Source organism: Pseudomonas sp. FYR_7 (assembly GCF_043106155.1).
Lineage (GTDB): Bacteria > Pseudomonadota > Gammaproteobacteria > Pseudomonadales > Pseudomonadaceae > Aquipseudomonas > Aquipseudomonas parafulva_B.
Genome location: NZ_JBICMI010000081.1, coordinates 1 through 55,705, shown reverse-complemented (window position 1 = coordinate 55,705; position 55,705 = coordinate 1). Strand labels below are relative to the sequence as shown.

The 55,705-nt window shown below is 62.1% G+C and carries 54 protein-coding genes and 1 pseudogene (1 of these 55 cut by a window edge); 29 read left to right on the top strand and 26 right to left on the bottom strand.

Annotated elements, in window-relative coordinates:
* Nucleotides 1-89, bottom strand: partial view of a LysR family transcriptional regulator gene (locus ACF8R3_RS21435; RefSeq protein ID WP_058605121.1) — the start only. Its footprint begins 826 nt before the window's first position; the window shows 89 of its 915 coding nt (coding positions 1-89); its start codon is at nt 87-89; its stop codon lies beyond the left edge, outside the window.
* A 204-nt stretch (nt 90-293) separates the two neighbouring features.
* On the opposite strand from ACF8R3_RS21435, the gene ACF8R3_RS21430 reads away from it, so the two are divergent.
* The 14 genes from ACF8R3_RS21430 (at nt 294) to ureG (ending at nt 15,669) form a co-directional block, all read left to right on the top strand.
* Nucleotides 294-1,316, top strand: a complete 1,023-nt coding sequence (locus ACF8R3_RS21430) for a zinc-dependent alcohol dehydrogenase family protein (protein ID WP_058605122.1) — start codon at nt 294-296, stop codon at nt 1,314-1,316.
* A gap of 615 nt (nt 1,317-1,931) precedes the next feature.
* Nucleotides 1,932-3,311 (top strand): hypothetical protein, encoded by a 1,380-nt coding sequence (locus tag ACF8R3_RS21425; RefSeq protein ID WP_392516111.1) that lies wholly within the window; start codon nt 1,932-1,934, stop codon nt 3,309-3,311.
* Nucleotides 3,311-4,639, top strand: a complete 1,329-nt coding sequence (locus ACF8R3_RS21420; RefSeq protein WP_392516110.1) for a GntR family transcriptional regulator — start codon at nt 3,311-3,313, stop codon at nt 4,637-4,639. Before ACF8R3_RS21425 ends, ACF8R3_RS21420 begins: the two co-directional genes overlap by 1 nt.
* 131 nt (nt 4,640-4,770) lie before the next feature.
* Nucleotides 4,771-6,420, top strand: coding sequence for a VRR-NUC domain-containing protein (locus ACF8R3_RS21415; protein WP_392516109.1), 1,650 nt, complete (start codon nt 4,771-4,773; stop codon nt 6,418-6,420).
* Nucleotides 6,417-8,678, top strand: a complete 2,262-nt coding sequence (locus ACF8R3_RS21410) for an ATP-dependent DNA helicase (protein WP_196121874.1) — start codon at nt 6,417-6,419, stop codon at nt 8,676-8,678. Before ACF8R3_RS21415 ends, ACF8R3_RS21410 begins: the two co-directional genes overlap by 4 nt.
* A gap of 243 nt (nt 8,679-8,921) precedes the next feature.
* Nucleotides 8,922-9,836 (top strand): tyrosine recombinase XerC, encoded by a 915-nt coding sequence (xerC, locus tag ACF8R3_RS21405; protein WP_145254575.1) that lies wholly within the window; start codon nt 8,922-8,924, stop codon nt 9,834-9,836.
* A gap of 280 nt (nt 9,837-10,116) precedes the next feature.
* Nucleotides 10,117-10,950, top strand: a complete 834-nt coding sequence (locus ACF8R3_RS21400; RefSeq protein WP_100851361.1) for an urease accessory protein UreD — start codon at nt 10,117-10,119, stop codon at nt 10,948-10,950.
* 11 nt (nt 10,951-10,961) lie between these two features.
* Nucleotides 10,962-11,264 carry an urease subunit gamma gene (locus ACF8R3_RS21395; protein ID WP_003253929.1) on the top strand — a complete coding sequence of 101 codons (303 nt, stop codon included), beginning with the start codon at nt 10,962-10,964 and terminating at the stop codon, nt 11,262-11,264.
* Between the two features lie 19 nt (nt 11,265-11,283).
* Nucleotides 11,284-11,601, top strand: a complete 318-nt coding sequence (locus ACF8R3_RS21390; RefSeq protein WP_028687722.1) for an urease subunit beta — start codon at nt 11,284-11,286, stop codon at nt 11,599-11,601.
* Nucleotides 11,598-13,301, top strand: a complete 1,704-nt coding sequence (gene ureC, locus ACF8R3_RS21385) for an urease subunit alpha (protein ID WP_058639350.1) — start codon at nt 11,598-11,600, stop codon at nt 13,299-13,301. Before ACF8R3_RS21390 ends, ureC begins: the two co-directional genes overlap by 4 nt.
* A gap of 10 nt (nt 13,302-13,311) precedes the next feature.
* Nucleotides 13,312-13,797, top strand: a complete 486-nt coding sequence (gene ureE, locus ACF8R3_RS21380; protein WP_145254571.1) for an urease accessory protein UreE — start codon at nt 13,312-13,314, stop codon at nt 13,795-13,797.
* Nucleotides 13,798-13,814: 17 nt separating this feature from the next.
* A complete protein-coding gene (locus tag ACF8R3_RS21375; RefSeq protein WP_058639348.1) occupies nt 13,815-14,360 on the top strand; it encodes a HupE/UreJ family protein in 546 nt (181 codons plus the stop codon).
* A complete protein-coding gene (locus ACF8R3_RS21370) occupies nt 14,360-15,034 on the top strand; it encodes an urease accessory protein UreF (protein WP_392516108.1) in 675 nt (224 codons plus the stop codon). The genes ACF8R3_RS21375 and ACF8R3_RS21370 overlap by 1 nt, the downstream gene beginning before the upstream one ends.
* Nucleotides 15,035-15,045: 11 nt before the next feature.
* Nucleotides 15,046-15,669: an urease accessory protein UreG gene (gene ureG, locus ACF8R3_RS21365; protein WP_027915537.1), complete on the top strand. Its 624-nt coding sequence runs from the start codon at nt 15,046-15,048 to the stop codon at nt 15,667-15,669.
* A 69-nt stretch (nt 15,670-15,738) separates the two neighbouring features.
* Here the strand turns inward: ureG and ACF8R3_RS21360 are convergent, their stop codons facing one another.
* From ACF8R3_RS21360 to ACF8R3_RS21310, 11 genes and pseudogenes are all read right to left on the bottom strand, one after another.
* A complete protein-coding gene (locus ACF8R3_RS21360) occupies nt 15,739-17,940 on the bottom strand; it encodes an LTA synthase family protein (protein WP_058639347.1) in 2,202 nt (733 codons plus the stop codon).
* A 134-nt stretch (nt 17,941-18,074) separates the two neighbouring features.
* A complete protein-coding gene (locus ACF8R3_RS21355) occupies nt 18,075-19,355 on the bottom strand; it encodes a hypothetical protein (RefSeq protein ID WP_196186432.1) in 1,281 nt (426 codons plus the stop codon).
* A 45-nt stretch (nt 19,356-19,400) separates the two neighbouring features.
* Nucleotides 19,401-20,159 (bottom strand): hypothetical protein, encoded by a 759-nt coding sequence (locus ACF8R3_RS21350; protein WP_392516107.1) that lies wholly within the window; start codon nt 20,157-20,159, stop codon nt 19,401-19,403.
* Nucleotides 20,160-20,204: 45 nt separating this feature from the next.
* Nucleotides 20,205-20,885, bottom strand: coding sequence for a C39 family peptidase (locus tag ACF8R3_RS21345; protein ID WP_023533487.1), 681 nt, complete (start codon nt 20,883-20,885; stop codon nt 20,205-20,207).
* A 60-nt stretch (nt 20,886-20,945) separates the two neighbouring features.
* The gene (locus tag ACF8R3_RS21340; RefSeq protein WP_392516106.1) at nt 20,946-22,364 is read right to left on the bottom strand and encodes a heme utilization protein; all 1,419 of its coding nucleotides are present in this window, start codon (nt 22,362-22,364) and stop codon (nt 20,946-20,948) included.
* A 49-nt stretch (nt 22,365-22,413) separates the two neighbouring features.
* Nucleotides 22,414-22,992 carry an adhesin gene (locus ACF8R3_RS21335; protein ID WP_145254562.1) on the bottom strand — a complete coding sequence of 193 codons (579 nt, stop codon included), beginning with the start codon at nt 22,990-22,992 and terminating at the stop codon, nt 22,414-22,416.
* Between the two features lies 1 nt (nt 22,993).
* Nucleotides 22,994-23,428 carry a hypothetical protein gene (locus tag ACF8R3_RS21330; protein ID WP_058639343.1) on the bottom strand — a complete coding sequence of 145 codons (435 nt, stop codon included), beginning with the start codon at nt 23,426-23,428 and terminating at the stop codon, nt 22,994-22,996.
* A gap of 290 nt (nt 23,429-23,718) precedes the next feature.
* Nucleotides 23,719-24,282, bottom strand: a complete 564-nt coding sequence (locus tag ACF8R3_RS21325; RefSeq protein WP_392516105.1) for an AAA family ATPase — start codon at nt 24,280-24,282, stop codon at nt 23,719-23,721.
* A complete protein-coding gene (pnuC, locus tag ACF8R3_RS21320) occupies nt 24,279-24,845 on the bottom strand; it encodes a nicotinamide riboside transporter PnuC (RefSeq protein WP_058605142.1) in 567 nt (188 codons plus the stop codon). Before pnuC ends, ACF8R3_RS21325 begins: the two co-directional genes overlap by 4 nt.
* Before the next feature lie 112 nt (nt 24,846-24,957).
* Nucleotides 24,958-25,692: a methyl-accepting chemotaxis protein gene (locus ACF8R3_RS21315; RefSeq protein ID WP_372239212.1), complete on the bottom strand. Its 735-nt coding sequence runs from the start codon at nt 25,690-25,692 to the stop codon at nt 24,958-24,960.
* A gap of 138 nt (nt 25,693-25,830) precedes the next feature.
* Nucleotides 25,831-26,502, bottom strand: a pseudogene (locus ACF8R3_RS21310) (cache domain-containing protein); the annotation flags it as partial.
* Between the two features lie 387 nt (nt 26,503-26,889).
* Between ACF8R3_RS21310 and ACF8R3_RS21305 the strand changes: the two are divergent.
* Together ACF8R3_RS21305 and ACF8R3_RS21300 are read left to right on the top strand one after the other, a co-directional pair.
* Nucleotides 26,890-27,720: an undecaprenyl-diphosphate phosphatase gene (locus ACF8R3_RS21305; protein ID WP_058639374.1), complete on the top strand. Its 831-nt coding sequence runs from the start codon at nt 26,890-26,892 to the stop codon at nt 27,718-27,720.
* Complete coding sequence (locus ACF8R3_RS21300) at nt 27,713-28,126, top strand: DUF1294 domain-containing protein (RefSeq protein WP_058639340.1); 414 nt, start codon at nt 27,713-27,715, stop codon at nt 28,124-28,126. Before ACF8R3_RS21305 ends, ACF8R3_RS21300 begins: the two co-directional genes overlap by 8 nt.
* A gap of 74 nt (nt 28,127-28,200) precedes the next feature.
* Here ACF8R3_RS21300 and ACF8R3_RS21295 read toward each other — a convergent pair whose 3' ends face one another.
* A complete protein-coding gene (locus tag ACF8R3_RS21295; RefSeq protein WP_392516104.1) occupies nt 28,201-29,103 on the bottom strand; it encodes a LysR substrate-binding domain-containing protein in 903 nt (300 codons plus the stop codon).
* Between the two features lie 129 nt (nt 29,104-29,232).
* Here ACF8R3_RS21295 and ACF8R3_RS21290 point away from each other — a divergent pair, with 129 nt between their 5' ends.
* From ACF8R3_RS21290 to ACF8R3_RS21280, 3 genes are all read left to right on the top strand, one after another.
* Nucleotides 29,233-29,844, top strand: a complete 612-nt coding sequence (locus tag ACF8R3_RS21290) for an FMN-dependent NADH-azoreductase (RefSeq protein WP_058639338.1) — start codon at nt 29,233-29,235, stop codon at nt 29,842-29,844.
* Between the two features lie 192 nt (nt 29,845-30,036).
* Nucleotides 30,037-30,921: an EamA family transporter gene (locus ACF8R3_RS21285; protein WP_058605147.1), complete on the top strand. Its 885-nt coding sequence runs from the start codon at nt 30,037-30,039 to the stop codon at nt 30,919-30,921.
* A gap of 131 nt (nt 30,922-31,052) precedes the next feature.
* Nucleotides 31,053-31,352, top strand: a complete 300-nt coding sequence (locus ACF8R3_RS21280; protein WP_392516103.1) for a hypothetical protein — start codon at nt 31,053-31,055, stop codon at nt 31,350-31,352.
* A gap of 41 nt (nt 31,353-31,393) precedes the next feature.
* On the opposite strand, the gene ACF8R3_RS21275 is transcribed toward ACF8R3_RS21280, so the two are convergent.
* Nucleotides 31,394-31,726 carry a hypothetical protein gene (locus tag ACF8R3_RS21275; RefSeq protein ID WP_058605149.1) on the bottom strand — a complete coding sequence of 111 codons (333 nt, stop codon included), beginning with the start codon at nt 31,724-31,726 and terminating at the stop codon, nt 31,394-31,396.
* A gap of 297 nt (nt 31,727-32,023) precedes the next feature.
* Entirely contained in the window at nt 32,024-33,166 is a 1,143-nt protein-coding gene (gene ampC / locus ACF8R3_RS21270) for a class C beta-lactamase (RefSeq protein WP_392516102.1), read from the bottom strand.
* 114 nt (nt 33,167-33,280) lie between these two features.
* On the opposite strand from ampC, the gene ACF8R3_RS21265 reads away from it, so the two are divergent.
* Complete coding sequence (locus ACF8R3_RS21265; protein WP_392516101.1) at nt 33,281-34,273, top strand: bile acid:sodium symporter family protein; 993 nt, start codon at nt 33,281-33,283, stop codon at nt 34,271-34,273.
* A gap of 50 nt (nt 34,274-34,323) precedes the next feature.
* Here ACF8R3_RS21265 and ACF8R3_RS21260 read toward each other — a convergent pair whose 3' ends face one another.
* From ACF8R3_RS21260 to ACF8R3_RS21250, 3 genes are all read right to left on the bottom strand, one after another.
* A complete protein-coding gene (locus tag ACF8R3_RS21260; RefSeq protein WP_027915556.1) occupies nt 34,324-34,869 on the bottom strand; it encodes a cupin domain-containing protein in 546 nt (181 codons plus the stop codon).
* 139 nt (nt 34,870-35,008) lie between these two features.
* Entirely contained in the window at nt 35,009-35,536 is a 528-nt protein-coding gene (locus ACF8R3_RS21255) for a cytochrome b (protein ID WP_392516100.1), read from the bottom strand.
* Nucleotides 35,533-36,585: a catalase family peroxidase gene (locus ACF8R3_RS21250; RefSeq protein WP_078479428.1), complete on the bottom strand. Its 1,053-nt coding sequence runs from the start codon at nt 36,583-36,585 to the stop codon at nt 35,533-35,535. The genes ACF8R3_RS21255 and ACF8R3_RS21250 overlap by 4 nt, the downstream gene beginning before the upstream one ends.
* A gap of 126 nt (nt 36,586-36,711) precedes the next feature.
* On the opposite strand from ACF8R3_RS21250, the gene ACF8R3_RS21245 reads away from it, so the two are divergent.
* Both ACF8R3_RS21245 and ACF8R3_RS21240 read left to right on the top strand, forming a co-directional pair.
* Nucleotides 36,712-37,233 (top strand): sigma-70 family RNA polymerase sigma factor, encoded by a 522-nt coding sequence (locus tag ACF8R3_RS21245; protein ID WP_392516099.1) that lies wholly within the window; start codon nt 36,712-36,714, stop codon nt 37,231-37,233.
* Nucleotides 37,230-37,979 carry an anti-sigma factor gene (locus ACF8R3_RS21240; RefSeq protein WP_058639333.1) on the top strand — a complete coding sequence of 250 codons (750 nt, stop codon included), beginning with the start codon at nt 37,230-37,232 and terminating at the stop codon, nt 37,977-37,979. The genes ACF8R3_RS21245 and ACF8R3_RS21240 overlap by 4 nt, the downstream gene beginning before the upstream one ends.
* A gap of 32 nt (nt 37,980-38,011) precedes the next feature.
* On the opposite strand, the gene xthA is transcribed toward ACF8R3_RS21240, so the two are convergent.
* On the bottom strand, nt 38,012-38,824 hold the full coding sequence (gene xthA, locus ACF8R3_RS21235) for an exodeoxyribonuclease III (RefSeq protein WP_058605155.1): 813 nt from the start codon (nt 38,822-38,824) through the stop codon (nt 38,012-38,014).
* 156 nt (nt 38,825-38,980) lie between these two features.
* Between xthA and ACF8R3_RS21230 the strand changes: the two genes are divergently transcribed.
* Genes ACF8R3_RS21230 through ACF8R3_RS21220 form a run of 3 tightly spaced genes read left to right on the top strand, consistent with a single transcriptional unit; the run spans nt 38,981 to nt 45,094 of the window.
* A complete protein-coding gene (locus ACF8R3_RS21230; RefSeq protein WP_392516098.1) occupies nt 38,981-39,628 on the top strand; it encodes a GNAT family N-acetyltransferase in 648 nt (215 codons plus the stop codon).
* A gap of 52 nt (nt 39,629-39,680) precedes the next feature.
* Nucleotides 39,681-41,423 (top strand): autotransporter assembly complex family protein, encoded by a 1,743-nt coding sequence (locus tag ACF8R3_RS21225; protein ID WP_392516097.1) that lies wholly within the window; start codon nt 39,681-39,683, stop codon nt 41,421-41,423.
* On the top strand, nt 41,420-45,094 hold the full coding sequence (locus tag ACF8R3_RS21220; protein ID WP_392516096.1) for a translocation/assembly module TamB domain-containing protein: 3,675 nt from the start codon (nt 41,420-41,422) through the stop codon (nt 45,092-45,094). Before ACF8R3_RS21225 ends, ACF8R3_RS21220 begins: the two co-directional genes overlap by 4 nt.
* A gap of 62 nt (nt 45,095-45,156) precedes the next feature.
* Here ACF8R3_RS21220 and ACF8R3_RS21215 read toward each other — a convergent pair whose 3' ends face one another.
* From ACF8R3_RS21215 to ACF8R3_RS21200, 4 genes are all read right to left on the bottom strand, one after another.
* The gene (locus ACF8R3_RS21215; protein WP_196125486.1) at nt 45,157-45,738 is read right to left on the bottom strand and encodes a DUF2589 domain-containing protein; all 582 of its coding nucleotides are present in this window, start codon (nt 45,736-45,738) and stop codon (nt 45,157-45,159) included.
* Nucleotides 45,739-45,823: 85 nt separating this feature from the next.
* Nucleotides 45,824-46,459 (bottom strand): DUF2589 domain-containing protein, encoded by a 636-nt coding sequence (locus ACF8R3_RS21210; protein WP_197844853.1) that lies wholly within the window; start codon nt 46,457-46,459, stop codon nt 45,824-45,826.
* Nucleotides 46,460-46,516: 57 nt separating this feature from the next.
* Nucleotides 46,517-46,897: a Mor transcription activator family protein gene (locus ACF8R3_RS21205; RefSeq protein WP_078478675.1), complete on the bottom strand. Its 381-nt coding sequence runs from the start codon at nt 46,895-46,897 to the stop codon at nt 46,517-46,519.
* A 239-nt stretch (nt 46,898-47,136) separates the two neighbouring features.
* Nucleotides 47,137-47,595 (bottom strand): hypothetical protein, encoded by a 459-nt coding sequence (locus ACF8R3_RS21200; RefSeq protein WP_058639325.1) that lies wholly within the window; start codon nt 47,593-47,595, stop codon nt 47,137-47,139.
* A gap of 149 nt (nt 47,596-47,744) precedes the next feature.
* Between ACF8R3_RS21200 and ACF8R3_RS21195 the strand changes: the two genes are divergently transcribed.
* Entirely contained in the window at nt 47,745-47,933 is a 189-nt protein-coding gene (locus ACF8R3_RS21195) for a hypothetical protein (protein ID WP_023533551.1), read from the top strand.
* 31 nt (nt 47,934-47,964) lie between these two features.
* Here ACF8R3_RS21195 and ACF8R3_RS21190 read toward each other — a convergent pair whose 3' ends face one another.
* A complete protein-coding gene (locus tag ACF8R3_RS21190; RefSeq protein ID WP_058639324.1) occupies nt 47,965-48,339 on the bottom strand; it encodes a hypothetical protein in 375 nt (124 codons plus the stop codon).
* A gap of 222 nt (nt 48,340-48,561) precedes the next feature.
* Between ACF8R3_RS21190 and ACF8R3_RS21185 the strand changes: the two genes are divergently transcribed.
* Nucleotides 48,562-50,889: an acylase gene (locus ACF8R3_RS21185; protein WP_197844852.1), complete on the top strand. Its 2,328-nt coding sequence runs from the start codon at nt 48,562-48,564 to the stop codon at nt 50,887-50,889.
* A gap of 111 nt (nt 50,890-51,000) precedes the next feature.
* On the opposite strand, the gene ACF8R3_RS21180 is transcribed toward ACF8R3_RS21185, so the two are convergent.
* Both ACF8R3_RS21180 and ACF8R3_RS21175 read right to left on the bottom strand, forming a co-directional pair.
* Entirely contained in the window at nt 51,001-51,723 is a 723-nt protein-coding gene (locus ACF8R3_RS21180) for a UDP-2,3-diacylglucosamine diphosphatase (RefSeq protein ID WP_392516095.1), read from the bottom strand.
* Nucleotides 51,720-52,220, bottom strand: a complete 501-nt coding sequence (locus tag ACF8R3_RS21175) for a peptidylprolyl isomerase (RefSeq protein WP_058639321.1) — start codon at nt 52,218-52,220, stop codon at nt 51,720-51,722. The genes ACF8R3_RS21180 and ACF8R3_RS21175 overlap by 4 nt, the downstream gene beginning before the upstream one ends.
* A gap of 248 nt (nt 52,221-52,468) precedes the next feature.
* On the opposite strand from ACF8R3_RS21175, the gene ACF8R3_RS21170 reads away from it, so the two are divergent.
* Together ACF8R3_RS21170 and cysS are read left to right on the top strand one after the other, a co-directional pair.
* Nucleotides 52,469-54,172 carry a glutamine--tRNA ligase/YqeY domain fusion protein gene (locus tag ACF8R3_RS21170; protein WP_196186446.1) on the top strand — a complete coding sequence of 568 codons (1,704 nt, stop codon included), beginning with the start codon at nt 52,469-52,471 and terminating at the stop codon, nt 54,170-54,172.
* A gap of 9 nt (nt 54,173-54,181) precedes the next feature.
* Nucleotides 54,182-55,564, top strand: a complete 1,383-nt coding sequence (gene cysS, locus ACF8R3_RS21165; protein WP_196186447.1) for a cysteine--tRNA ligase — start codon at nt 54,182-54,184, stop codon at nt 55,562-55,564.
* Nucleotides 55,565-55,705 lie beyond the last annotated feature (141 nt).

Genomic DNA, 55,705 nt, shown 5'->3' with positions numbered 1-55,705 from the left:
GCTGCACGGGTCACGCTTCGCTCGTGCATGAGCGTTTCGAACACGATCAGCAGGTTGAGGTCTACGCGACGCAAGTCGTTTCGATTCATCGGGGCGCTTCGCCAGAAAAGGAGCAGGGGTGAATATTAAGGCCAAAGGCTGGTAACCTGCACCCATCCAGGGGGCCAATTGCAGGGAAAATGCAGGGCCCAATCGATGACAGGCATGTCGACTATTAATGACCGCGGCTGGTCTGATGGGTAAAGCCCGGATAGAGTCAGTGGTAATTGATGTTTCACGAGGCGAGGTAGGCGATGTCCCGCATGATTCGGTTCCACAAGTTCGGCGCTGCGGATGTGCTCCGTTGCGAGGAGCAGGCTGAGCCGATGCCCGCCGCCGGTGAGGTGCAAATCCGCGTCGAGGCGATCGGTGTCAGCTGGTACGACGTGCTCTGGCGCCAGAACCTGGCGTCCTCCCGTGCACGGCTGCCAGCCGGTATAGGTCATGAAATGGCCGGCGTGGTGACGGCGGTGGGCGAGGCGGTCGACGACATCGTGGTCGGTGACAGGGTCGCGAGCTTCCCCGCCACCAGTGCCAACGATCACCCGGTGTACGGTGACGTCATCGTCTTGCCCCGTTCAGCCATCACCCGCTATCCCGAGGTGCTGACACCGATCGAAGCGAGCGTGCACTACACGCCGCTGCTGATCGCCTATTTTGCGTACGTCGATCTGGCCCGTGCAAAAAGTGGGCAGACGGCACTGGTCACCGATGCCAGTCATTGCGCGGGCCCGGCGTTCGTGCAGCTGGGCAAGGCGCTTGGGCTGACGGTGTTTGCCGCGACCAAGGATGGCGAGCAGCGTGACTATCTGCTCGGCCTGGGCGCTGACAAAGTGATCGTCACCGAGGAGCAGGACCTGGTGATGCAGGTAGGCAAGTACACCGAAGGTCGCGGTGTAGACATGGTGCTCGATGGCCTGGGTGGGCCACAGATGTCGTTGCTCGGTGATGTCTTGGCCCCGCGTGGCAGCCTGGTGCTGTATGGCCTGCAAGGCGGCAACCAGACCCCATTCCCGGCCTGTGCTGCATTCCAGAAGAACATTCAGTTCTACGTGCACTGTATTGGCAATTTTACAGGCAAGCCTGAATTGGGCATCAGCCAGGACCAGGTGGCCTTGCACAGGGCATTGCGCGACATCAACCAGTTCACGGCCGATAAGCTGCTCACGCCGCAGATCATCAAGGTGTATCCGTTCGAGCAAGTGGTCGACGCCCATCGGTACATGGACCAGTGCCCTTGCGGCGGGCGCGTGGTTCTGGACCTCACGCCAGCCTGACAAGCCACTTGCTGATAGCTCGCTTCACTGGGTGGGCATCTACAGGTCGCTGCCGGCCGCATCTGGCTTTACCCGCACATACTCCTCCCAACAGTCAGCCGTCGCCGGCGTGATCCCCGGCGACGGCTGACTGTTCCTGGTTGTTTACTCGCTTCGACCCGTGGCCGGGGGCCTGTGCATGAATTTATAAAAGGATAGGTCCTACAATGGACGAAGACTGATACTACATAAAGTTTCAGTGTTCTCGAGTTGCAGAAATATTTCGCCTCTTATCTTTGATTGAAGTCTTTAAGTTTCAACGTCAAGCTGTCGTTTCATCACTGCTGACTACTTTTTTTCCCCTGATCTGTATCTTTAATTCTTCTGTTGCATATCGATAATGGCGCAATGACAGTTTACGCAAGGAGCGTGATATGAGCAGGGCTGAGCTGGCTGGGCAATGGCGTGAAGGTCCGGTGTGCCATGGGCATGCGGTGAGGGTTTCCGATGTGTGTCGACAGTGAAGGTGAACTTCGTTGTGCGTGAACTGTAACGACCTTTCGGAGTACCCCCGGGCCGGTGGATGCCAAGTGCTTTGTGCATCGACTGACCGCATGAACTGGACGAGGTAATATCGTGACGGCTATTCACGATCAGGCTATGCATCATATCTATCGGCAAGTGCTGGAGCGCTTGTTGAATCATATGTCCCAATCACAACGTGCGTCCTTGCAGTTGTTGATTCAGCGATTGCTAATAGCTGCCGGAGGTGCTGAATATATCGGGACATTCCGTGTATTGGTCCTGCATGGCAACGACCGCCGTAGTGCAAGGTTACTGGCCATGCTTCGGGCTGCGCAATTGAGCATCGCCGCACGCGGGCCGGTCACCTTCCAGTTGCGCGTGTTGGTGATCAGTCAACCCGCTCCCAGTTTCAACACCCTGATAGCTCACGAGCGTGCGTTCAATGCCTTGTTCCTGCAGGATGATCCACGCGTTGAGTTGCTTATGGTCCAGGGCCGGGCAGTCAGGCCCTTTTCGCGAGACTGGGTGCCCAGCAGAGACGACGCCCCTCCGGCCAGCACTGCCATGCTGCTGTTGGGGCATCTGGCAGGGGCTAGGCCCGAGGGGTTGCTAGGCGCTTGGCTTTATCTGGACCTGGCAACCACCTTCAGTGAGGCCGTGCAGTCTCAAACACCTGTCGACGTGATGATCACGGCAATACCGGCGCGAGAGCGGCATCGTTTTCTGGCCTGGTTCCGGCGCATCCTGCACCTTGCAGGCGAAAATGGCTTGCCCGAGGCGCAGCATTGCCTGGCTGCGTTAGCCGATGGGCTCAGTCAACTGTCACGGCGGCTGGAGGGTGTTGGTGGCCAGGAAACCATGCCGGCAGGCCGGGAGGTGCAGGCACGTACACCACTGCGAGTCATGGCGATCGATGAGCTTCTGGCAGACTTGCTTGAAGGGCAAAAACTCGAATCGATGCTCGGCAATGCGTGTGCAGTGCCAGAGGATGCCTATCCATTGGGGGCGTTCGTGGAGCCTGAAACGTTGGCGCAGGTGCGCCAATTGCAGAGCCGCGCTCAGCAAACCCTGGGGTGCAGGCCTGCATTGTCGCTCAAAAATCAGGTAGACAAACCGGGCCGGGGCCGCGCCGCGCAGGCGGGCGGCGTGCTGGGTTTGAGTCACGATCAGTTGATTTGCCTGCTGTTTGCACCTTTCGCTCGCAGGGGTGAGCATTTGGAGCGCTACCTCAAGTGCCGGCATACCGACATGCTGGTGGCATTGCCCTATTTGCACTACGCCTTACGCGGCGAGCCTTGTCCACAGGCCGTGAAGGCTTGGCTCGTCAATGTCAGTGGCTTGCCTGTTGCACAGCTGCGGGCCGTGTATGAAACCAGCTTGCCTGCCTCGGCCATTCGCGTGTTCAGGCACCTGGCCAGGCGTGACATCAACCTGCGTCTGCTGTGTCAGGCGCCATTGCCGGCGCAGGGCAGTGACGTGGAGTGGTCGTGATGCCGCAGGCCCCGCATCGCGAGTTTGCCTACCGCAAGGTCTACCGGTACATTGAAGCACTCATTGATCAATCGCCGCCCGGCCAACGACAGCGTTTGCCCTCGCTGCGTGGCCTGGCTTCGAGGCTGCGGGTGTCGTTGGGCACTGTTCAGCACGCCTATAACCTGCTGGAGGAAGCCGGTCGTGTTCAGCGCCTGCCCAGATCGGGCTACTTCGTGCACGGTGCGTCAAGCAGCGAGCTGGCCATCGTGCCCCGGCAGCTGCCGGTATTCGAGCCATCGCTGTTCGAGCTGAACTTGCACAACCATGAACGCCGGCTGGCGCGTCAGCGGCTGCGAGCCGTGGGCAGGGGGCAGGATCCGGGGAGCGTGAGATTGCGTCAGGCGCTTGCAGAGCGCTACACCCATTCCAGCAGCCGTTACTGGTGCGCCAAGGATGTGCACGTGGCGCCGGACCTCACTGCGTTGCTCGATACGGTGTGGGCAGCGCTCGAACTTCGGCATGCGACAGTACTGGTTCATTCACCGTGCTGCTGGCAGCTACTGCAGGCGCTCGCCCGGACCGGGGTGCCCGTGCTGGAGGTGCCAGTGGATACTCGGGGTGATCTGAATCTGTATGCGCTGACCTGTCTGTTGGAAAGCGAGCCAGTGGGGCTTGTGGTGTTGCCCTCATGTCTGAGCACGCCACAAGGGCGGTTAGTGTCCTCGGCGGGCCAGCAGCAGTTGGGCCATCTGCTTTCACGCTATCGGGTATGGGTGCTGGAAAGCGACCTGGACAGCGAGCTCTGTCACGCAGGCCCGCCTCTCATACGCCAGCGAGACTGGGTGGATGTCAGGCAACTGTTGGTGGTGGGTGGGTTCGAGGCAGTGCTTGGGCCCGAGGCCCCGTATGCCTACGTACTCGGACCAACCGGTGCACTGACCAGAGGCTTTGGCGAACGGGCTTTCCGCTTGCCACCCTTACGCATGCAAGCGCTGGCCTGCATGTTGGACAAAGGGGAGGTGGACGCACAATGGGCCTGGCTTCGCCAGGCGCTGCAACGCCGTACCCGAACATTGGCACGCGTGCTCGCGTTACGCTTCGGGCCACAGCTGCAACTGCGTTTGCCCGACGGCGGCGGCTTGATCTGGGCAAGGTTGCGCCAGCCTGTGCATTGGGAGTCCATCAGCAAGGCGCTGGCAGGCACGTCGCTGCATGCCATGCCTGGCAAGCACTTCAGCTTGCAAAGCCGCTTTCAGCACCACCTGGCCCTGGGCTGGACCGGCGATGACCCGGTAGAGCTACAGATTGCCGTCGATCGACTGGCTCGGATCGCCGGGCATCCCTGATGACCTTACCAGCCGGCATCGGCCGTGCTGCCACGGTGCGAAGGTGCACGGCCCGACCCGCGGCACTTGTCACATGGGCCAATCTGTATGTATAACCAGTACCCCGTAAAGCTGCCGTCCGACCGATTTCCGTGATTGCCCATTCTGTCGAAGATCCCCTGTATTACCTGCATAACTTCCGCCAGGTCCTGTGCTGGGTGGGGCAGCGCTATGCAGACCTGCTCGATCTGAGCGAGAAGGCGTTCATCGCTGCGTTCGCCGAGTTGGACCCGCCTGCGCAAGCGATCATGGTGCGCATGGTCATGCGCAAGGGTGAGCTGTTTCGCGATGATCGCCTGCAGTATGCCGAAATCGGTGATATCGGGCAGGCCCTGGCACCTCTGATCGGGCTCGGCTGGGTGTGCGAGCCCGAGCACTTGACCCTCGAGCAGTTGTTCACGCTCTTGCGCAAGGATGAACTGGCGCAGTGCTTTGCAGCGCAGCTCAGCCGGCCGCGTGCGGTCAAGCATGAGCTGCTGGCCGAGTTGCAAGCATTGGAACTGGCTCCGCGGTCGCTGCGCCAATGGTTCGCCGACAGTGAGCTGCGTATCGTGCAGTGGTGTCGACAGCCGGTCTGTGACCGAATTCGGCTGCTGTTTTTCGGCAATCTCTATCAAGACTGGTCGGACTTCGTGCTCGCCGACCTGGGGGTGCTGCGCTTCGAGCAAGTAGCGTTCAGCGCTGACTCGCGGGCCTTGCACCAGCGCTCGGAGGTTGATCTGGCCCTGGCGCTGCACCAGTGCGCCGAGCATCTTGAGGAGGGCGCCGATACCGCTTCGATCCTGGCGACACTGCAAGGTTTGCACAGTGGCAATGCATGGCTGGCCAGGCGCCGGGCGCGGTTGCTGTTCGCGCTGGGCCAGCAGTGCGAACGCAGGGGCGAGTGGGATCAGGCTATGGCGGTGTACGCCCAGTGCGCCCATCCCCAGGCGCGCATTCGTCAAGTACGCGTACTGGAGCGCACACAGTCCTGGGAGCAGGCCCATGCCCTGGCTCTGCAACTGGCAGCAGCGCCGGCCAATGCGCTTGAGGTACAGGCGCTGGAGCGCATGTTGCCGCGCCTGGCGCGCAAGCTCGGCGGGCCACCTCAGCGTCGCCAGCGCCTCAAGCCCGTCGAGGTGATGGAGCTGGAACTGCCCAGAGCCCACGCCGAGCTTGGCGTCGAGGAAGCGGTGCGACAGCATCTGGCTACGGCGGGTGGGGAGGTTCACTATGTGGAAAACACTCTGTTCAACAGCTTGTTCGGCCTGCTGTGCTGGGAGGCCGTGTTCGCCCCGGTCCCAGGAGCCTTCTTCAACCCGTTCCAGTCGGCGCCACAAGACCTGCACGACAGCGACTTCCAGCATCGGCGCAGCCAAGTGTTCGAGCGTTGCCTGAGCCGGCTGGACGACGGGACACATCGGCAGGCCATTCTGGACTGCTATGCCACCAAGCGCGGCCTGCAATCGCCTTTCGTATTCTGGGGCATGCTCAGTGAAACCCTGCTTGACCAAGCCTTGGGCTGCTTGCCGGGCGCCCATCTGAAGCAGTGCTTTTTGAGGCTGCTGCAGGACATTCGCAACAACCGCACCGGTATGCCGGACCTGATCCAGTTCTGGCCGGAGCAAGGCCGCTACCGCATGGTGGAGGTCAAGGGGCCAGGTGATCGCCTGCAGGACAACCAGCTGCGGTGGCTGGAATTCTGCCGCCTGCATGGCCTGCCGGTCGCGGTGTGTCATGTGCGCTGGAGCGAGGCGGCGTGAGCTACAGCGTAGCCGTACGGGCGTTGTGTGAGTTCAGCGCCAAGGTGGGTGACCTGGACCTGCGCTTCACGCCGTCGCCCACAGCCCAGGAAGGCATTGAAGGCCATCGGCGCGTGGTCGCCCGCCGGGGGGCGGGCTATGAGTCGGAAATCGCCCTTGAAGGGCAGTTTGAAACCCTGCGTGTTCGCGGACGCGCCGACGGCTATGACCCGGCCTGCAACCGCCTCGAAGAAATCAAGACCCACCGCGGTGACCTGGCCCGCCAGCCTGACAATCATCGCCAATTGCATTGGGCTCAGGCCAAGGTCTATGGCTGGCTGCTGTGTCAGGCGCGTGGCCTGTCAGCCCTTGATGTGGCCCTGGTGTATCTGGACGTCGACAGTGACGGGCAGACGCTGATCACCCAGCACTGCACGGCGACTGATCTGCAGGCCTTCTTCGACGACCAGTGCCAACGGTTTCTGGCCTGGGCTCACCGTCAGCAACGACGCCTTGCGCAGCGCGACCAAGGGCTACTGGCGCTGCGCTTTCCCTATCCGCAGTTTCGGCAAGGGCAGCGGCAGCTGTCTGAGACCCTGTACAAGGCCGTGAGCACTGGCCGCTGCCTGATGGCCCAGGCCAGTACCGGCATCGGCAAGACGCTTGGCACGCTGTTTCCCTTGCTCAAGGCCATGGTGCCGCAGCAGTTGGACAAGCTGTTCTTCCTGACAGCCAAGACACCGGGGCGCGCGCTGGCCCTGGATGCCCTTCGCCAACTGACCGATACCCAGGCCCAGCCCGGCTTGCGCACGCTGGAGCTGATCGCCCGCGACAAGGCCTGCGAACACCCGGACAAGGCCTGCCACGGAGAGTCATGTCCGTTGGCGGCGGGCTTCTACGACAGGCTGCCTGCCGCACGCGAAGCCGCCGCTGCCCAGCCCATGCTCGACCGCAGCAGCCTGCGCGCAGTGGCGTTGGCCCATCAGGTATGCCCTTATTACCTGGGGCAGGAAATGGCGCGCTGGGTCGATGTACTGATTGCCGACTACAACTACTACTTCGATGCCCACGCCTTGCTCTTCGGCCTGGCCCAGGCCAACCAATGGCGTACTGCCGTTTTGGTGGATGAAGCCCACAACCTGGTCGAGCGCGGCCGCAGCATGTACAGCGCCAGCCTCGATCAGGGCCAGTTGCAGGCATTGCGTCAACGTAAGCCGGCCGGGCTGACCACGGCGCTGGACCGTTTAAACCGGCAGTGGAATGCGCTGCACAAGGAACAGCGCGCGCCGTACCAGGCCAGTGACGCGTTGCCCCAAGCGCTGCTACGCGCGCTCCAGCAGTGCACCAGCCTGATTCAGGAGCAGATGAACCAATCCCCGGCGCATACCGATCCGCACCTGCTGCAGTTTTTCTTCAACGCGTTGCAGTTCAACCGGGTGGCAGAACTGTTCGACGAGCATTTTCTTTTCGACATCAGCGTGCGCAACGGCCCACGCAATAAGCGCTATTCCACCCTGTGCCTGCGTAACGTCAACCCAGCGCGGCTGCTCGCGCCCCGTATGCTGGCGGCCCGCAGCGTGACCTTGTTTTCAGCCACCCTGAGCCCCCGGCGCTTCTACCACGACCTGCTGGGCATGCCGGCGGACACCGCCTGGCTCGAGGTAGCCGCGCCGTTTCGCGCCGAGCAGCTGGAAGTGCGCATTGCAAGTCAGGTTTCCACGCGTTATCAGCAGCGCAGCGCCTCGTTGGCGCCGATCGTCGAGCTGATTGCGCAGCAATACCAGCGCCTTCCGGGTAACTACCTTGCCTTCTTCAGCAGCTTCGAATATCTGCAGCAGGTGGCCGAGCTGCTGGCGCGCCAGCACGGGCAAATCCCCCTCTGGTCGCAAGCCCCAGGGATGGACGAGGGCGAGCGTCAGGCGTTTCTCGACCGTTTCGTCGAGGGCGGCCGCGGCGTAGGGTTTGCGGTGTTGGGCGGGGCCTTCGGTGAAGGGGTCGATCTGCCGGGGACGCGCTTGATCGGCGCGTTCGTGGCCACTTTGGGCCTACCCCAGGTCAACCCGATCAACGAGCAGTTCAAGCAGCGGCTTGGTCGCCAGTTCGGCGCTGGGTTCGACTATGCCTACCTGTATCCAGGTGTGCGCAAAGTCATCCAGGCAGCAGGGAGGGTCATCCGGGGCGACCAGGACCGCGGGGTACTGGTACTTATCGACGAGCGCTTTGCCGAACCCCGTGTTCAGCAGATGTTTCCAGGCTGGTGGCCGCCAGCGATTGCTTGACACTGCAGCGCGGGCCCTTTGCCGCTACTGATGAAAAGGCAGCTTTAAGGCCCTGCGTTCGTTCTGGTGGGCCCTTTGCGGTAAGATCAGCGGCCACACCGTTCCACAATCCGTTGTATTTGAGGGCGGTTGAGCGTGTCAGGTTCGCAGTGGCTTGGCCCGTGCGCTGTCTCCGAGGCCTGAGAATGGGTAGCTTGCACTCATCGTCCGCCTGCGCTGCAACACGGCTACAGGATTTATGTTTTGTCCGAACTTTCGAAAAACCCGCTCTTGCAGTACATGGACCGGCTGGCGCCCTCCAGCCAGCAGACCATGCGCTATATCCTCCAGGACGCTGCCGACCGGCTAGGGTTCGTGGACTGCAACCTGGTCGATGTGCCGTGGCATCAGCTCGAGCCTGGTCATGTGATAGGGCTGGTCGCCGCGCTGCGCAGCGATGGTTTTGCGCCCAATAGCTCGTCGCTGTACGTCAACGCCATCCGCGGCGTGATGAACGAGGCCTGGCGACAGGGCCTGATCGACCACGAGCACCTGCTGCGCATGCGCGAGGTCAAACCTGCCACTGGCTCGCGACTACCGCCTGGTCGCAACCTGCGGCGCAGCCTGATTCGGGAACTGATGGACGTCTGCGCCGCTGACCCGCGCCCGCAGGGCGTTCGTGATGCGGCCATCATCGCCCTGTTGTACGGCACCGGCATGCGCAAGTCGGAATCGGTGGACATCGACCTGAATCAAGTGGATTTCGAGGCGCGCAGTTTGCAGGTGGTGGGTAAGGGCAATCACCAGCTGATCAAGTACGCACCGCCCTGGGCCTTCGAAAAACTGCAGGCCTGGCTTGACCTGCGGCGCGCTGGCTTGCCTGCCGGCGCAGAGGACGATCCGTTCCTGTTCAACCGAATTCGGCGGGGCAACCACATCACCCGGGCTCGCATCACCAAGCATGCGATCTACTACATTGCCCGCCAACGCGGTGCGCAGGTCGGTGTGAAGATCATGCCGCACGATTTTCGTCGCGCCTTCATCACGCGGGTCATCGAAGAGCATGACCTGTCCATCGCTCAGAAGCTGGCGCACCACGCCAACATCCAGACCACGGCCATCTATGACCGGCGCGATGACAACGAACGTCGGCGTGCCGTGGACCGTTTCGACTACTGAACACGCCTGTCCCTTGTCGCAAGATAGCCCACCCCATGCCTAGGCCCACGAGCACCTCAATGGCGCTCGTGCATGCCCTTGGCCAGTGCGCCCACCAACCAGCTGCCCAATGCGGGCGCAGCGCTCTGATTCAAGCATCTACCGCTGAGCTGCCGAATTGGCCCATTCCCTGCTGTGTCCACCTCGAGAATTTGATCGAGTGGTCAGGCAGGAACGCGTAGTCGTCCCCGCCCGGTCCCCTCGCAACGGCCATGAGGCCACGCACTACAAGGGCTGCAGGATGATGCTCGCAGAGCCGCTTAAAGCATTGGACGACCCGACCGGGTGGAGCGCTTGTCTGCAACTGCGTTTTGTCGTACGCGAGGATGTGACCCGCCTTGGTGCGCGCCGGCATTTCGGACCTCTTTTGGTGCAGCGGCCATTCTATCCGGAAGGCGCGCCATGCCACGTCTATGTCCTGCACCCGCCAGGCGGCATCGTCGCCGGTGACCGGCTAGAGTTGGACATCAGCCTGGAGCCCGGTAGTCACGCGCTGCTTACCATGCCGGGGGCGAGCAAGTTCTACCGCAGCGTGGGCCCTACGGCGCGCCTGACCCAGCGCTTTCACCTGGCAGCGGGCAGCACACTGGAGTGGCTGCCTCAGGACAGCATCTTTTTCAATGGTGCCAAGGCAACGCTCGAGAGCCGCTTCACCCTCGAAGCCGGCGCTCGACTACTGGCCTGGGAAACCTTGTGCCTGGGTAGGCCGGTCATGCAAGAGCGCTTCGAGCAAGGCGCGCTCGACAGCCTGCTGAGCATCGAGCTTGCAGGCCAAATCGGCCTGCACGAACGCTTGCGGGTGCGCGGTGGACGTCTGGAGAAGCTCGGTGGTCATCCGTTGCTGGCAACGTTCTGCGCTGCGCCCGCCAATCAAGACACGCTTGAGGCCATACGCCCGCATCTGGACGCGCTGGGTATCCCGGCAGGCGCGACGCTGCTCGGCTCGCTGCTGGTGATCCGCCTGCTCGATCACGACAACCAACACCTGCAACACACCCTGCAACGCCTTTGGCAGGTGCTGCGTCCGGCCATCCTGGGGTTGTCCGCCTGCCCGCCACGAATCTGGGCCACCTGAAGAGAGTACCGATGGAGCTGACCCCTAGAGAGAAAGACAAATTGTTGCTGTTCACCGCCGCATTGCTGGCCGAACGGCGCCTGGCCCGTGGCCTTAAGCTCAACTACCCCGAGGCGGTGGCGCTGATCAGCGCGGCGGTGCTCGAAGGGGCACGTGACGGGCGTACGGTCGCCGAGCTGATGAGCCTTGGCCGTGAAGTACTGACCCGCGAGCAGGTTATGCCCGGCATCGCCGAGATGCTGCACGACGTGCAGGTAGAAGCAACGTTTCCCGATGGCACCAAGCTTGTGACGGTGCATGACCCCATTGTCTGAAACCCCACCGGAGCCCCTGATGATTCCAGGTGAAATCCAGGTCGCCCTTGGCGACATCGAGCTCAACAGCGGCCGTGCCACCGTCAGCGTGAGCGTTGCCAACCACGGCGACCGACCCGTGCAGGTCGGGTCGCATTACCATTTCTACGAGGTCAACGCGGCCCTGGTCTTCGAGCGTGGCCCCACCCGCGGGTTTCGCCTGGACATCCCGGCAGGTACCGCCGTGCGTTTCGAACCAGGCCAGGCCCGTACCGTGCAGTTGGTCGCCTATGCCGGCAAGCGCGAGGTGTATGGGTTTCAGGGCAAGGTCATGGGGCCTTTGGAGCGTGAAGCATGAGCCGACTGTCTCGCCAGGCCTATGCCGACATGTTCGGGCCCACGGTAGGGGACCGGGTACGCCTGGCCGACACCGAGCTGTGGGTGGCCGTCGAAAAGGATTACACCCTGTACGGTGAAGAGGTGAAGTTTGGCGGCGGCAAGGTCATCCGTGACGGCATGGGCCAAGGGCAGATGCTGGCCGCCGAGGCCATGGACCTGGTCTTTACCAATGCGCTGATCATCGACCACTGGGGCATCGTCAAAGCTGACATTGGCATCAAGCATGGCCGCATCGCCGGCATTGGCAAGGCCGGCAACCCTGACGTCCAGCCAGGCGTCACCTTGCCGATCGGCCCTGGTACCGAGGTGATTGCGGCCGAAGGCAAGATCGTCACGGCTGGCGGCATCGATTCGCACATCCATTTCATCTGCCCCCAGCAGGTGGATGAAGCCCTCAATAGCGGCGTGACGACCTTCATTGGCGGTGGTACCGGGCCCGCCACCGGCACCAATGCCACCACCTGCACCCCAGGCCCCTGGTACTTGGCGCGCATGCTCCAGGCAGCCGACAGCTTGCCCATCAACATAGGGCTGCTGGGCAAAGGCAATGCATCGCGTCCCGAGGCACTGCGCGAGCAGATCGCCGCCGGCGCCGTGGGGCTGAAGCTGCACGAGGATTGGGGCTCGACCCCAGCGGCCATCGACTGTTGCCTGGGGGTGGCCGAGGAGATGGACATCCAGGTGGCCATCCATACCGACACCCTCAATGAGTCCGGCTGCATCGAAGACACCCTGGCCGCCATTGGCGAGCGCACCATCCATACCTTTCACACCGAAGGGGCTGGCGGGGGCCATGCGCCGGACATCATTCGGGCAGCGGGGCAGGCCAATGTACTGCCGTCCTCGACCAACCCCACGTTGCCTTACACGGTCAATACCGTGGATGAGCACCTGGACATGCTGATGGTCTGCCACCACCTGGACCCGAGCATTGCCGAAGACGTCGCCTTCGCCGAGTCGCGTATCCGGCGCGAGACCATTGCGGCCGAGGATATCCTGCACGACATGGGCGCCTTCGCCATGACATCTTCCGATTCCCAGGCCATGGGCCGGGTCGGAGAAGTCGTGCTGCGCACCTGGCAGGTGGCGCACCAGATGAAAAAGCGGCGCGGGCCCCTGGCGCCCGACACCGCGTACAGCGACAACTTCCGGGTCAAGCGGTACATCGCCAAATACACCATCAACCCTGCAGTCACCCACGGCATCGCCCATGAGGTCGGCTCGGTCGAGCCGGGCAAACTGGCAGACCTGGTGTTGTGGTCTCCGGCGTTTTTCGCGGTCAAGCCGGCGTTGGTGATCAAGGGCGGAATGATCGTCACTGCGCCCATGGGCGACGTCAACGGCTCGATTCCAACGCCGCAACCGGTGCACTACCGACCGATGTTCGGCGCCCTGGGCGCGGCCCGCCATGCCACCCGCATGACCTTCCTGCCACAAGCCGCAATCGACGATGGCCTGCATCAGGCGTTGAACCTGCGCAGCCTGATCGGGGTGGCCCACGGCTGCCGACGGGTGCGCAAGGCCGACATGATCCACAACACCCTGCAACCGGTGATCGAAGTCGATGCCCAGACCTATCAGGTCAGGGCCGACGGTGAACTGCTGGTGTGCGAACCGGCCACCGAGCTGCCGTTGGCGCAGCGCTATTTCCTGTTCTGAAGGAGCCCCGATGTTAGTTCTGTCTCGTCGTATCACCGACCCCGGCACCCATGCCGTAACCGGCACTGTCACCCTGGATGTGGACAGCCGCATCAAGAGCCGTTTGCGGGTAACCCTTGACGATGGCCGCGAAGCGGGCCTGATGCTCGAACGGGGGCACTTGCTGCGCGGCGGAGAACTGCTGACGGATGCTACCGGCAGCCAGTTGATCCGGGTGCAGGCCGCGGCCGAAGCAGTCTCGACCGTGCGGTGTGCAGACCCGCACCTGCTGGCACGCGCCGCCTACCACCTGGGGAATCGACACGTACCTCTGCAGATCGAGCCTGGCCTGCTGCGCTTTCAGCATGACCATGTGCTCGATGACATGCTGCGCGGCCTGGGCCTGACCGTGGAGGCCGAACAAGCGCCTTTCGAGCCTGAGGCCGGTGCCTACCAGAGCACACCCCATACCCATGGCCATGGTCACCCCTTCGTGCGCCTGCCTGCTCATTCCTGACCCTACTGGAGCTACCTATGAAAAAGACGTTCGCGCTGTTGTTACTGATGCTGGCGTTGCCCGCTTTCGCCCACCCTGGTCACGATACCCACCCGCTACAGGACGGGCTGTTGCACCCGTTGACCGGGCTGGATCACCTGTTGATGCTGCTGGGCACTGGCGTGTTGGCGGCGCTCACTGGCCGCACGTTGCTGCTGCCCTTGGCGACATTGGCGGCGATGTTCGCCGGTGCTGTAGGGGGACACTTGTTCGGCAATGTACTGGGCATGGAAACCCTGATTGCAGGCTCGCTGGTGGTGGCCGGTGCGGCCATGCTGCTGCCAGCACGGCAACTGCTGCTGGCGCTGGCCATGCCGGTGTTTGCGCTGTTCCATGGCTGGGCGCATGGGGTAGAGGCGACGCCCAGCGCGTTCTGGCAATTCAGCGCAGGCTTCGTTGCAGTGAGCGGGCTGTTACTGGCCTGTGGCTACGCAGCAGGCTTGCTGCTGCGCCGCCATGCACGGCTGCAGAAAGCGTTCGGCGGTGGGCTGCTGGCCGGCGCAGCACTGGTGCTGGCCGGTTGATGAGCACCGATCTGGCGTTGCTGCGGTTGCTGCAGCTGGCAAGCCCCGGCTTGCCGGTCGGGGGCTTCACCTATTCGCAAGGCCTGGAATGGGCAGTCGAGGCAGGGTGGGTCAAGGACACAGATGGTTTTGCCGCCTGGCAGCGCGAACAGATCCAGGACACCTTGGCGTACCTGGACTGGCCCGTGCTTGTCCGCCTGTACAACGCCTGCCTGGCCAGCGATGCCGAGGCCTACGCCCATTGGTGCCAGTTCTTGCTGGCCAATCGCGAAACGGCAGAGCTGCGCCTGGAAGAGCAACAGCGTGGGGCCGCCCTGGCGCGACTGCTCGACGGTTGGCAGCTGGCCCAGGTTCCGGCTTGGCGTGAGAGCCTGGGGCTCACCCAGCTGGGTGGCATGGCCTGGCTGGCCGTGCATTGGGCGATCCCCTTGCGGCAACTGGCCATGGGCTACGGTTTCGCCTGGCTTGAAGGGGCGGTAATGGCCGGTGTCAAGCTGGTGCCGTTCGGCCAACAGGCTGCCCAGACCCTGCTGCATGCGCTGAGCAATGACTTGCCCGAGGCATTCGACCACGCCCTGACCCTTGGCGACGACCAGCTTGGCGGCGGCTTGCCACTGCTGGCCATCGCTTCATCGCGCCATGAAACCCAATACACCCGTTTGTTCCGTTCTTGAGGACTGCCTGAATGCAAAGCTATCAACAACCCCTGCGTGTCGGTGTGGGTGGCCCCGTGGGCTCCGGCAAGACCGCATTGCTCGAAGCGCTGTGCAAGGCCATGCGCGACCATTACCAGATCGCGGTGGTGACCAATGACATCTATACCAAGGAAGACCAGCGCATCCTGACCGAAGCCGGTGCACTTGAGCCTGAGCGCATCGTGGGCGTCGAAACCGGCGGCTGCCCGCACACGGCCATCCGTGAAGATGCGTCGATGAACCTCGCAGCCGTCGAGGAGCTGGCACGCAAGTTTGGCAACCTTGAAGTCATCTTTGTCGAAAGTGGCGGCGATAACCTGAGTGCGACGTTCAGCCCCGAGCTGGCCGACCTCACTATCTACGTAATCGACGTAGCCGAAGGCGAGAAGATTCCGCGCAAGGGTGGACCCGGCATCACCAAGTCCGATTTCCTGGTCATCAACAAGACCGACCTGGCACCGTACGTTGGGGCTTCACTCGAAGTAATGGAGCGTGACACCCAACGGATGCGGCCCGAGCGGCCCTGGACGTTCAGCAATCTGAAAAAGGGGGAGGGGTTGCAGGCGGTGATCGACTTCATCATCGAGCGGGGCATGCTGGGCGTGCGAACCTGACCCCCGCTTGATGGGCAATACCCAGCCAGGCGGGCATGCCAGGCTGGGTAGACGCGACCCGGCAGCGCATCAGCCTGAGTGCGCGACGTGCTCCGGCGTCAGCTCATCCTGGAAATCCTCCTCGCCAGGCAATGCGGTGATCACGCTGAAGTCACTCACCTCGACCTGCCCACCGCCATAGCCCAGCAGGTGGAAGGAGAAGGCCTTGCGCTCCACCGGGTTGTCGAAACCGAACTCCATCTCCAGCGGCTCGTCAGCGGTGACCCTGACTTCCTCGGGCAAGCCTAGCGGCACATCCTGCTCCAGTTGCTTGGCCTTGAGCTGGATATACGCGGCGTGCCTGGCGTCCAGCGCACGCACCTTGACCCTGACCCGCGTGCGCGAGCCCTCGGGCATTTCCAGGTACTGCGCGCCGATCAGGTTATCGGCCCAATCGTCATGGATGCGCTTGCGCAACTGGATGGGTGAAGGCCCGCCAAATTGATAGCGCAGGTTGAGGGGGCTTTGCATCAGCGACTGGTCCAGTACGCCGGCCAATGCCCCCATCTGCTGGCCCAGTGCGCTGTCGCCCTGGTCCAGGTAGCGGGCCTGATCGGCAATGAAACCTTCGCTGGCGTAACGGCGACAGCGCTGCTGGAAATCGCACTCGGTAAACACGCCCTTGCCGTTGTGGTAGCGGAGCATGCCATTGGTGAACGAGATCATTTCACGACCGGTGTCGTAGTCTCGGTACATCGACCGCCCGCCAAGGGCCAGCGGGATGGGCAGCGCGAAATAGTCCAGCAGCGAAGTGGCCAGGTCGACATGCCCGTAGGTGCCGCCCTTGAGGTGAGGTAACTGGGCCTGATCGGGTGCGAGGGTCAGGTTGAAGCCCCAGGAAGAGGCCAGACGCACCCCATCGATGCCGTGGGATTCATCCGAGGTGATTACCACCAAGGTGTCCTTGAGCACGCCCCGGCGCTCCAGGTTATCCAGGAAGGCCCCCAGGGCATCGTCCAGATAGGCCACGGCGGCCTGCTTGGGCGTGTCGAAGCGCGCCAGGTAATCGGCAGGGGCGGAGTAGGGCTGGTGGGTGCCGACGGTGAGCAGGGTGAGCATCCACGGTTTGTCTTGCTTGCGCAGTTGCCCGACGTAATTCAGTGCGCCCTCGAAAAAGGCTCGGTCATCCTTGCCCCACGGGAAGTCCAGGTAATTGCGGTTGGCGAACCACTCCACGCCATGTACCGAATCAAAACCTATGTGGGGCATGATGCGGTCCTTGGCCATGAAACGCAGCCCAGCGCCCTGCAGGTAATGGGTGGTAAAACCAGCCTGGCGCAACTGTGCCGGCAGGCAGGCCTGGTTGCGCTCGGCCTGGGTCAGCAACTCCACGCCCTTGGGCGTACCGTTGGCCAGCTTGTCGTAGTCGCCACAGAGCATTGCATACAAGCCGCGTATGGTCTGATGGCTGTGCAGGACATAGTCCGGGGTGTTCATGCCCCGCGCTGCCCATTGGCTCAGACGCGGCATCAGGTCTTCGTCGAAGCGGCTGTGCAGCGCCTCGCGATTGGGGCGCAGGTAGGCACCCGGTATGCCCTCGAGCGTGATGACCAGCAGGTTGCGTGCGCTGCCCGGGCCATTGAGCAGGCGTTGGCCGTTGAGGTCCGACTGGGTGAGGCCGGCGCTCGGCAGGGGGGTGAACGGCGTCGCCTGGCCGCTCCAGCGTTGCACCTGGCGCTGCACATCGCCCACCGCCGCAGAGACGAGCTGATGGCCCAGGTTGTATTGGCGCCACTGCTCGGCATCGGAGGGTGCCAGGTGTTGGCTGGCCCAATGCACGCCGAACAACGCCAGGACCGCCATCCATGCCTTGCGTGGCAGCGATCGGCCAGGCTGTGTACGCGTCTTCCACGCCCAGGCCAGCCAGGCCAGCAGCCCGGCACCCAAGGACCAAGGCAGCCAGGCGTGGGCCAGACCGCCCCCGGTAGAGTTCTCCATGAACTGCGGGTCGACCAGATAGGCGAGGTCTGCGCTGGTGGGCAACCGTCCCACCGCGCTGACCAATTCGGCCGAGGCGACCCAGAGGAGGGCCCACGCCAACAGCACCGGCAGCGCCAGCCACCAAGGCCGGCGGTGCAAAAGCAGCACCAGTGCGCCGCCCAAGGCCAGGTCGGAGAGATAGCCAAGCGGGTTGGACCAGCCCAACACGGCACGTGCGCCCAGAGGTAGCACCAGCACCAACACGGCCAAGGCGGCGAGCCGCTGGTGTGAGGGGTCTGAAAGGCTCTTCACAAAAATCTTTCCTTTGCCATTAAATCGTCATCAAACTGTGGCTGATGATAACAGGCCGAGGCCGGGCAAGGCGGGCGTGCAAAGCGCGGGCACACAAAAGGAGGCCCGCGTAAGCGGGCCCGGTGCGTCGTTCATCAGAAGTAGTAAGGGAATTTGAGGCTGAACGAGAAATCGGGCGCATCATCTGTCAGCCCAATGGACAGGTTGGGCACGATCGTGAGGTTGTTGGTCGCCGCAAACGTCATGCCGACGTTGAAGTTGGCCGCGTTGTAGTCGCTGTTGGAGACCGATTGCCAGTCACCACCGTCGGGCTTGATCTTGCTCTTGCGTCCGAACTGGTCGGAGACCGAGAACGACATGCTCATCTTCTCGTTCAGCGCGAAGGCAATACCCGCACCGATCTGCCACGAGTCGCCCAGCTTCACGTCACCTGGGACCTTGCTGTTGACCTGCGGGCTGATGTCGCTGAAGGAGTCTTGCAGGTTGTATGTGTAGGACAAGCTGCCGAACAGCACGGCCGGATCGAACGTCTTGACCAGCGAGATACCCGGCGTGATGGACCAGACCCCATTGCCGGTCGGCAGGCTCTCGGGCACGGAAAGATTGTCGTTGCCCGCCACTTCGCGCAGCTTGATCCCATAGGGGTCCTTGCCGGTCGGCGCCTTGACCCGCAGGGTGGCCACGGCGTCTGGCCAGGTCTCGGATTCGTCCAGGAACTTGTAGGCGACACCTACGTTGATATCGCCGATTTCCGGGTCCCGCGTGACCGTGGCATCCGAGGTGCTCGGCCCGGCACCGCCGGCGCCGCCAGACGAATAGGTGGACTCGCGGTAGATGACCGGGACGTTGATGTCGAACTGCCAGCGCTGGTCCAGGTTATAACGTGCCGTCAGGTCCAAGGTCCAGTTGTCAGCCTTGATCCGGTCCAGGTTGATATTGCCCAGGAAGATCGAATCCAGCGCCAGGAAGCCGTTGAGGGTCAGGGCGCGGGTGTCGTAGTGGGTGTAGGTCAAGCCGGTTTCGAGGCTGAACTTGCCACCCCCGAAGAACCCGCTGGCCTCGTCGTACAGGTTGGAGACGCTTTGCGCAGGCTCGGAGTCTGCGGCCAGCGCCTGTCCATACGAACTGCCGGTGGTCCCAGGCGCCCCGGCAGCGACGGTCTGGGCCCCCTTGACCCGTTCGCTGGGCGATCGCACCAGGCGTTTTGGCGGGGGCGCGACCGGGGTTTCTTCGACCTGGCGAACCCGCTGCTCCAGCACCATCAGCGCCTGCTGCTGGGCTTCATAACGGCGCTTGAGTTCGGTCAGTTCCTGCTTGAGTGCTTCTACTTGCGGATCTACAGCGGCGTACAGCGATGTGGCGGGTGCCAAGGTTGTCAAACACACAACCGCTTTGAGTGCTAACGATCGTTGCATGAAGATGCCGTCCCTTCCGACTGCTGTGATGAGACTGAGCGTAGATCAGTATCCGACAGAGCGAAGCCCTTTGAGCTGGTCCAGGCTGCCATTTAGCGAAGCGGCAGTCGGCAGGTTCTGGCGCATGACCACGTTCAGGGAGGTGACGTTGTTCACCAGGTTGCCATTGCCAAGCACGGTGGTGTTCTGCATCAACCCGCCCTGGGCCAGGCGCTGTACGCTGCTGCCCTGGTTGGCGTTGGCGTCTATGTTCATTTGTACGCCCACGCCTGTGGACGATACGCTCAGCGCGCCGGCACCGTTCTCGGCCATCAGCGTCTGCCCAGCGGCCAAGACCTGGCCATGGGGCTGCACGGCGGGGGCCTGATCGGCCTTGGTCACGTTGACGTTTACAGTGTTGTACGCACTGTTGTCGTCGCGGGCCGCGCGGACCACCTGGGTCACCCCCTGGGTGGTGCCGAGCCCGGCACCGCCGCTCACCGTGCCGCTGCCTTGGGCGACCGGCTGGGCGCCTCCCTGGGCCGTCGGCGCGCCGTGCTCATCGATCAGCGAGACATAGAACTGCGGCTTGATCGTGGCCTCTTGCACCTGCAAGGTGCTGCTGGCGCCTATCACTTCACCGCGCGCGTTCTGCCAGGTGCTGCTCATGACGATGCCAAAACTCACGATTCGGCCCGGCATCACGTAGCGCCCACGCAAGCTCGCCAGCTCCTGGTCCTTGAGCTCGATGGGGTGCAGCACTTCGGCGTGGACAGGCAGGCTGGCCGTCATGCAGGCCAGCACCAACCAGGTAGGGGTCTTCATGCAATGCTCCCCGGCGCATCATGCACCTTGTTCTTGGAAGAGGCGTTAGAAGAAATCGCTTCGAATGAAGCCGTAGTCCAGCAGATCGGCATCCTTGACGGGCGTGAAGCCGTCCAGGCGGCCTTTGGCCGTCAGCGGCAACGGAGGGTCGAGCAGGGCGTTGTGCTTGTCGTAGCCCTGGCCGATCACCGCGAAGATGATGCCGTTCCAGCCCTTGAGGAAGTCCTCGGTTCTGTAGCGCTTGTGCCCCAACACCGGATCGCCGATGTAGACCCAGCCGCGGTCGACCTTCTGCATGACCACAAAATGCTTGTAGCCGCGGATGTCCATCAGCACCACCACCGGGATTCGTACGCTGTTCAGGGTCTCGGGCGCCACCCGGTATCCCCGGGCGCGCATGCCCAGGCTTTCCACGTAGCGCTTCATGTCGAGCATCGAGAACCCCTGGGTGCGGACCAGGTTCTGGTCGGCATGGGTCAGCATGCCTTCGATGATCTGGTGTTCGTCCACGTCCAGCCAGTAGGCCTGACGCAGGATGGTTGCCAGCGCGGCAGCGCCGCAGCTGAAGTCGGTCTTCTGTTGCACCAAGTCGGCGAACTTGCGTTCGCGCATGCTCTGGATGGGCTTGAACACCACCGCACCGCCGGGCAGGACGGACAGGGGCATCTGGGCTGCTTGACCCATGCTGGCCAGGCACAGCAGGAACGCCAGGGCGAATACGCGCATGATCGACGCCTTTGGATGCGTTGAAGATAGGCCCCCTGAAAGGGGGCCTTGGGTCTGGCATCAGAACGAGGTATTGGAGATAGCCAGCGAGTTGCTCTGCTGGTTGCCGACACCGGCCGCCACGTTCACGCCCAGGTTGCCGCTGCCGCCATTGACCGAACCGCTAAGGGTTGCAGTGTTGGTCACAGGGTTGGCCCAGCCGGTCGGGGTCAGCACTTGGAAGGACACGGTATTGCTCAAGTCGTAAGCGCTGCTTTCGCTGTAGCTCTTGGCAACGTCGTTGTAGGACTGACTGGAGGTTTCGCCAGACTTTTCAAACGCCGAAGCCGAAGCGTTCTCGTAGGACGAGTCATGGGACTTGGTGTACGACGAGTCCCGCGAATGGTTATAGGCCGACTCGCTCGACTTGTCGTAGTTGGAGTCGAAGGCTTTCTCGAACGAAGAGTCGTAGGCACTTTGCTGCGAGGTGTTCACCGAGGCATCCAGGGATGCATTGAGCGAACCGTCGACGCTGCTGGTGCGGGTGCGCTCGCGATCACCGTTGGTCAGGGTCAGGGTACGCGTGGCATCGGCAGCCGCTGCCAGGCTGGCACTGAGGCTGGCGCTGTTCGAAGCGCTGGCGCTGCCGCTGGCCGAACCGTTCATGCCCCAGCTGTTGGAGCCACTGGCACTGGCACTGTTGGAGCCGCTGGCGTTATTGGCACTCGAACCACTCGCATTCCAGCCGCTGGAGCCGCTGGAGCTGGCACTTTGCGAGCCCGCCAGGTTGAAGCTGGACGAGGCACTGCGGTCATCGGTCGAGTTCAGCGTACCTTCACGCGAGCTGGAACCGGTGGCCGAGGTGGTGAAGGTCAGGGTATCGACACGGTAAGTGCGGTCGGCCCCATTGTTGACCACAAGCCCAGGACCGTTCTGGTCGGCCTTGGCCGTAGCCGTGGCGTTGCCGATACCGGCATTGGTATTGGCGATGGCCATGCTGTTTTTCTGCTGGTTCAGGTCGCCGCCGGCAATGTTGATGCCTACGTTGCCCGAGCTGCCTTCGCCAGAGCCGCTCATCACCGCCGAAGACTGGGTCGACCAGTTGTCGACACGGTTGTTGTTGCTGTACTGGCTGACGTCAGCATTGGCTTGCGCGGTGCCGAAGACGAAACTGTTGTCCAGGGTAGAGTCGGCAGCGGCGTTGGCGATGGCCGACGCGTTGCCCTGCTGGTTACCGTTACCAGACGCCACGTTGACACCCACGTTGCCACTGGCGCCAGTTGCCGAGCTGCTCATTTCAGCTTCGTTCACGGTGCCCTGGTTGGTGATGGTGTTGCCGGTGCTACGCTGGGTGTCCAGCGCATCGGCCTTGGCCGAGATAGGCAGCCAGGTGGTGCTGTTGCCGTTGTAGCTGCGACGGTTCTGATCGGCTTGTACAGCAACGGCCATGACCGCAGCAATTGCGAAAACCAGAGGCTTGAGTGCCATCGAAGGTTTCATGGTGATTCTCCGTACTCTAAAGGTTAAGTGTCGTTCATGACTCAAACGGTCAGTCGGCGACTCGTATGCTCAAGGTGTTGGCCATGCGGTTTCCCACCCCGGCACTCTGATTCAGCTGAACCACGCCACGGCCACCGGTGAACGCCTGGTCACTGGTGGTGACCTGGCGATGACCTGTCGGGGTAGCAGCTGAGTCAAAGGTGTTGAGCAGCGTCACGTTCTGTTGCAGGAGGACGCTGTCGTCGATGCTTTGCGGTTGTGTTCCGACGCTGATGCGCAGGGCGTTGGCCTGCTGGGTGCCGGCACCGGCGCTCTGGTTGACGCCAAGCGCGCCATTACCGTGGCTGAACGAGGCGCCGCCAATGCGGGCTTGGGTATCCATGGGAGCGTGCGCAGGCGTATTGAGCCGTTGCCGGATCTGGGTCGTGGCACTGGCGCCGTGGCCAAGGGCGAAGGCCCGGGCATTGGCCTGCTGCTGCATGTCCCCGGCGGCCTGGTTGACCGTCATGTTGCCCTGATAGGCACGGCCGGCGTCGTCGATGGTGGCGCTGTTGCTGATGGCAGTCGGTGGCTGGGCCATGGCAGAGGCGCTGCACAGCAGGGTGATGACGAGCAGGGCAGGCTTCATGTCATTTGCCCCCCGTCAGGATCTGCAGGGGCGCGAGGCCTTTCTGCACGCTCGAATTGACCATGTTGGAGATCCCGTTGCCCGACCCTGCTCCACGCCCGCCAGAGAGGTTGGGCAACTGGCTCTGGTGGCCAAGGTTGCTGCCCAGGTGATCGGTGTGTTGGGTGATCAGGGCGTTGATGCCTGAGCCGCTGCTGATGCTGGCGAAGTCGCCATCGCTCAACTCGTTGGTCTGGCGCAGCACATGATTGACCGGGTTGGCATTGACGGTGGTGGGTGTGGGGTCCGGACGCAGTGGGGGAATCACGGCATTGCGTGTCTGCACGTCGCGGGTAATGACGATGGTGCCATTGTCGGCTTGGGCGGTCGCGCTGAGCGAGCTGATCGCGCACCCCAGCAGCAACAGGTAACCCAGGCGTTTGTCGATGTTCCTCACGACGGCAATTCCTTCTTCAGCCGCTGGCCTTGTTCAGCGTTGCGCTAGCAAGAGCAGAAGCCGTGCCGCTTTTGAGAAGTCGTTGTATTTCAGGGGGTTAGCGCGATGAAAGCTGTCGTGTAGGGCTGCGTTGTGTCAGTGCTGATACAACGACTATTGACTGATGACCAAGCGGTCACCTCTAGGGCTGGGTTTGATTGGAATGACAGGCAGTGTATCGGTGGCGTGACACTTATCGGAGCTCACGGCGTAAGCCGCATGCTTGCGGGGTTGGCAACAGCCGGGGTGTGTCAGAGGCTTAACACCGGCTCAGAGCCCCGCAGCGTCGAGGCGACCAGTTCCAGCGCCAGGGCCTGACGTGTCGCCCAGTCACCTTCGATGATGTGATAAGGCTGATCGTGGTCTTGCAGCCAGTGCAGGCTTGCCTCGAAAAACTGCTGGCGCTCTCGCACATCTGGTTGGGTGCGCTGGCCATCGGCAACCCAGGGTACGCCCTCTGGGCTGAGAAGCAGGTGCAGGTCGTAGTGACGATCGAGCAGAGCCTGCTCCAGCCAAGGTGGGCAATCGCCGAACAAGGTCTGGCTCCAGAGCATGTTGCTGAGCAGGTGGGTGTCCAGAATCAACAGCGACGGCGAGGCTGCGCGTGCAGCGTCTTCCCAGGCCAACTGCCCACGGGCGATGCTGGGGATGTCGGCGTAGCACGTGTCGCGGCAGTGCTGGTCGATGAAATGACGCACGTACTCACCCACCACCAGCCCTCCGAAACGCGCCTGGATCTGGCCGCTGAGCCGGCTCTTGCCACTGGATTCGGGGCCGCACAGCACCACAACCTGGGTGCTCGTGACAGCGCTCATGGCTTCACCAACGCCGGGTCCCGGTGCCATTCCAGCCATCCGCGCAGGGCAATGAGGGTGAGCACCGCAAACAGCGCCGCGGTGAAATACAAGTGCTGGTGCAGGTACTGCCCGACATAGATGATGTCCACCACGACCCACAGGGGCCAGCATTGCAAGCGCTTTTGCGCCATCCACAGCTGGGCCACCAGGCTAAAGCCGGTCAGGCTGGCATCCAGCCAGGGCAGGGCGGCATCGGTCCAGGTGGCCATGGCAGTACCCAATGCTGCGCTAAGCAGTACGCCCAGGCCCAGGTGGATGACCAGCGCGCCGGGCCGTAAGCTCGATACCTGGCGTGCCGCGTCTTGCCGTTCAGGGCGCTTCCACTGCCACCAGCCATACAGTTGTAACAGCGCATAGGCAACTTGGAGCAGCATCCCCGAATAGAGCTTGACCTCATAAAATAGCCAGGCATAGATCAGCACCATGATCAGGCCGAGGGGCCAGCACCAGGCGTTCTGCTTGACCGTGAGCCACACAGCGATGACGCCGAGGACGGCGGCGATGAGTTCAAGGCCGGACATCGGCGATCCTTGGAGATTTCAGGGAGGGGCGCGATTGTAGCGGTTAGCTCAAGGAAGGTGTAGAGCGTTGCCGGGATCAGGGCCGTCTAGCAGCCCTGAGCCGGTGTCGGCTTCAGACCCTGAACTGGCGCAGCAGTTGTTCCAGGTCCTGGCTGAGGCGGCCCAGCGCCACGCCGGCCTCACTGGACTGGCGTGCCGCCTCGGCCGCCTGCTGCGAGAGGCCTGCCGTGTCCAGCACGTTGCGGTTGATGTCTTCGACCACGTGGGACTGCTGCAGGGTGGCGCTGGCAATAGAGGCATTCAACGCTGTCAGGGTGTGCAGAGCCTGGTTGATCGCATCCAGGCTGGCGCCTGCTTCGCGGGCTTGCGTGACGGTTTGCCGTGAGGCCTCGCTGCTGGTGTCGATCGCCTTGACGGCGGCATCGGACTGGCTCTGCAAGTGTTCGATCATGATGTGGATCTCGGCCGTGGACTGGGCCGTGCGCTGCGCCAGCAGGCGCACCTCATCGGCTACCACGGCAAAACCCCTGCCTTGTTCGCCTGCGCGAGCGGCTTCGATCGCCGCGTTAAGCGCCAGCAGATTGGTTTGTTCTGCAATCGAGCGGATCACGTCCAGCACGCCGCCAATACGGGTACTGTGCCCGGCCAGGTCACGGATTACTTGCACCGCCTGTTCGATGGTGATGGACAACCGATCGATCTGGGCCAGGCTGCCATGGATCGCCTGCTGCCCATGGGCGACCTGTTGCTGAGCGCAGTGCATTTCCCCGGCGGCCTGCTCGGCGGTCTTGGCCACATCCTGCACGGCGTAGGTCACCTCGTTCACGGCCGTTGCCACCTGGTCCATCTGCAGGGATTGTTGGGCGCTTTGCTGTTGCGCCGCACCGGCATTGTCGCCTACATGGTCGGCTGATCTGGCCAGCGCATGCGCCGCACTTTGTAATTGCCCGATCACCCCTTGCAGCTTGCCGTTGAAGCGGTTGAAGTGCTCGCCCAGCTGACTGAGTTCATCGCGCCCGTGGGTGTCCAGGCGCCGGGTCAGGTCGCTTTCGCCGCTGGCGATATTGCCCATGGCCTGCACGGCTTCCTGTAGCGGGCGGGCAATGCTGCGTGCGATCACCCAGACCATCAGGCCCATCAGCAGCGCGATCGCCATGCCCAGCAGCGAAGCGTCACGCAGCTGGCGAGCGAACTCGGTCTGTACGTCGTCAACGTAGACCCCAGAGCCGATGATCCAGCCCCAGGGCTTGAACAGCTGGATGTAGGATGTCTTGGCAACAGGTTCGCTAGCCCCTGGCTTGGGCCAGCGGTAATTCACGGGCCCAGCCTCCTGCTGGCGCGCCAGCGCGACCATTTCGTTGAATACGGCAAAGCCATCCGGATCGCGAATGCCCGAAAGGTCCTGGCCGTCGAGCTTGGGATTGGCCGGATGCATGATCATGCGCGGGGTCAGGTCGTTGATCCAGAAGTAGTCGTCATGGTCATAGCGCAACGCCCTTACCACTTGCAGGGCTTGTTGCTGGGCCGCGTCACGGCTCAAGGTACCGGCGGCCTCCAGCTGTTGGAAATGCGCCAGTACACCTGTGGCCGTTTCCACCACATGCCGGGTTTTCTCTGCCTTGGCTTGGTACAAGTCGCCGTGGATCTGGCGCAGCATCAGCAGACCAAGCACCAACAGCATGGCTATGGCCACTATCAGGATCAGCCATAAACGGCTGCTGATCGACATCGATCTTAGCGTCTTCATTGCGCATGCTCCATTTGTTCTTGTTCTCACCTGCATCCAAGCACGCCTGCGGCCATGGACCCACTCGACCAATGGCTAAGTGCCATGTGCCGTGGAGTCTGTTGCCTGCCACGTCATGACAGTGCAAAGGAGCTCTGCCAGCATTTCGGCAGCGCAAGATGAAACCTTTAGTAACCGTGAACTTTTCCACTGGCTTTGCGACCAACAGACGCTGTAAAACAGCCGGGCCGCGTGCGGCAATATTCAGGCAAATCAAGAACAAGGAGCTCGCCACGAGCAGGCTCCATCGGGGGAATGATGGATTTTTGGACGGCCTTTCAGGCAATCATACTGGGCGTGGTGGAAGGGCTGACGGAGTTCCTGCCGATTTCCAGTACTGGCCACCAGATCATCGTTGCCGACCTCATCGGTTTCACAGGTGAGCGGGCGATGGCCTTCAACATCATCATTCAGCTGGCCGCCATCCTGGCGGTGATGTGGGAGTTTCGCGGCAAAATATTCGATGTGGTCCGTGGGTTGCCGAATCAGCCCAGGGCGCAGCGCTTCACCGGCAACTTGCTGTTGGCCTTCCTGCCGGCGTTGGTATTGGGTGTATTGTTCGCCGACCTGATTCATGAGTACTTGTTCAACGCTGTCACCGTGGCAGCTGCGCTGGTACTGGGTGGGGTGGTCATGCTCTGGGCCGAGCGACGCCAACACAGGGTTCAGGTGACTCATGTCGACGAGATGCACTGGAGCCACGCGCTTAAAATCGGTTTCGTGCAGTGTCTGGCCATGATCCCGGGTACCTCGCGTTCCGGCTCGACCATCATCGGCGGCCTGCTGTTTGGCCTGTCGCGTACTGCCGCGACGGAGTTTTCCTTCTTTCTGGCGATGCCGACGATGGTGGGGGCTGCCGTGTATTCGGGTTACAAGTACCGTCATCTGTTCCAGCCCGATGATCTGCCGGTCTTTGCGCTGGGCTTCGTCACCTCGTTCATCTTCGCGATGATCGCCGTACGCGGTCTGCTGAAATTCATCGCCAACCACAGTTATGCAGCCTTTGCCTGGTATCGGATCGTCTTCGGCATGCTGATCCTGGCGAGCTGGCTGTTTGGCTGGGTCGACTGGACCGTCGCTCATGGATGAGCAGTCAGACCGCCAGCGCCCGACACGGATACGCAATGCCAAGTTCAAGGGAGTGCTGCTGGGGCTGCTGTGTGTGCTGCCGGTGTTGGGCGTCGCGTGCCTGGCCTACGACGCGCAGGCGTGGTGGCCGCTGGTGGTGTACCCGGTGATGAGTCTGCTCACTGTGTTGCTCTATTGGCGCGACAAGTCCCAGGCCCGCAGCCAAGCGCGACGCACCCCGGAGAAGCTGCTGCATGGTGTAGAACTGTTCGGTGGTTGGCCTGGGGCTCTGCTGGCGCAGCAGGTGTTCCGGCACAAGACACGCAAGGTGCCTTACCAGGTCAAGTTCTGGGCCATCGTGGTCGTGCACCAGGCCGCCTGGGCGTATTGGCTGTTCTTTCAAGGGCGAGCTGCAGCGTTGGGGTGAAGCCGCTGTATCACGAATGGGGGCGAGCGCCCCCTATTGAAGTCCCGGCCACTCGGGTTGGGCTCTGTGATGTGTCAGACGTAACGTTCCCCGCACGTTTCGAATGAGGCGGCCAAATGGTCGATCCATACCCGCACCGCAGGCGTGACACCGCGTCGGTGCGGGTAAACCGCCTGCAGGTAGCCGCCTGGCAAGGACCAGTCCGGAAGTAATCTAACGAGTTCACCGCGTTGGAGCTGCTCTTCACAAAACAGGCTGGGCAGGGCGGTGAAGCCCAGCCCAGCGCGTACAGCTGCATTACGTACCACGAAATCGTCCACTGACAGCCTGGGTTCGAGCGCCAAGGCGCGTTGTTGGCCCCCTGGCCCCTGCAGCCTCAGGTGTACCAGGCGGTCGGCCTCGGGTGCACCCAGCACCGGCAGGTCGGCCAGCTGCTCAGGCGTGCGCACCTGGGGGGCGAAACCGGGCGCGGCTACCAGTTGCATCTGTGCCTGACACAGTCGCCTGGTCACCAGCGTAGGGTCTTCATCGCCCAAGTCGCGCACTCGCAGCGCTACATCTATTCCTTCAGAGATCAGGTCCACTCTACGGTTGAGCAAGACCAGATCCAGCTGCACGAGCGGATACTGTTGCAGAAACCGGGTTACCACGTCCGGCAAGAACGCATGACCCAAGGCCACCGGGCAGGACACGCGTAGCCTGCCGCGTGGTTCACTGCTCATGCTGGCTACTGCCTCTTCAGCGGCTTCAGCTTCGAGGAGCATGGCTTGGCAGTGATGCAGGTAGCGTTCGCCCACGGCTGTCAGTTTCACTTGCCGCGTGGTGCGCTGTAGCAGGCGCATGCCCAAGCGATCCTCCAGTTCGGCGATACGGCGGGATAGCCTTGATTTCGGAATGCCGAGCTGGCGTCCAGCGGCGGCGAACCCGCCTGCTTCGACGACACGGGCAAAGTAAAACAGGTTGTTCAAATCCTGCATGGCACGGCTCATTGTTCCAGGGGTAGGACAAACTAGCGCGATTGGGCGCACTTATCATCCATTACACACTTAGGTAACATCCTTTTCATCGAATATATTCAGCTTTACCCCCTTTCACAGGAGTACCCCATGAAACTGCTGCACATCGATTCGAGCATCCTGGGTGACAACTCGGCCTCGCGCCAATTGAGCCGTGAAGTCGTCGCCGCGTGGCAGGCCGCTGAGCCGAACGTTGAAGTGGTTTATCGCGACCTGGCAGCCGATGCCATCGCTCACTTCTCGGCCGCAACCCTGATGGCTGCCGGCACCGGTGAAGAGCTGCGCGATGCGGCCCAGGCCTTCGAGGCCAAGCTCAGTGCCGAGACCCTCGAAGAGTTCCTGGCCGCCGACGCAGTGGTCATCGGCGCGCCAATGTACAACTTCAGCGTGCCGACCCAACTCAAGGCTTGGATCGACCGCATCGCCGTCGCCGGCAAGACCTTCCGTTATACCGAGGCTGGTCCAGAAGGCCTGTGCGGTGACAAGAAAGTGGTGCTGGTTTCCACGGCAGGGGGAATGCACGCCGATCAACCAACAGGGGTCGGCCACGAAGACTTCCTCAAGGTGTTCCTGGGCTTCATCGGTATTAGCGACCTGCAAGTGGTTCGGGCTCATGGCCTGGCTTATGGCCCGGAGCAGCGCACCCAAGCGATTGCTGCGGCCCAGGCGCACATCGAGAACGATCTGTTCGCCGTGGCATGAAGGCAGTGGAGACAGAGCGCAAGTTGAGGGTCGCCTAGGCGGCCCTTTTTCATGGGCGTACCAACCGCATGTTGCTGATGGCCGCACAGCTCACTGTTGCGCAACGCTAGGGCGCAACTGTAATGGTGGTTCATTGAGGAATAGCCTTATGCTGTAACGAAATATGTATAAGTGCTGAAGAAGGAAGCCGCAATGCCGCTCAAGGACCTGCTCATCGCTCTGGTGGTAATCATCGCCTGGGGCGTCAACTTCGTCGTGATCAAGGTCGGGCTCGATGGGTTGCCACCCATGTTGCTGGGGGCGCTGCGTTTTCTGCTTGTGGCTTTTCCCGCGGTGTTCTTCATCAAGCGGCCGAACCTGCCGTGGCGTTGGTTGATCGCCTACGGTGCGACCATCTCGCTGGGGCAGTTTGCATTTCTGTTCCAGGCCATGGCCAGCGGCATGCCACCGGGGCTCGCTTCATTGGTCCTGCAGTCCCAGGCCTTCTTCACCTTGGGCTTCGCTGCGCTGTTTCTGGGCGAGCGCTTGCGCGTGGCCAGCGTGCTCGGGCTGCTGGTGGCCGCCGGTGGGCTGGCGCTGATCGGCAGCGAAGACGGTAGCCATGTCCCCATGCTCGCGCTGGTACTGACCTTGTGTGGCGGGGCGATGTGGGGCTTGGGCAACATCATCACTCGTCGCTTCGGGTCGATAGACTTGGTGGCATTGGTCATCTGGGGCGGCTTGATCCCTCCGCTGCCTTTTCTGCTGCTCTCTGGCTGGTTGGAGGGGCCTGAACGCATCAGCCAGGCGCTCACGCACATCGGCTGGCACTCGATTGCCGCGCTGGCATACCTTGCATTCGTGGCCACCATTCTGGGCTACAGCCTCTGGAGCACGCTGTTGTCGCGCCATCCGGCCGGAAAGGTCGCGCCTTTTTCGCTGCTGGTACCTGTCATAGGCCTGAGTTCATCAGCGCTGCTGCTGGGCGAGCGCCTGACCGAAACCCAGGGTTGGGGTGCCTTGCTGGTTATGAGTGGCTTGTTGGTGAACGTGTTCGGCGCCCGACTCGGACAGCGACTCAAGGCTGCGAGGGCCTGAGTAATTACGAGTGCTACCTGTCTTTTTTTAAGCGTTGATTGACCAAGCTCATGATGTCGGTCAGTTACGGTCGCCTATCAGGCACGGATATGGTTCCTTGGTTACGTTTTTTGTAAGGAGGACCGCAAACGATGCGAGTCAGGGACGAAACCTATTGGCAGTGGGCCGATGCACAACTGCACAGCCGCTGCCACGACGAAGTGCTGAGCGATGGCACCACCCTGGATGTGCAGGTGCGCCTGTCCAGGCAAGGCGTAACTCAACTGTTTCTCGGCCTTTACGCACGCAATGGGCAGGCTCTGGTGGAGGAGTATTATCCTGCGCGCTCTGGGGAAACCATGACCCGGGCGCTGGTTTGGGGTGTTGAGCGCGCTCGGGCGTTGGCCACAGGTGCCATGCCATTACCTAAAAACGCCAAAAGGCGCGCATGAAAAAGCCCGGCGCGGTGGCCGGGCTTGATACAGCGTGACGGTCAGTACTGCGCTTCGATCACTTTCACGGCACGTTGCGTACGTGCCTCTGGCCATTGCTGTTGCAGGGTTTGCAAGACACGGCCGACGAACTCGGTATCGGCAGCCGCCTTCTTGCCCACATAGCCCTGGCCTCGGCGATAGGCCTTGAATCGCGCACGCATGCTTGGCAGGTGCTCCTGGAATTCATCTTCGATCGTGTTGGGTGGCAAGCGGTCCAGGCGCACTTCGCCGCTTTGGCTCACCCACAACAGATGGTCATCAAGGCTGTCCTTGCGCGTGGCGAACAGCTTGGCCAATTGATCGATGGTCGGATTGTCGTTCAAGTTCATCATAAAGCCCCCATTACCCAGTTTCAGGTGATTTTCACAGTTGGCGCTATCGCGATGTAGCGCGTTTCCAAGGCTGCTACTGCAGCTTTGCAACAGGGGCTTTCTCACGCTGCCTTTTGGACAGTTCCCTCTCCACGGACCGCCTGCGTTACCGCGCAGGCGGCCTGGAACACCCTTGCCACGGCTCCCGATCAGGGAGACGGCCTCATCATGCACAAGCGCGATGAACGGCGTCAACCATTTTGTAGTGATATTTTCTGCTCACTACATTTTCGTGGAGTTGTTCGACAATCCTCGATTTCAAAGCCCTGAAAGAATCTCGTATGCCGCGCGCACGCGGGCTTCGTTGGGGTAGTTGCGGTTGGCTAGAAGCACGATGGCCAACCCCTCAGACGGGACGAACGCTGCGTAGGCACCGAAACCATTGGTGGAGCCTGTCTTGTTGTACCAGGCTCCCGCCAATGGGGCGGCAGGCGGCTGCAGCCGTTGTGCCGGCTGGGGGCCTCGTATCATCTGCGGGCCATTGCCGGCGATGAGGGTGCGCAGTGCAACGGGGTACGCATAACGCTCCCAGCCTAAGCCTTGTGTCATTTCACCGATCTGGGCGTAGCCGCTACGGGTGATGAGGGTGGCGCGGGCCAAGGGCGCAGGCAGACCGTCGGGCTGCATGTTCAAACGCACATAACGCAGCAGATCGCTGGCACTGGTCTTGATGCCGTAGGCTTGCTGCGCATAAGGGCCAGGGTTTACGCGCACTGGCTTGTCGCTGGCATCGTAGCCTTGGGCATACAGGCTACGTGCCTCACTGGGCACCTCCAGGTAGGTGCTGTGCAGGCCCATGGGCTCCAGCACGTTGTGGTCAAGCAAGGTGGCAAACGGTTGATGTTGGGCGCGGGCGGCCAGGTCGCCGAACAGGCCCAGGCTCGGGTTGGAGTAACACCGTTGGGCACCTGGCGTGCCTTTGGGCTGCCATTGGCGCAAAAACGTCACCACTTGCTGGGGTGTGTCCACGGTGTCGGGAAACTGCAAGGGCAGGCAATCGGCACTGTAGGTGCCCAGGTCCAGCACGGTGGCGTCGCCCATGGGGGTGCCAGCCAGGGCCGGGTGATAGCGTTTGGCAGGGGCGTCCAGGGCAAGCTGGCCTTCGGCATTGGCCACTGCCACCAACGTGGCGGTGAATGTCTTGCTCAGCGAGCCAATTTCGAAGAGGGTGTCGCGGCTAACGGGCACGCCGCTGTCGCGGCTGGCGACACCGTAGCTGAAGTAATGAGCGTGGCCATGCGCATACAGCGCGACCGCCATGCCGCTGATGCCCTGGGCCTGCATCAGGGGGCCAATGACGGTGTCGACTTTGATTCGCAGCGGGTCATTGGCGTAGGCGGGTAACCAGGGGGCGCCGAGTGTGAGGGCGACCGCAAGGGCCACGGAGCGGGAGCAGATCATGAAGATTCCTTGGCTGACTGTCCGTTGCGCGATACCAGAAGGGGTTCCGGCGTTAGCGCCTGGGGGCGCTAGACCTTATCCTCCGTCCTTGCCCAAAGACAAGACGGAGGTGTGATGAAGTACCTGCGCATGCTGTTCGACAACTTCACCCTTGCCTTGCTGGCAGTGGTAGCGATCGCCACCGTGTTGCCTTGCTCAGGACAAGGGGCGGTGTATTTCGGCTGGCTCACCAACCTGGCGATCGGTTTGTTGTTCTTCCTGCACGGGGCCAAGCTCTCGCGGGAGGCAATCATCGCTGGAGCGGGGCATTGGCGCCTGCACCTGCTGGTGTTTTCCTGCACGTTCGTGCTGTTTCCGCTGCTGGGCATGGCGTTCAAGCCGCTGTTCCTGCCACTGGTAGGAGACGAGCTCTACTTGGGGGTGCTGTACCTTTGCGCCCTGCCTGCCACCGTCCAGTCGGCCATCGCGTTCACCTCGCTGGCGCGGGGTAATGTGCCAGCGGCCATCTGCAGCGCAGCCGCATCCAGCCTGCTGGGCATATTCCTGACCCCGGTTCTGGTGATGCTGTTGCTGGGCGCCAGCGGCGACACCGGCTCGGGTCTGGACGCAGTGCTCAAGATCATCCTGCAGTTGCTGGTGCCATTCGTGGCCGGGCAACTGGCCCGCCGCTGGATCGGTGCCTGGGTTAAACGCAATGCGCGCTGGCTGAAGATCGTCGACCAGGGCTCGATTCTGCTGGTGGTCTACACCGCCTTCAGCGAGGCGGTGGTCACGGGCTTGTGGCACACTGTTTCGCCGCAGCACCTGGCAGGCCTGTTCGCCGTTTGCGGCATCCTGCTGACCGTGGTGTTGGTGGGGACCAGCCTGTTGGGCAAAGTGCTTGGTTTCAACCTCGAAGACCGGATCACCATCCTGTTCGCAGGCTCGAAGAAGAGCCTGGCAACCGGTGTGCCGATGGCGCAGGTGCTGTTCGTCGGAAGCGGCATCGGCGCAATGATCCTGCCATTGATGCTGTTCCACCAGATCCAGCTGATGGTCTGCGCTGTGCTGGCCCAACACTATGCGAGCCGCGAGCAGGATGATATCGAGGTGCCGACGGTGCGATGATCCGGTGATGGTTGCAGCTCACGTGGTCTGCAACCATCACGTCGCCTGGGTCAGAAGTTCGCGGGGGTATTGGCGCTGATGATCTCTGCTTCGTCCTGGCCAATATTCTTGAAACTGTGGGGCAGGGTGGTAGGGATGTAGTAGCCATCTCCCGCATTGAGCACGCTGACCTGGCCATCGACCCACAGCTCGACGGTGCCTCGCGTGACGAGCCCGCACTCTTCGCCCTCGGCATGCACGATGGGCTCGCCCGAGTCGGCACCTGGGGCGTAAAGCTCGCGCAGCATGCGCATTTGCCGGCCCTCGACGCTGGCACCTACCAGCAGCATGCGCAATCCGTTGCGACCCAAGTCGGGCTGCTCGCCCGCCCGGAACACGAAACGCTCCTCACGCACGGGTTCATCGAAGCTGAAAAACTCTGCCAGGCTCATCGGAATGCCCTCCAGCAGCTTTTTCAAGGAACTGACCGATGGGCTGACGCGGTTCTGCTCGATCTGCGAAATGGTCGAGTTGGTGAGCCCGCTGCGGCGCGCCAACTCTCGCTGGGAGAGGTTGTTGCGTTCACGCACTAGTTTGAGTCGCGTCCCCGTGTCCATAGCCGCCTTGTAATAAGAGGTGTCAAGAATAATGAGCGAGGCGCATTAAAACACACTCTCAAGGCTTGCGCGCTGCGGTTTGCCGGTGCCGGCTGCCAGCGATGCCGGATGGGCCATCGCTCGGCAAGATACGGCGCCCTCACTGCGCCCTTGGCCCTGGCCACATGCTGCGCAGCACCCCATCACGGCGAACCCAGGCGTGCATCAGCGCAGCGCCCACGTGTACCAGTATCGTGGCGAACAACAGGTAGCCTGCCCAGCCGTGCGCCTGGCGCAGCACGGCATACAGCTGCAAGTCATGGGGCGCGATCGTCGGCAGGCCAAACGGGCGAGGGTACCCGCCGGCCGAGAGCATGGCCCACCCCAGCAAGGGCATGGCTAGCATGAGGCCGTACAGCAGCAGGTGCGAAGCGCCGGCAGCCAGGCGCTGGAAGGCTGGCAGGTCCTGGGGCAGGGTTGGATGGGGAATGCTCAGGCGCACGATGATGCGCGCTACGACCAGCACCAGCAGCGCAAGCCCGGTGGCCTTGTGCAAGCTGACCAGTACGGGGTGACGGACCGACAGGTCCGTGACCATGCTCACGCCGATCAAGAGCATGGCCAGGATCAGGATCGCCATCGACCAGTGCAGCAGGCGGGCGACGGGATGAAAGGCGGTGGGTTTCATGGTCGGGCTCCCGTGCTCAAGGACTCGCGGCTACGACGGTTGAATGATTCCGAATAGGCCGCTGACCGGGCCGCGAGTATAGGGTCGGCGGAGGGTTCGATGCCGTGGGGCAGTATCAAGGGGTCAAAGTTGAGGTCGCGGCAGGCACCCTGTTCCGGTGCGTCGACCTGCTCAAGCACCAGGGTGCCTGCGTTGACGCTGCGCCGGCTCGCTGGCCAAGGCTTGGCAGGGTCGTCGATAGCGTCGTCCGGTTCGGCCAGTACCAGGCGCAGGGTCCAGCGCAACGGCCCCAGCGCCAGCCGTCGTCGCAGGTCATGTTGCAGGAACAGAGGGTCGTCCACCTTCGCCGGTAAGGCCGTATACGGCGTGAGCGGTTCAAGCTGCCAGCGCACCGGATGGGCATGGCCGTCGTGATCGATCAACTTGAATGCATTGATGCTGTGGTACTGGGTGTTGGCGAAGCTGTCGCTGGGCTTGTAGCTGGCTGCCCATTGCCTGAACGCGGCGCTCTCGGGGTGGGCTGCAAAGAAGGCTTGTACCTTGGCAGGGTCGGGCTTGCGCGTGGCCGGGTCCGGGGTGTTGGCCAGCACCTGCTCGTAGAACGCCTCGGCCGTACTTACCGCCAGAACGGGCGGGTTGTTCATGCCGGTCCTCCAGACTTGCCCATCGTCGGTGGCGAGTTCGATTGCCAGGCTGCGTACGGGGATGCCGGTGTCAGGCGCAAACGGGTTGGCACCACCAATGGCCAGGCGGCCTGTGACCGGCACATGCGCCTGGGTGAATGCCCGTGCCGTCGACAAGCTTGCCGCTTGCCCGCTGGCCTGGAAATAGCCGCTCACGCACAGGCCTTTAGCGTGGTTCTTGCGATAACCCGGGTAGTGCCCAGCCTGGGCCTCGAACGTGTCGATGATGCGCTGTGGTGTGAGCGCGGATTGGCCAAGCCAGCCGGCGCTGTAGGCGAAGCCCGCACCGGCAGCCAGCATCACCGCGCCGATTGCGGCAAGCCGCCAGGCCTTGGCCCGGCCGTGCAAAGGTTGGTTCATGGTCAGTCCCGTTGATTTCACGAAAAGTGCCAGTACGACGCTGCCCTGGAAAAGTTATTCCCCGAGCGGGAATAACTTTTTCTCCAACGCGTCTGTTCTCTAGACTGCCCCATCATCGACCGGATATTTTCCATGCAGGACTTGGACGACCAACAATGGCGAGCGCTACTGGCCCGACTACGTCGCTTCGCCCTCTGGCTGACCCGCGAGGCGGGAAGTGCGGATGACCTCGTGCAGGCCACGGTCGAACGTGCCTTGAGCCGGCGTCAGCAGCATCAGGATCCCGATGCCCTGCGCACCTGGCTGTTCACCATCCTTTATCGATTGTTTCTGGATGGCAAACGGCGAGAACGGTTGCATGCCCGCTGGCTGTCCTGGTTCGCCAGCAGTAGCGCTGCCGAAGAAACGGCCGGCGATAACCTTGAGGACATCGTGCTGGCGCAGGCGGATTTGCAGGCATTTGGCCGGCTCAAGACCGAGCAGCGCGCGTTGCTGTTGCTAGTGAGCGTTGAGGGCCTGAGTTACAAGGAGGCTGCCCAGACGTTGGGTATTCCAATCGGTACTGTCATGTCACGGCTGTCGCGGGCGCGCGATGCCCTGCGTGCATTGACCGAGGACAGCCCTCGACCACCGGCCTTGCGGAGATTGAAATGACCCGTCTTATTCCTAGCGAAGAAGAGCTTCACGCCTACGTCGATGACCGCCTGGACCCGGTGCGCCGTGCCGAGGTCCAGGCCTGGCTGGCCAATCATCCAAAGGCTGCGCAACGTGTGGAAGGCTGGCGCGCCGATGCGCGCCAGTTGCGCACGAGCCTGGCGGGCCTTGCGCAGCCGCTGGCGGGCCCGCGGGTTGACCGCGATCAGCTGCGCCAACAGGCGCGACACCGCCTGAAGCGTCGCTGGGCAAGTGCTGCAGCGATCGTCCTAGCCTTAGGCGTTGGGGGACTTGGCGGGTGGCAGGCGCGCGATGCCAGCTTTGCCGACGCAAAGCCCATGGCTGATGCCGTGCAGGCCCACCGATTGTTCGCCGACAGCCAAGCGCTGGATATTCAGGCGCGTGACCCCGATCAATTGCGCACCTGGCTGCAAGCGCACTTTCACCAGGTGGGCCAACTGCCTGATTTGGCAGGCTACGGGTTCGCCCCGGTGGGCGCCCGGCTGCTCAGTAACGAGCAAGGGCCGGCGGCGCTGGTGGTGTTCCAGGACGGGGCGGGGCGCCGTATCAGCCTGTTCCTGCGCTCACCCGGCGAGCACTTCCGGCGCATGCCGCAAGGGCAGCGAATCGATGGGCAGCTCCAGGCCCGATACTGGTCCCATGGCGCCTACAATTTCGCCCTGGTCAGTGCTGCCGATGATGGTCGCGGTGTGGGTATCGGCGAGGCCTTGCGCACGACGTTGTGAGCCGTACAAGGCCTCCTGCGCCCTAGGCTGGCTTAGCTGAGCTCTAGCCAGATGGGCGCATGATCCGACGGTTTTTCCATCGCGCGCAGTTCGTAATCCACGCCTGCAGCCTTGATCCTCGGAACCAGGCTTGCCGAGGCCATGATCAGGTCGATGCGCAGGCCACGCTTGGGCTCGTCCTCGAAGCCGCGGCTGCGGTAGTCGAACCAGCTGAAACGGTCGTCGACACCGGGGTGCAGATGCCGAAAGCTGTCCACCAGCCCCCAGCCTTTCAAGCGCTCCATCCACTCCCGCTCCTCTGGCAGGAAGCTGCATTTGCCGGTCCTGAGCCAGCGCTTGGCATTGTCTGGACCGATACCGATGTCGCAATCCTCTGGGGATATGTTCATGTCGCCCATGACCAACACGGGCTGGTCACTGCGAAACTGGCTTTCGAGCAGCGCTTGCAGGTCCGCGTAGAAACGCTGCTTGGCGGGAAATTTGGTGGGGTGGTCGCGGCTTTCGCCCTGGGGGAAATAGCCGTTCATGACGGTGACGGGGTTGCCGTGGTGGTCGGCGAAGGTGCCCCAGATGAAGCGCCGCTGGGCGTCTTCTTCGTCCGTTGCAAACCCTTTGTGCAAGCTCAAGGGTGCCTGGCGTGACAGCAAGGCGACACCGTAGTGGCCCTTTTGCCCGTGGTAATGCACGTGGTAGCCCAGAGCCTGGACCTCGGCCAGTGGAAACTGATCGTCGCTGACCTTGGTTTCCTGCAGGCCGATGATGTCCGGCTGGTGCTTTTCGACCAAGGCGGCCAACTGGTGTGGGCGCGCCCGCAGGCCATTGATGTTGAAGCAGACGATCTTCATGCAGAGCCGATCCCGGTAAAAAGTCGCGATGCTAGCCGACATCGGCGTTGATCACCAGCATGAGGGCGCTTAGGCGCGGCTGACATGGCGCGAAGGTGAACGATGGGCGGCATTGTGCCTCCAAGGCCTATCAGCCAGCCCAGAAGGTTCCCCTCCATGTCTCAAGCCCCTGCCGCCGAGGCCCGCGTTTGCCTGCTCGACTCCGGTTATCGCCGCGAAACCCGGGCACTGCTGTACACCGTCTACCGGAACGACCCTACCTTCGCTTATCTGCTCGAAGCGCATCGCCCTGGTTATGAGCGCCGCCTGCGTACGCTGCTACGCGAGTGGGTACGCCAGCATTTCTACCTGCAACTGCCCGCCGTTGGCCTGCTGCTGGACGATCGCCTGGTAGGCGTCGCGCTGATTGTGCCGCCACTGCGGCGTCTGGGTGTGGCTGACAGTTGGGCCTGGCGCCTGCGCATGATGGTTGGCGCGGGGGTGCGCGCCACCCGGCGCTTCATGGCGTACCAGGCGGCTGTCTCGACATGTCGGCCTACCGATCAAGTGCACGTGCTGCCGCTACTGGGGGTGTTGCCGGCGCTGCAAGGCCAGGTATATCCGACCCAGTTGTTACATGCGGTACAACAATGGTGCATGAAGGATGGGCCGGTCGAAGGGATCGTCGTCGACACGGGCAATGATGAACACGTGGCGTTTTATCACACGCAAGGCTTTGTCGAGGTTGGCGAGGTCGCCATTGGGACAGTGCGCCAACGCATCCTCATGTATGACAGCGCTCAGGTCATTGAACCCTTGGCGTGAATGGCGTTTCGGTTGGCTTCTTTTACACCCTTGGTCTGGTAGCATGCGCGGGATGACATATTCAGGAAGAGTTCGCTGGGGCCTGGTGATCTGGGCCGTCAGCTTTGCTGCATGGGGCCAGAGCGAATTGGTGGTGACGGTCAAGCCGGCCAACAAGGTGCTCAAGGCCAATGTCGAGGGCTATATCGGTAGCTTGGGCGACCGCGACGAGCAAGCGCTGCTGCGTTTCAGTCGCGGGGCCGAGGAGCAGGCGCGCAAAGCGGCCCAGGCGCTGGGCTACTACCAGGCCCAGATAAGTACCGACGTCAAGCCGCCCCGCGACGATGATGGTTCACCACGACTGGTGGTGAATATCGTGCCCGGCGAGCCGATACGCCTGCGCAACGTGACCGTGCGCGTCGAGGGGCCGGCCAGTGACATGACCGCGTTCAGAGTGCCTTCCGGCGGCGCGCTTCGCGCTGGCGAGCAACTGAACCATGGTGTCTATGAGGATGCCAAGCGTGTCATTCAGAACCAGGCCTCACGCTATGGCTTCTTCGCAGGTCGCTTCAGCCAGCAGCGCCTGGCCGTCGATCCCCGCGCCGGGGTGGCCGATATCGACCTGGTCTACCAAAGTGGGCCGCGGTACCGACTGGGCGCGGTCACCTTCAGTGGCGATACGCCGTTGGACGACGATTTGCTGCAGCGGATGGTCTCGTTCAAACCCGGTACGCCCTACGATTCGGAGCTGATTGCCGAACTCAACAGCGACTTGCAGTCCAGCGGCTACTTCGAGGGTGTGCGCGTAGACGCCGCGCCCACGGCCGCAGTCGCTCAGAATATTCCGGTCGATGTACGCCTGGAAACCCGCAAGCCTCGCACGCTGGGCTTGGGCCTTGGGTATTCCACCGACGTTGGTCCGCGGGGCAAGGCCAACTGGACCCGCCATTGGGTCAACCCCCAGGGGCACAGTTATGGTTGGGAGGCGGAGCTGTCGGCGCCGCGTCAAAACGTGGGGCTGTGGTACGACATCCCGTTGGACCCGCCATTGACCGACAAACTGCGATTTGCCGGGGGGTACCAGAACGAAGAACTGGCGGGCACCGACACCCTCAGCAAGCTCTTGAAGGTAGGCCCTGAATGGCACAGCAAGCTGCCCAGCGGCTGGCAGCGGGTCATATCGCTCAAGTACCAGCGCGAAGAGTACCGGCTGGGGGACGATGCGGGCCTTAGCAACCTGCTCATGCCCGGTATCAGCTATTCATTCCTGCGCAGCGACAACCGCATTGACCCCCATAATGGCTATCGCGTGCAGTTCGAAGCGCAAGTGGCAAAGGAAGGCCTGGGTTCCGATACGAACCTGCTGCGCGGTAACGTGCTGCTCAAAGGGCTCACCACGGTAGGTCAGAACCACCGGCTGCTGGGCCGCGTTCAGTTCGGCGGCAGCGCCACCAACGGTTTCCAGAACAGCGTTCCGCCTTCGCTGCGGTTCTTCGCTGGTGGCGACCAGAGCGTGCGCGGCTACGACTACCAGACCCTGTCGCCGAAAAACAGCGACGGGGATCGCATCGGTGGCCGTTACCTGGTGGCGGGCAGCGTCGAATACCAGTATTCCCTGACGGACAAATGGCGCCTGGCGACCTTCGTCGACCAGGGCAACGCGTTCAACAACTTCGAGTTGCCCAACCTGAAGACGGGGGTCGGCTTCGGCGTACGCTGGGTTTCACCGGTAGGGCCGCTACGCTTGGACTTGGCCAAGGCCTTGGACGACGACGGCGGCATTCGCCTGCACTTTTCCATGGGGCCTGAGCTTTGAAATCTGTCATCAAATACATGCTGCTGGGCCTGTTTGGGCTCGTGGCCGTCCTGACGCTGACCATCGCGTTGGTGATCGGCACCGAGGGCGGCAGCCGTTGGGCGCTGGGCAAGGTTCCCGGGCTGACCGTGGAGGGTTTCGCAGGACGCCTGGCGGGCACCTGGCAAGCCACTCGTCTTTCCTACGTCGATGGGCAGACCCAAGTCCAGGCGCAGGCGCCGTTGCTGAACTGGTCCCCGGCATGCCTGCTGCGTGGGGCTTTGTGCATCGAGCAGTTGCACGCAGAACGCATCGACATGGCGTTCGCCCCCTCGACTGACGTCAGCGACGACGGCCCGCTGCAACTGCCCACATTGGACTTGCCGCTTGCCATCGAACTGGGCGAGGTGAAGATAGGGCAACTGCGCCTGGATGGCAGCGACCTGCTCGGTGATCTGCAACTGGCTGCGCACTGGACCGGTGAAGGCATGCGCATCGACAGCCTGCACCTGACCCGCGACGATCTGCAGTTGGACCTGCAAGGTGACGTGAAGCCTCAAGGCGATTGGCCTGTGCAGTTACAGGCCCAGGTGCAGCTCCCCGCCGTGGGGGACAAGCCATGGCAACTGGCATTGCAAGCCACGGGTGAACTGCAACGCTCGCTTGACCTGACCGGGACGAGCAATGGGTATCTGGATGCCACCCTTGCGGGCAAGGTCCAGGCATTGGCTGAACACCTGCCGGCCAGCCTGAGCATTCAGACCAAGGCGTTCAAGCCATCCGAGGCACTGCCCGACACCCTGCAGCTCGATGACCTGGTGCTGTTAGCCGATGGGAATCTTGAGACGGGCTATGCATTGACCGGGTCTGCCAACTTGTCAGCCCAGCAGTCGCCCATCGCCCTGGCTTTGTCCGGGTTGGTCGACAGCAAGGGTGCCGTGGTCAAGGGCCTCGATCTCAACGCAGGCGATAGCCAGCAGGTGAAGCTGCAAGCCAAGGTAGACTGGCAGGACGGCCTGGCAGCGGACGCCCAATTGGCCTGGCAGGACTTTCCCTGGCTGCGCCTGTACCCGCTGGATACACCGCCTGAGGTGACGCTCAAACGCCTGAACGCTCAGGTTCGCTATCGCGACGGTCGCTACGAGGGCAGCTTTGATGGCGATCTGGACGGGCCGGCGGGCGCCTTCAAGGTGGCAAGCCCCTTCGAAGGGGATCTTGAGCAGGTCACTTTGCCAACGCTGGCGCTTACTGCGGGACAAGGCAAGGCGACAGGCCGTGTGGCCGTACGCTTCGCGCAAGCGCTCGCCTGGGACGTGGACCTGCAGTTGTCGGCGCTGAACCCGGCCTATTGGGTGGCGGAGCTACCTGGAACATTGGCCGGGCCGTTGCGTAGCAAAGGCCAGCTGCAGGGCGATGACCTGTCGCTCGACGCTCAGCTCGACCTCAAGGGGCGCCTGCGCGGCCAACCCGCTGTGCTCAACGTTCAGGCGGACGGGGCAGGGCAGCGCTGGACACTGGCAGCCTTGCGCGTGCAACTGGGTGACAACCGTATAAACGGAAGTGGCAGCCTGCAACAGCGCCTGGCCGGCAAGGTGGACATCGATCTGCCACGGCTGGGGCAGCTGTGGCCCGAGCTGCAGGGCCAGGTCAAGGGGCAACTGGACGTGGCCGGTACCCTGCAGGCGCCGCAAGGCACGCTGGCATTGCGCGGTACCGGGTTGGCACAGGCCGAGAATCGCTTGCAGCAACTGAATCTCTCGGCCCGTCTGGACGACCGGCAACGGGCCAATATCGACTTGAAAGTCACGGGTATCCAGGCGGGTGACACCGCCCTCGGTACGCTGCAGGCGGTCGGCAATGGCGACATGCGACGACAGGCATTGACGCTGGCGTTGAACGGCCCGCAACTGAAGCTGGACGTGGGTCTGGACGGGCAACTGGATAACGGTGACTGGCGCGGCCGCCTAGCCACTGGGCGGGTACAGGCTGGCGGGCAAGACTGGCAATTGCAGGCGCCTGCCAAACTGCAGCGCCTGGCCAGCGGTCAGCTGGATTTCGGCGCCCACTGCTGGCGTTCCGGGCAGGCCAGTCTGTGTGGTGATGATCAACGGTTGGCGCCTGAGCCGCGCCTGCGGTACCACCTCAAGCGCTTCCCGCTGGACAGCCTGGCGCAGTGGATGCCCAAGGATTTCGCATGGCAGGGCCTGCTCAATGCCGACATCAACCTGGACCTGCCCGCCAGCGGCCCAAAGGGCACCGTGGTGGTTGACGCCAGTGGCGGCACATTGCGTGTCAATGACGGTAACCGCTGGGTCGATTTCCCCTACCAGACCCTGCGGCTGGATAGCACCTTGGCGCCGCGGCGTATCGATACGCGTCTTGCATTCCTGGGGGAGCGCCTGGGGCAGCTGAATCTCACGGCGCGTATCGATCCACTGGGCAAGGACAAGCCGTTGTCCGGCGACTTCAACCTGGCCGGTCTCGACCTCTCAGTGGCCCGTCCCTTCGTGCCGATGGTTGAGCACCTGGCTGGGGAGCTCAAGGGGAGCGGGCAGCTGTCTGGCACGCTGCTGGCGCCGCAAGTCAACGGCAGCATGAATTTGAGCGGCGGCCAGATCACCGGTGCCGAACTGCCGATTCAGTTCCAGGACCTGGGCCTTCAGGCCCGGATCGCGGGTGAACAGGTGCAGCTTGCCGGCACCTGGCGCAGCGGCACTGCAGGTCGCGGCCAGGTCGATGGCAACCTGACCTGGGGCCAGGCGCTGGGGATGAACATCCGCGTGCAAGGGCAGCAGTTGCCTGTCACGGTCGAACCCTATGCCACGCTGGAGGTAGCGCCGGACCTTACCCTGGAACTGATCGACGACAAGTTGGCAGTCACAGGCAAGGTGCAGGTGCCCAACGGCAAGATCACGGTGCGCGAGCTGCCCCCTTCCACGGTTAAGGTTTCCGACGACACGGTCATCGTCGGCAACCAGACCGAGGAGGGCAAGCCGCCGATGGCCATGGCCATGGATATCGATGTCGAGGTAGGCCGAGGCAAACTGTCGTTCAGTGGTTTCGGCCTGACTGCCAACCTGTTGGGGCACGTGCATATCGGTGACAACCTCGATACGCGTGGCGAGTTGAGCCTGGCCGATGGTCGCTACCGCGCCTACGGCCAGCGGCTGACCATCCGCCGCGCCCGGCTGCTGTTTGCCGGGCCGATCGACCAGCCCTACCTGGACATCGAAGCGATCCGCCAAGTCGATGACGTGATCGCCGGCATCCGCTTGAGCGGCAACGCCGAGCAGCCGACCAGTACGGTGTTTTCCGAGCCTGCCATGAGCCAGGAACAAGCGTTGTCCTACCTGGTGCTTGGCCGTCCGTTGGGGGCATCGGGTGAAGACAACAACATGCTGGCCGAGGCTGCCTTGGGACTGGGGTTGGCCGGCAGCGCAGGGATCACGGGTAATGTGGCATCCCGCCTGGGTATCGATGACTTCCAGCTCGATACCGAGGGCTCAGGCAACACCACCAGTGTGGTGGCCAGTGGCAACCTGACCGAGAAACTCAGCCTGCGCTATGGAGTGGGCGTGTTCGAGCCGGCCAACACCATCGCCCTGCGCTACAAGCTCAGCAAGAAGGTGTATGTCGAGGCTGCCAGTGGCGTGGCAAGCTCCCTGGACGTCTTCTACAAACGCGACTTCTAGTCGCCACCGAAGGTTGCCGGCTTGGTCCGACCGAGAGTCGGGTTAAGCAGGTGGTTTGGGAATCAACGTACCGTCGCCGCCTCGATGAATTCGTTGGTGGGCGAGGGTGGTGGCGCTGGAGCTGGAGCCGGAGCCGGAGCCGGAGCCGGGGCGCGAACTGGGATGATCAAGTTGGTGTATTCCTCGATCAGCCGGTTCAAGGCCTCGGGCGGTTCGCTTGCCTGGAACTGCATCCGGATCTGCACCTCGTCGGGGTCGCGGCTATCTCCTTGGCGCCCCTGGCCACCGATGGTTACCTTGAAACTGGCCGAGCGGCTTGCGTCGGCTGGGGTGAATGCTCGTCGTGCTTCGGTATTCTGGACGCGAACCGACAGGTCGACCTGCATCCGTTCCAGTGCCAACCCTTTAGGCGACACTAGCGCGAAAAGGGGCACGCGCATCAGGTGCTGCCCATCCATGGCCACCTCGACCATCTTCGCGGTCATCGGCGCGCCCAGCTCCTGGTGATTGCAGTCGAAAAAACGATCGAACAGTTCAATGTACTGTTGCGCGATCATGCTGTTGGCGGCGCTCGCAGCTTCCTGCAGGCCGCGAGTGATTTCGCGCAGGTCAATGGAGGTCATAGGGACAGGGCTCTTGTCCATGGGTTCGACTCATTGGGCCAAGTGGGTCCCCTGAAGAGCCTTCAGGGGGACAGTTCGCGCCGCGCCGTGACTGCGCTGGCAGTAGTCATGCCGTTGGGCTATCGAGCTCTTCCTGAGCCTGAGGTGGCGCACTCAAGGCTGGCGATTGCTGCGTGACATCCTTTGCAATAATGGGCTTGGTAGCCGCCTCCGTGAGGAAGTCGATCACCCTCATCATTGCCTCTGGTGGGTCCTGTCGCTTGAGGGTCGTGTTGAAGGCGTAGCGTGCCCGGGTGTCGGTCTTGCGCGTTTGCGAGGACTTATGGCTCACGCTGCCCTTGACGTTGAGCTTGAAGGGGCCCCAGCCCAAGGAGGCGGCGCCTTCTGCGTTCATGTCCCTGGCCGAAGTGGCTTCGGACATCTGATTGATGACCAGCTCGAATTCGACGGTGCCGTTTTCGATGGCGATGTTGGGGTGGGTGATCGCCGCCATTAGCGGCACTTGCAGCGTCTTTTTGACCACGCCCTGTGATTGGCCCTGCTCGTCGGCGATGGTCTCGTCATAGTCGAACTGGATAGCGACCGCCTTGCCGTCCTGTACGCAGACTTGCATGAGGAAGTCTGCGTAGGATTTGCTGGCGGTGACCTGGGCCTGGACCATGGCCTGCAACGGGCCCGCAATCATGCGGTCCATGGGCAAGGCACTGATGACGGACCCTATGAGGCTGTTGTCTATGGACATGCTGGGTTCTCTTTTAAATTTCAGGTTAAGGGTGTGTATGGGTTGAGGAGGCTTCGCTCATCGCAACGGCAAATCCTGACGGCGGATGTTGCCGATCTGGCGCAGGCTCAGGCCGTACTTGTCGGCCAACAAGCTGCGCGAGAATCCGCTGGCGCTTTCTTTTTGAATCTGGTGGTTGCGCAATTGGCGGATAAAATGATCAGCCTTGGGAATCTCAAGCGCGACACCTGCAAAGCGCTTGATCAGGGCGTCGAGTGCCTCAGCCGGTAACACGTCAGCAAGTTTGGTTCGATCGCGGTGTTTTGGAATGTACTTAGGCCTACCGCCAAATGCGCAGGTCAGCTGGTACGCGTTTTCTATGCCTATGCACTCAATCAGTGCCTGTAGCGATTGCGGCAATTGGCTAACGTCGATGTGGCTCAAGTCTGGCGTTTCCATATGACGCTCCTTCGAAAATGGTAGGGGTCACCAGCGGCATAACGTCGAGGTGTGGCTAAATTCTCTGTGATAGCCGGCGGGACCCGCTAGGCGCCATTAGGGGTGAGGGCTGTAGTTTCGGTTACTAGCTTATGCAGGCAGCGCAGTCTCACGGTGTAGGAAAAAAACATGCAAGCGCTTGAAAAACGAATGTTCCCGAAGGGATGTGCGCAACGTATGGCACTTTGGGTATTAGCACCTCAGTCGCAGGGGTAGGCACTGAGTAGACTGGCACTGCCCACGTGTGCGTCTTGAAGACTTCTCGGCCCGGATGGCACGGACCTCCAGTCCACCTGCACGCAGAGCGCGTGCAGAGGCTGCCCGTTACGGGATCCGATAATCCGGTCATCGAAGGTCCTGCGGTAGATCGCGTGGGTCTCGGACACCGGCCGGACTTGGTCGGCGCGCGCCAGGGTCTGCTGCGCAAGTGTTGGCAATACAGCGGAGGGCACCTCGAATCGCAACGAAGTGTTGCCAGGATTCAGATAGCCAGCCTTTCGAACCCGTTGCCACAACTGTTGCCACTGGCTGCTCCCTGCTTGCTGGCTCAGCGTGTAACCAAGATCGAGCAGTCTTGCGCAAGGCACCTCAGTTGTATTGAAAGCATGCAGTGGCGTGGCGGTCAGGCACAGCATGAGTGTTAACAGGCGTTTGTTCATGGGGCTCCCCACACGTGTGATGAAGCCGAATGTTTTCAGGTTGGGGTGCTACCAGGCAGCAGGAAATGCAGCGCCGGGGCGTGCGAACGTTGTATCATCTGCGCGGCTTGAGCTAAGCCATCTGTCCCGGATGTAGCAAGGAACCGTCGATGACACACGTGCAGCGCCTCAAATATTCCCTCCTGATCATTCTGGTGGTCCTTGGGCTAATGATCGGCCTTTCCCATTTGCAAAAAGCGGGTACGATCAGCGAGCAGACCTTTCAGATGCTGGCTATCGCCATTGCCGTGGTTGTGGTCGTGATCAACGGCATACTGCGACGTAAAGTCAGGCGATGACGTTTGTCGGTCCAGTGGCCAACCCAGCTACTCAGGCTGAGGTGGGTCGCTCCAGCAGGGCACGTGCCTGCGGATCAAGGCTGTAGCATTTGTCAGCACCTAGCTGAATCACGCCTTCGGCACATAACCGTTTGAGCACTTCTCGTACGCTGAGAAATGACAACGGTATGTCCAACTGCTCCAGTTGCGCATGCACACCCCGCACGCCAATGCTTCTTCCATTTCGCTCTGCCGCGTGCAGGGCGTCTATCACTTTCAGCCGTATCAGGCTCGTACGCAGCCCGAAGCTGCGCAGCAACTCCCGTATCTGCTCGTTGCCGGTTCGTTCGTCGACCTGCGCGTCCTGCCCAGTCGGGGTGTTGGCCTGCGCCGTGTTGGCTTGCACTGGAGTTGGCGGGTTGTACATGTGAATGCTCCTTTTCTTGGACGAACCGAACGATGGGTGCCTCTTTGAATAAGACGAATGAGCGCCTGTAATCTGCAATGCAAAGCGAAAAAACCTTCATCAGTTGTTGTGGGCTCAGATCAAGCGGCTTCTTTTACCGTCACGCCTGGTCCCTGTACACGAGCGTCAGGCCTGAGCGTAAAGGCCGCCTAAACTCTTCTTGCGTTCGTTCGTTTCACCGGCATGAACCGTATTCGAGGAGTGTCCGTGTCCCCATTTATCCGCTCAAGCCGTTGTGCCGGTCTGGCCGCAGCGCTCATGGTTGCGGCCTTAACCGCACACGCTCGTCCCGTAGCGCCAGATGCCAGCGCCCAGATCCGTCGCACTACCTATGGCGTGCCACATATCGTGGCCAAGGATGAAAGAGGACTCGGTTATGGCATTGGCTATGCCTATGCCCAGGACAATCTTTGTTTGCTGGCTGACCAGGTCCTGACGGTCAGCGGTGAGCGCTCGCGCTATTTTGGTGGTCAAGGCCAGACCGTGGACCAGCGCGAGAACCTGGCCAGTGATGTGTTCTTCACCTGGCTCAACGGGCCGGCACAGGTGCAGGCTTTTCTGGACGCACAGCCCGCTGCCATCCAGGCTCTCTTGGCGGGTTATGCCAGTGGGTTCAATCGAGCACTGGCTGAGCGTCGTCAGCAGGGCCTGCCACCGGAATGTGGAGGGGGTGAGTGGGTGCGCGCCATCACCAGCCAGGACCTGGTCAAGCTTACACGGCGGTTACTTGCAGAAGGTGGGGTCGGGCAGTTCGTCGAAGCCCTGGCCGGCGCGCAGCCGCCCGAGAACGATGTCCGGCGGCCCGCCGTCGCTTACGGGAAAGCGCTGGAACAGCAGCAACGGTTTGCCACCCAGCGTGGCAGCAACGCCATTGCAGTGGGTGCCCAGCGTTCGGTCAATGGGCGTGGTTTGCTGTTGGCCAACCCGCATTTCCCATGGGTGGGAGGCATGCGGTTCTACCAGATGCAATTGACCATCCCCGGTGAACTCGATGTGATGGGTGCAGCATTACCTGGCTTGCCGATGATCAACATCGGCTTTAATCGCCACCTGGCGTGGACCCATACCGTCGACACCTCCAGGCATTTCACCTTGTTTCGCCTGCAACTCGACCCCAAGGACCCAACCCGCTACGTGCTCGACGGCAAGTCCCTGCCGCTGACCCGCCAAAGCGTCAGCATCATGGTCAAGGCCGCCGATGGCCGACTGCAAAAAGTCGAGCGTGTTCTGTATAGCTCGTCATTTGGTCCGGTCGTTCAGTGGCCTGGGCGGTTGGACTGGGACAGGCATACGGCCTACAGCCTGCGTGATGCCAACAGCGATAACGCCCGCGTGCTGCAACAGTGGTACCAGATCAATCGTGCCGACAGCGTGGCGGCGCTGACGCGTTCCATTGAGCAGCTGCATGGTATTCCTTGGGTCAACACCGTCGCCGTGGATGAACGTGGCAAGACGACCTACCTGAACCAGTCAGTGGTGCCTTACGTCGACCAGGCATTGCTCGATGCCTGCGGTGGCGAACAGACAGGCCCGCTGGTAGTGCTCGATGGTTCCCGCAGCCTGTGCAACTGGAAAGTCGACAGCCGCGCTGCCCAACCCGGTACGGTTCCGGCGCAGCTGATGCCCCGTCTGGAGCGCGATGATTTCGTGCAGAACTCCAACGATCCAGCCTGGATGACCAACCCTGCGCAGCCGATGACAGGCTACTCGCCCTTGGTCAGCCGCAGCGATCAGCCTCTGGGCATGCGTGGGCGCTTCGCGTTGGAACGTCTGCAAGGCAGGGCGCTGCTTGGTGTGGAAGATCTGCAGCGCTTGGTGACCGATGACAAAGTCTACCTTGCGCGTTTGCTGCTGCCGGATCTGCTGAGCTGGTGCAAGCGTGCCCCCACTGATGTCGAGCCCGTGTGCCGCAGCCTGGCCAGCTGGAACGGCAAGGCCAACCAGCAGAGCAACATGGGGCTGGTGCACTTTGAAAACATCTACAACGCAATCGAGCAACAACCGCAGGTATGGCGAGTGGCGTTCGATCGCAACGATCCTGTGCATACCCCGCGTGGTCTGGCGGTTGAGCAGGCATCGGTGAGCAAGGTGGTTCATCAGGCGGCCCTTGCCTCACTCCGGCAAGTGGCCGAGGAGGGCATCGACCCGAAGGCGCACTGGGGGCAGGTACAACAGGCCCATGATGGCACGCCAGTGCCGGGCGGGCCCCAGGCGCTTGGCGTGTACAACGCCATGTACAGTGTGCCGATGGGGCAGGGCAAGCGCTTGGTTGTCAGCGGCACCAGCTACCTACAGCTGGTCAGCTTCACCGATGAAGGCCCCAAGGCACGCGGTCTGCTGGCGTTCTCCCAATCGAGCGAGGCGGCCTCGCCCCATGCCAGTGATCAGACCAAGGCGTTCGCTGCCGGTCAGTTGCATGATATGCCGTTCACAGAGAAGCAGATAAAGGCCGATCCGGCGTACCGGGAGGTGATTATCCGTGAGCGAGATGAGCGGCTAGGCGCTCGGTGAGTATCGGAATGGGAGACAAGCCTTGCTCGTCTCCCGCATAAGTATCAGCCCGACGCCTGAATGTTGCGCTCAGGCTGGCTAGCCACTATCGAGCAAATAGCGCTCAAGCGCTCAGGGAAATTCGAACGGCGCCAGCTGAAACCCTTGCGCGTCCACTTGCAAGGCCCAGGCACGCTTGTCCCAGTCGCCCAGCACAATGCGCCGGGCAGGCTCCCCGTCCACCATCAGCTTGTGAATCGCCGGGCGATGGGTATGGCCGTGCACCAGTGTGCGCACGTCGTGCGCCGCCATGACCTTGGGCACTTCTTCGGGCGTGACGTCAACGATCTCCGTGGATTTCATTCGCGTCTGGGCGCGGCTTTCGCTGCGCAGCTTGCGTGCCAATTTCAGCCGAACTGACAAGGGAAGGTGCCTAAGCAACCAAAGGCTCAGGGGATTGCGCAGCAATCGCCGCATTTTCATGTAGCCCACGTCTCGGGTGCACAAGGTGTCGCCGTGCATCAGCAGCACCCGTTCTGCTTCCAGCTCCACCACACAAGGATCGCTCAACAGGGTGCAACCTGCGGCCTCGCAAAAGGCCTGGCCGATCAGGAAGTCGCGGTTGCCGTGCATCAGGTAGAGCGCAGTGCCGCTGTCGCTGAGCCGTCGCATGGCTTGGCAGATCGACTGCTCAAAGGCGGTCATGGCATCGTCGCCGATCCACGCTTCGAAAAAATCGCCCAGTATGTACAGCGCCTTGGCCTGGCGAGCCCGACCTTCGAGCAGATCAAGAAACGCCCGGGTAATGTTCGGGCGTTCTTCTTGCAAGTGCAGATCGGAGATCAGCAGTATCACTCAATGATCTCGGCTTTCTCGATGATTACGTCGTCCTTTGGTACGTCCTGGTGGCCAGCCTTCGAGCCGGTGGCAACTTTTTCGATGGCGTCGACGACTTCACGGCCTTCGATCACTTCACCGAACACGGCGTAGCCCCAGCCCTGGGTGTTTTTGCCGCTGTGATTGAGGAAATCGTTGTCAGACGCGTTGATGAAGAATTGTGCCGAGGCAGAGTGCGGGTCCATGGTGCGGGCCATGGCGATGCTGTACTTCGTGTTCTTCAGGCCGTTGTCGGCTTCGTTCTGGATGCTGGCGCGGGTTTTCTTCTGGGACATGCCAGCTTCAAAGCCGCCGCCCTGAATCATGAAGCCTTTAATGACGCGGTGAAAAACGGTGCCGTCGTAGTGGCCGTCCTTGACGTACTGAACGAAGTTTTCGGTCGTCTGCGGCGCTTTCTCGGCGTCCAGCTGCAGGACGATGTCGCCGTGGTTGGTGCTCAGTTTGACTTTGGACATGCTGAAACTCGCTTTTTCAAGGCAATCGAAAATAGGATGCGCTGGGCGCTGATTACTACCAGACGCGGCGTCAGGCGTTGGGGACACATGGCGCGCTTGCGCCATTTTGCCAAGGCTGCGGCAAAAAGGCGTGAGAAATCACGCGAGTTTGGCGGAGCCCGACTGTCGGCAGCTTGACTGCTTCGGCTATGATAGGCCCTTTGATTCATTCGGCCTACCCAGGCCGGCTACGTGCATTCAAGGATCCTATGAGCAAGCCCACTGCCGACAACGCGCCCAACGCCGCTGCCAAAGGCGCCCCCGCTGTCCCTGCGAACTTCCTGCGGCCGATCATCCAGGCCGACCTGGACTCGGGCAAGCACGCCAGCATCGTTACCCGCTTCCCGCCCGAGCCCAATGGCTACCTGCACATCGGCCATGCAAAGTCGATCTGCGTCAATTTCGGCCTGGCCAAGGAGTTTGGAGGTGTCTGTCACCTGCGCTTTGACGACACCAACCCTGCCAAGGAAGACCAGGAGTACATCGATGCCATCCAGCGCGATGTAAAGTGGCTGGGCTTCGACTGGGCCGGCGACGTTCGCTACGCCTCGAGCTACTTCGACCAACTGCACGCCTGGGCCGTCGAGCTGATCAAGCAGGGCAAGGCCTACGTGTGCGATCTCACGCCGGAGCAGGCCAAGGAGTACCGCGGCAACCTCAAGGAACCAGGCAAGAACAGCCCGTACCGCGAGCGCAGCTTGGAGGAGAACCTCGACCTGTTCGCCCGCATGAAGGCCGGTGAGTTCAAGGACGGTGAGCGCGTGCTGCGCGCCAAGATCGACATGGCTTCGCCCAACATGAACCTGCGTGACCCGATCCTCTACCGGATTCGCCATGCCCACCACCACCAGACGGGCGATACCTGGTGCATCTACCCGAACTACGACTTCACTCACGGCCAGTCGGATGCCATCGAAGGCATCACCCATTCCATCTGCACGCTGGAGTTCGAAGGACACCGGCCGCTGTACGAGTGGTTCCTGGACAACCTGCCGGTGCCTGCGCATCCGCGCCAGTACGAGTTCAGCCGTCTTAACCTCAACTACACCATCACCTCCAAGCGCAAGCTCAAGCAACTGGTGGACGAGCAACACGTCGAGGGCTGGGACGACCCGCGCATGTCCACCTTGTCGGGCTTCCGCCGCCGTGGCTACACCCCGGCGTCGATCCGCAACTTCTGCGAAATGATCGGTACCAACCGCTCGGACGGTGTTGTCGATATGTCCATGCTGGAGTTCTGCATCCGCGACGATCTGGACCGCACTGCACCCCGCGCGATGTGCGTGCTGCGCCCATTGAAGGTGGTGATCACCAACTATCCCGAAGGCCAGACCGAGCAGCTCGAACTCCCGCGCCATCCCAAGGAAGACATGGGCGTGCGCGTGCTGCCATTCGCACGTGAGCTGTACATCGACCGCGACGACTTCATGGAAGCGCCGCCCAAGGGCTACAAACGTCTGGAGCCTAACGGCGAAGTGCGCCTGCGCGGTAGCTACGTCATCCGCGCCGATGAGGCGATCAGGGACGCCGAGGGCACCATCGTCGAGCTGCGCTGCTCCTACGATCCGGACACCCTGGGCAAGAACCCCGAAGGCCGCAAGGTCAAGGGGGTGATCCACTGGGTGCCGGCCGAGGGCAGTGTGGAATGCGAAGTCCGGTTGTACGACCGTCTGTTCCGCTCGGCAAACCCTGAGAAGACCGAGGAGGGTGGCACTTTCCTCGACAACATCAACCCTGATTCGCTGCAAGTGCTCAGCGGCTGCCGTGCCGAGCCCTCCCTGGCCCAGGCGCAGCCGGAAGATCGCTTCCAGTTCGAACGCGAAGGCTACTTCTGTGCTGACCTCAAGGACAGCCAGCCGGGCCGCCCGGTATTCAACCGCACCGTCACCCTGCGTGACTCCTGGGGCAGCTGAGGAACCACCGTGCTCACGATCTACAACACCCTGACCAAGACCAAGGAGCCGTTCAAGCCGTTGGACGGCAACAACGTGCGCATGTATGTCTGCGGCATGACCGTCTACGACTACTGCCACCTGGGCCATGGTCGCAGCATGGTGGCTTTCGACCTAGCCACCCGCTGGTTGCGAAAGAGCGGCTACAACCTGACGTACGTGCGCAACATCACTGACATCGACGACAAGATCATCAACCGGGCCAACGAGAACGGCGAAACCTTCGACGCACTCACCGCCCGTATGATCGATGCGATGCACGAGGACGAACGCCGCCTCAACATCCTGCCTCCGGACCAGGAACCGCGCGCCACCGATCACATTGCCGGCATGCATGCCATGATCCAGACCTTGATCGACAAAGGTTATGCGTATGCGCCTGGCAACGGCGACGTGTACTACCGCGTCGGCAAGTTTGTGGGTTACGGCAAGCTCTCGCGCAAGAAGATCGAAGACTTGCGTATTGGTGCGCGAATCGAAGTCGGCGAGGCCAAGCAGGATCCGCTGGACTTCGTCCTGTGGAAAGGCGTCAAACCGGGCGAGCCCAGCTGGGAGTCGCCTTGGGGGCCTGGCCGCCCTGGCTGGCACATCGAATGCTCGGTGATGTCCACGTGCTGCCTGGGTGAGAGTTTCGATATCCATGGCGGCGGCAGCGACCTTGAGTTCCCGCATCACGAGAACGAAATTGCCCAGAGCGAAGCTGCCACCGGCAAACCGTACGCCAACGCCTGGATGCACTGCGGCATGATCCGCATCAACGGCGAGAAGATGTCCAAGTCGCTGAATAACTTCTTCACCATTCGCGACGTGCTGGAAAAGTATCACCCCGAAGTGGTGCGCTATCTGCTGGTGGCCAGCCACTACCGCAGCGCGATCAACTATTCAGAGGATAGCCTTCGCGACGCCAAGGGTGCACTGGAGCGGTTCTACCATGCTTTGCGTGGCTTGCCTCGTATACCGGCCAGCGGCGGGGAGGCCTTTGTCGAGCGTTTCACTGCTGCGATGAACGACGACTTCGGCACGCCTGAAGCCTGCGCCGTGTTGTTCGATCTGGTTCGCGAAATCAACCGCCTGCGCGAGAGCGACGTGTCGGCCGCGGCTGGCTTGGCGGGGCGTTTGCGTGAGCTGGGTGACGTGCTGGGTGTGTTGCAGCTGGAGGCCGATGACTTCCTGCGTGCAGGCGCTGAGGGGAAGGTGGACGCGGCCCAGGTCGAGGGTTTGATCCAGGCGCGCTTGCAGGCGCGGGCGGACAAGAACTGGGGAGAGTCCGATCGCATTCGTGACCAGTTGACGGCCATGGGTGTGGTGCTTGAAGACAGCAAGGGTGGGACGACCTGGCGGTTGGCGGACTGATCTGGGGGAGGGCGAGCGGGATTGGGTTGCTTGCAACCCATGTCCAGCCCGCCTGTAACTCGGCGATGGCCAAGCGATTACCGTCGTCCTTGTCCGCGTCCTTACCGCCACGTGCTTTCTGCTTTTGCTTCTAAGCGCGCA

Bases quoted from the DNA above. Each gene is read 5' to 3' on its own strand.
- ACF8R3_RS21240 (WP_058639333.1), top strand. From the start codon at position 37,230: ATGACCCGTCTTATTCCTAGCGAAGAAGAGCTTCACGCCTACGTCGAT.
- pnuC (WP_058605142.1), bottom strand. From the start codon at position 24,845: ATGTCCGGCCTTGAACTCATCGCCGCCGTCCTCGGCGTCATCGCTGTG.
- ACF8R3_RS21205 (WP_078478675.1), bottom strand. From the start codon at position 46,897: ATGGAAACGCCAGACTTGAGCCACATCGACGTTAGCCAATTGCCGCAA.
- ACF8R3_RS21325 (WP_392516105.1), bottom strand. From the start codon at position 24,282: ATGAGCGCTGTCACGAGCACCCAGGTTGTGGTGCTGTGCGGCCCCGAA.
- ACF8R3_RS21400 (WP_100851361.1), top strand. From the start codon at position 10,117: ATGATGCTCGCAGAGCCGCTTAAAGCATTGGACGACCCGACCGGGTGG.
- ACF8R3_RS21210 (WP_197844853.1), bottom strand. From the start codon at position 46,459: ATGTCCATAGACAACAGCCTCATAGGGTCCGTCATCAGTGCCTTGCCC.
- ACF8R3_RS21420 (WP_392516110.1), top strand. From the start codon at position 3,311: ATGCCGCAGGCCCCGCATCGCGAGTTTGCCTACCGCAAGGTCTACCGG.
- ACF8R3_RS21275 (WP_058605149.1), bottom strand. From the start codon at position 31,726: ATGATGAACTTGAACGACAATCCGACCATCGATCAATTGGCCAAGCTG.
- ACF8R3_RS21305 (WP_058639374.1), top strand. From the start codon at position 26,890: ATGGATTTTTGGACGGCCTTTCAGGCAATCATACTGGGCGTGGTGGAA.
- ACF8R3_RS21280 (WP_392516103.1), top strand. From the start codon at position 31,053: ATGCGAGTCAGGGACGAAACCTATTGGCAGTGGGCCGATGCACAACTG.
- ACF8R3_RS21295 (WP_392516104.1), bottom strand. From the start codon at position 29,103: ATGCAGGATTTGAACAACCTGTTTTACTTTGCCCGTGTCGTCGAAGCA.
- ureC (WP_058639350.1), top strand. From the start codon at position 11,598: ATGAGCCGACTGTCTCGCCAGGCCTATGCCGACATGTTCGGGCCCACG.
- ACF8R3_RS21340 (WP_392516106.1), bottom strand. From the start codon at position 22,364: ATGAAACCTTCGATGGCACTCAAGCCTCTGGTTTTCGCAATTGCTGCG.
- xthA (WP_058605155.1), bottom strand. From the start codon at position 38,824: ATGAAGATCGTCTGCTTCAACATCAATGGCCTGCGGGCGCGCCCACAC.
- ACF8R3_RS21290 (WP_058639338.1), top strand. From the start codon at position 29,233: ATGAAACTGCTGCACATCGATTCGAGCATCCTGGGTGACAACTCGGCC.
- ampC (WP_392516102.1), bottom strand. From the start codon at position 33,166: ATGATCTGCTCCCGCTCCGTGGCCCTTGCGGTCGCCCTCACACTCGGC.
- ACF8R3_RS21195 (WP_023533551.1), top strand. From the start codon at position 47,745: ATGACACACGTGCAGCGCCTCAAATATTCCCTCCTGATCATTCTGGTG.
- ACF8R3_RS21175 (WP_058639321.1), bottom strand. From the start codon at position 52,220: ATGTCCAAAGTCAAACTGAGCACCAACCACGGCGACATCGTCCTGCAG.
- ureG (WP_027915537.1), top strand. From the start codon at position 15,046: ATGCAAAGCTATCAACAACCCCTGCGTGTCGGTGTGGGTGGCCCCGTG.
- ACF8R3_RS21350 (WP_392516107.1), bottom strand. From the start codon at position 20,159: ATGAAGACCCCTACCTGGTTGGTGCTGGCCTGCATGACGGCCAGCCTG.
- ACF8R3_RS21300 (WP_058639340.1), top strand. From the start codon at position 27,713: ATGGATGAGCAGTCAGACCGCCAGCGCCCGACACGGATACGCAATGCC.
- ACF8R3_RS21370 (WP_392516108.1), top strand. From the start codon at position 14,360: ATGAGCACCGATCTGGCGTTGCTGCGGTTGCTGCAGCTGGCAAGCCCC.
- ACF8R3_RS21285 (WP_058605147.1), top strand. From the start codon at position 30,037: ATGCCGCTCAAGGACCTGCTCATCGCTCTGGTGGTAATCATCGCCTGG.
- ACF8R3_RS21190 (WP_058639324.1), bottom strand. From the start codon at position 48,339: ATGTACAACCCGCCAACTCCAGTGCAAGCCAACACGGCGCAGGCCAAC.
- ACF8R3_RS21225 (WP_392516097.1), top strand. From the start codon at position 39,681: ATGACATATTCAGGAAGAGTTCGCTGGGGCCTGGTGATCTGGGCCGTC.
- ACF8R3_RS21255 (WP_392516100.1), bottom strand. From the start codon at position 35,536: ATGAAACCCACCGCCTTTCATCCCGTCGCCCGCCTGCTGCACTGGTCG.
- ACF8R3_RS21395 (WP_003253929.1), top strand. From the start codon at position 10,962: ATGGAGCTGACCCCTAGAGAGAAAGACAAATTGTTGCTGTTCACCGCC.
- ACF8R3_RS21390 (WP_028687722.1), top strand. From the start codon at position 11,284: ATGATTCCAGGTGAAATCCAGGTCGCCCTTGGCGACATCGAGCTCAAC.
- ACF8R3_RS21200 (WP_058639325.1), bottom strand. From the start codon at position 47,595: ATGAACAAACGCCTGTTAACACTCATGCTGTGCCTGACCGCCACGCCA.
- ACF8R3_RS21260 (WP_027915556.1), bottom strand. From the start codon at position 34,869: ATGGACACGGGGACGCGACTCAAACTAGTGCGTGAACGCAACAACCTC.
- ACF8R3_RS21230 (WP_392516098.1), top strand. From the start codon at position 38,981: ATGTCTCAAGCCCCTGCCGCCGAGGCCCGCGTTTGCCTGCTCGACTCC.
- ACF8R3_RS21215 (WP_196125486.1), bottom strand. From the start codon at position 45,738: ATGGACAAGAGCCCTGTCCCTATGACCTCCATTGACCTGCGCGAAATC.
- ACF8R3_RS21185 (WP_197844852.1), top strand. From the start codon at position 48,562: ATGAACCGTATTCGAGGAGTGTCCGTGTCCCCATTTATCCGCTCAAGC.
- ACF8R3_RS21355 (WP_196186432.1), bottom strand. From the start codon at position 19,355: ATGCAACGATCGTTAGCACTCAAAGCGGTTGTGTGTTTGACAACCTTG.
- ACF8R3_RS21430 (WP_058605122.1), top strand. From the start codon at position 294: ATGTCCCGCATGATTCGGTTCCACAAGTTCGGCGCTGCGGATGTGCTC.
- ACF8R3_RS21265 (WP_392516101.1), top strand. From the start codon at position 33,281: ATGAAGTACCTGCGCATGCTGTTCGACAACTTCACCCTTGCCTTGCTG.
- ACF8R3_RS21335 (WP_145254562.1), bottom strand. From the start codon at position 22,992: ATGAAGCCTGCCCTGCTCGTCATCACCCTGCTGTGCAGCGCCTCTGCC.
- ureE (WP_145254571.1), top strand. From the start codon at position 13,312: ATGTTAGTTCTGTCTCGTCGTATCACCGACCCCGGCACCCATGCCGTA.
- ACF8R3_RS21170 (WP_196186446.1), top strand. From the start codon at position 52,469: ATGAGCAAGCCCACTGCCGACAACGCGCCCAACGCCGCTGCCAAAGGC.
- ACF8R3_RS21345 (WP_023533487.1), bottom strand. From the start codon at position 20,885: ATGCGCGTATTCGCCCTGGCGTTCCTGCTGTGCCTGGCCAGCATGGGT.
- ACF8R3_RS21245 (WP_392516099.1), top strand. From the start codon at position 36,712: ATGCAGGACTTGGACGACCAACAATGGCGAGCGCTACTGGCCCGACTA.
- ACF8R3_RS21315 (WP_372239212.1), bottom strand. From the start codon at position 25,692: ATGGACCAGGTGGCAACGGCCGTGAACGAGGTGACCTACGCCGTGCAG.
- ACF8R3_RS21375 (WP_058639348.1), top strand. From the start codon at position 13,815: ATGAAAAAGACGTTCGCGCTGTTGTTACTGATGCTGGCGTTGCCCGCT.